At 51.0% G+C, this 57671-nt stretch carries 48 protein-coding genes, 1 tRNA gene and 1 riboswitch (2 of these 50 running past the window's edge); of the genes, 26 read left to right on the forward strand and 23 right to left on the reverse strand.

Going from position 1 to position 57671, the window contains the following annotated elements:
* From IX84_RS13215 to IX84_RS13225, 3 genes are all read right to left on the reverse strand, one after another.
* On the reverse strand, positions 1-35 hold the start of the coding sequence (locus tag IX84_RS13215; protein ID WP_044221376.1) for a hypothetical protein. The gene continues 274 nt to the left of window position 1, outside the view; the window shows 35 of its 309 coding nt (coding positions 1-35); its start codon is at positions 33-35; its stop codon lies beyond the left edge, outside the window.
* A gap of 42 nt (positions 36-77) precedes the next feature.
* Positions 78-1307 (reverse strand): class I SAM-dependent rRNA methyltransferase, encoded by a 1230-nt coding sequence (locus IX84_RS13220; protein WP_044221379.1) that lies wholly within the window; start codon positions 1305-1307, stop codon positions 78-80.
* Between the two features lie 130 nt (positions 1308-1437).
* Complete coding sequence (locus tag IX84_RS13225) at positions 1438-2511, reverse strand: transposase (RefSeq protein WP_044221381.1); 1074 nt, start codon at positions 2509-2511, stop codon at positions 1438-1440.
* 279 nt (positions 2512-2790) lie between these two features.
* Here IX84_RS13225 and IX84_RS13235 point away from each other — a divergent pair, with 279 nt between their 5' ends.
* The 5 genes from IX84_RS13235 to IX84_RS13255 all read left to right on the forward strand — a co-directional run bounded on the left by IX84_RS13235 (position 2791) and on the right by IX84_RS13255 (position 7208).
* Positions 2791-3096, forward strand: a complete 306-nt coding sequence (locus IX84_RS13235) for a hypothetical protein (RefSeq protein WP_044221387.1) — start codon at positions 2791-2793, stop codon at positions 3094-3096.
* 98 nt (positions 3097-3194) lie between these two features.
* Positions 3195-3776, forward strand: coding sequence for a penicillin-binding protein activator LpoB (locus IX84_RS13240; protein WP_039725098.1), 582 nt, complete (start codon positions 3195-3197; stop codon positions 3774-3776).
* An 89-nt stretch (positions 3777-3865) separates the two neighbouring features.
* Entirely contained in the window at positions 3866-5413 is a 1548-nt protein-coding gene (locus IX84_RS13245; protein ID WP_044221393.1) for a COG3014 family protein, read from the forward strand.
* Entirely contained in the window at positions 5410-6117 is a 708-nt protein-coding gene (locus IX84_RS13250) for a hypothetical protein (protein ID WP_044221396.1), read from the forward strand. Before IX84_RS13245 ends, IX84_RS13250 begins: the two co-directional genes overlap by 4 nt.
* A 20-nt stretch (positions 6118-6137) precedes the next feature.
* The gene (locus IX84_RS13255) at positions 6138-7208 is read left to right on the forward strand and encodes a Crp/Fnr family transcriptional regulator (RefSeq protein ID WP_044221399.1); all 1071 of its coding nucleotides are present in this window, start codon (positions 6138-6140) and stop codon (positions 7206-7208) included.
* A gap of 3 nt (positions 7209-7211) precedes the next feature.
* Here IX84_RS13255 and IX84_RS13260 read toward each other — a convergent pair whose 3' ends face one another.
* From IX84_RS13260 to IX84_RS13275, 4 genes are all read right to left on the reverse strand, one after another.
* Positions 7212-7628, reverse strand: a complete 417-nt coding sequence (locus tag IX84_RS13260; RefSeq protein WP_052515989.1) for a hypothetical protein — start codon at positions 7626-7628, stop codon at positions 7212-7214.
* A gap of 122 nt (positions 7629-7750) precedes the next feature.
* Positions 7751-8452, reverse strand: a complete 702-nt coding sequence (gene msrA, locus IX84_RS13265; RefSeq protein ID WP_044221402.1) for a peptide-methionine (S)-S-oxide reductase MsrA — start codon at positions 8450-8452, stop codon at positions 7751-7753.
* Positions 8453-8535: 83 nt separating this feature from the next.
* Entirely contained in the window at positions 8536-9501 is a 966-nt protein-coding gene (locus tag IX84_RS30985) for a hypothetical protein (protein WP_081968745.1), read from the reverse strand.
* A 6-nt stretch (positions 9502-9507) separates the two neighbouring features.
* Positions 9508-10494, reverse strand: a complete 987-nt coding sequence (locus tag IX84_RS13275; protein ID WP_044221404.1) for a retropepsin-like aspartic protease — start codon at positions 10492-10494, stop codon at positions 9508-9510.
* A gap of 753 nt (positions 10495-11247) precedes the next feature.
* Between IX84_RS13275 and IX84_RS13285 the strand changes: the two genes are divergently transcribed.
* Entirely contained in the window at positions 11248-11949 is a 702-nt protein-coding gene (locus IX84_RS13285) for a TetR/AcrR family transcriptional regulator (protein WP_044221409.1), read from the forward strand.
* A gap of 26 nt (positions 11950-11975) precedes the next feature.
* Here the strand turns inward: IX84_RS13285 and IX84_RS13290 are convergent, their stop codons facing one another.
* The gene (locus IX84_RS13290) at positions 11976-12722 is read right to left on the reverse strand and encodes a tryptophan-rich sensory protein (protein ID WP_152605043.1); all 747 of its coding nucleotides are present in this window, start codon (positions 12720-12722) and stop codon (positions 11976-11978) included.
* A 266-nt stretch (positions 12723-12988) separates the two neighbouring features.
* Here IX84_RS13290 and IX84_RS13295 point away from each other — a divergent pair, with 266 nt between their 5' ends.
* On the forward strand, positions 12989-14521 hold the full coding sequence (locus IX84_RS13295; protein ID WP_081968757.1) for an NADP-dependent isocitrate dehydrogenase: 1533 nt from the start codon (positions 12989-12991) through the stop codon (positions 14519-14521).
* Positions 14522-14599: 78 nt separating this feature from the next.
* On the opposite strand, the gene dapF is transcribed toward IX84_RS13295, so the two are convergent.
* Both dapF and IX84_RS13305 read right to left on the reverse strand, forming a co-directional pair.
* Positions 14600-15403: a diaminopimelate epimerase gene (dapF, locus tag IX84_RS13300; protein WP_044221415.1), complete on the reverse strand. Its 804-nt coding sequence runs from the start codon at positions 15401-15403 to the stop codon at positions 14600-14602.
* Positions 15400-15627, reverse strand: a complete 228-nt coding sequence (locus tag IX84_RS13305; protein ID WP_044221417.1) for a hypothetical protein — start codon at positions 15625-15627, stop codon at positions 15400-15402. Before IX84_RS13305 ends, dapF begins: the two co-directional genes overlap by 4 nt.
* Positions 15628-16032: 405 nt before the next feature.
* On the opposite strand from IX84_RS13305, the gene IX84_RS32470 reads away from it, so the two are divergent.
* From IX84_RS32470 to IX84_RS30995, 10 genes are all read left to right on the forward strand, one after another.
* On the forward strand, positions 16033-23424 hold the full coding sequence (locus IX84_RS32470) for an HYR domain-containing protein (protein WP_044221420.1): 7392 nt from the start codon (positions 16033-16035) through the stop codon (positions 23422-23424).
* A gap of 549 nt (positions 23425-23973) precedes the next feature.
* Positions 23974-30867, forward strand: coding sequence for an HYR domain-containing protein (locus tag IX84_RS32475; RefSeq protein ID WP_044221423.1), 6894 nt, complete (start codon positions 23974-23976; stop codon positions 30865-30867).
* A gap of 154 nt (positions 30868-31021) precedes the next feature.
* Positions 31022-32446 (forward strand): Do family serine endopeptidase, encoded by a 1425-nt coding sequence (locus tag IX84_RS13320; protein ID WP_044221426.1) that lies wholly within the window; start codon positions 31022-31024, stop codon positions 32444-32446.
* A gap of 31 nt (positions 32447-32477) precedes the next feature.
* Positions 32478-34103, forward strand: coding sequence for an acyl-CoA carboxylase subunit beta (locus tag IX84_RS13325; protein ID WP_044221645.1), 1626 nt, complete (start codon positions 32478-32480; stop codon positions 34101-34103).
* A gap of 74 nt (positions 34104-34177) precedes the next feature.
* Positions 34178-34303, forward strand: coding sequence for a hypothetical protein (locus IX84_RS34335; RefSeq protein WP_262501647.1), 126 nt, complete (start codon positions 34178-34180; stop codon positions 34301-34303).
* A gap of 276 nt (positions 34304-34579) precedes the next feature.
* Positions 34580-35014 (forward strand): hypothetical protein, encoded by a 435-nt coding sequence (locus IX84_RS30990; protein WP_052515992.1) that lies wholly within the window; start codon positions 34580-34582, stop codon positions 35012-35014.
* A gap of 56 nt (positions 35015-35070) precedes the next feature.
* A complete protein-coding gene (locus tag IX84_RS13335; RefSeq protein ID WP_044221429.1) occupies positions 35071-35616 on the forward strand; it encodes a hypothetical protein in 546 nt (181 codons plus the stop codon).
* Positions 35617-35704: 88 nt separating this feature from the next.
* Positions 35705-36835: a THUMP domain-containing class I SAM-dependent RNA methyltransferase gene (locus tag IX84_RS13340; RefSeq protein WP_044221432.1), complete on the forward strand. Its 1131-nt coding sequence runs from the start codon at positions 35705-35707 to the stop codon at positions 36833-36835.
* Positions 36816-37247 (forward strand): hypothetical protein, encoded by a 432-nt coding sequence (locus tag IX84_RS13345; RefSeq protein WP_152605044.1) that lies wholly within the window; start codon positions 36816-36818, stop codon positions 37245-37247. The genes IX84_RS13340 and IX84_RS13345 overlap by 20 nt, the downstream gene beginning before the upstream one ends.
* A 127-nt stretch (positions 37248-37374) precedes the next feature.
* A complete protein-coding gene (locus IX84_RS30995; RefSeq protein WP_052515993.1) occupies positions 37375-38697 on the forward strand; it encodes a sensor histidine kinase in 1323 nt (440 codons plus the stop codon).
* Here IX84_RS30995 and bshB1 read toward each other — a convergent pair.
* Both bshB1 and IX84_RS13360 read right to left on the reverse strand, forming a co-directional pair.
* A complete protein-coding gene (gene bshB1 / locus IX84_RS13355) occupies positions 38685-39416 on the reverse strand; it encodes a bacillithiol biosynthesis deacetylase BshB1 (RefSeq protein WP_044221436.1) in 732 nt (243 codons plus the stop codon). The genes IX84_RS30995 and bshB1 overlap by 13 nt on opposite strands.
* Positions 39417-39505: 89 nt before the next feature.
* Positions 39506-40000, reverse strand: coding sequence for a hypothetical protein (locus tag IX84_RS13360; RefSeq protein ID WP_044221439.1), 495 nt, complete (start codon positions 39998-40000; stop codon positions 39506-39508).
* Positions 40001-40140: 140 nt separating this feature from the next.
* Between IX84_RS13360 and IX84_RS13365 the strand changes: the two genes are divergently transcribed.
* The 5 genes from IX84_RS13365 to IX84_RS13385 all read left to right on the forward strand — a co-directional run bounded on the left by IX84_RS13365 (position 40141) and on the right by IX84_RS13385 (position 44114).
* Positions 40141-40740, forward strand: coding sequence for a riboflavin synthase (locus IX84_RS13365; RefSeq protein ID WP_044221441.1), 600 nt, complete (start codon positions 40141-40143; stop codon positions 40738-40740).
* Positions 40741-40806: 66 nt separating this feature from the next.
* Positions 40807-42267, forward strand: coding sequence for a 1-hydroxycarotenoid 3,4-desaturase CrtD (crtD, locus tag IX84_RS13370; RefSeq protein ID WP_044221445.1), 1461 nt, complete (start codon positions 40807-40809; stop codon positions 42265-42267).
* Positions 42268-42296: 29 nt separating this feature from the next.
* Positions 42297-42968, forward strand: a complete 672-nt coding sequence (locus IX84_RS13375) for a carotenoid biosynthesis protein (protein ID WP_052515994.1) — start codon at positions 42297-42299, stop codon at positions 42966-42968.
* Between the two features lie 21 nt (positions 42969-42989).
* Positions 42990-43484 (forward strand): sterol desaturase family protein, encoded by a 495-nt coding sequence (locus tag IX84_RS13380; protein WP_044221447.1) that lies wholly within the window; start codon positions 42990-42992, stop codon positions 43482-43484.
* Positions 43485-43550: 66 nt separating this feature from the next.
* Entirely contained in the window at positions 43551-44114 is a 564-nt protein-coding gene (locus tag IX84_RS13385) for a hypothetical protein (protein WP_044221450.1), read from the forward strand.
* 166 nt (positions 44115-44280) lie between these two features.
* Here IX84_RS13385 and sucD read toward each other — a convergent pair whose 3' ends face one another.
* The 5 genes from sucD to hisC all read right to left on the reverse strand — a co-directional run bounded on the left by sucD (position 44281) and on the right by hisC (position 49163).
* On the reverse strand, positions 44281-45153 hold the full coding sequence (sucD, locus tag IX84_RS13390) for a succinate--CoA ligase subunit alpha (RefSeq protein WP_044221452.1): 873 nt from the start codon (positions 45151-45153) through the stop codon (positions 44281-44283).
* Positions 45154-45182: 29 nt separating this feature from the next.
* A complete protein-coding gene (locus IX84_RS13395; RefSeq protein WP_044221455.1) occupies positions 45183-45500 on the reverse strand; it encodes an FtsB family cell division protein in 318 nt (105 codons plus the stop codon).
* Positions 45501-45601: 101 nt separating this feature from the next.
* Positions 45602-46888 (reverse strand): phosphopyruvate hydratase, encoded by a 1287-nt coding sequence (eno, locus tag IX84_RS13400; RefSeq protein WP_044221457.1) that lies wholly within the window; start codon positions 46886-46888, stop codon positions 45602-45604.
* A gap of 80 nt (positions 46889-46968) precedes the next feature.
* The gene (carA, locus tag IX84_RS13405; RefSeq protein ID WP_044221460.1) at positions 46969-48072 is read right to left on the reverse strand and encodes a glutamine-hydrolyzing carbamoyl-phosphate synthase small subunit; all 1104 of its coding nucleotides are present in this window, start codon (positions 48070-48072) and stop codon (positions 46969-46971) included.
* Between the two features lie 59 nt (positions 48073-48131).
* Positions 48132-49163, reverse strand: coding sequence for a histidinol-phosphate transaminase (gene hisC / locus IX84_RS13410; protein ID WP_044221464.1), 1032 nt, complete (start codon positions 49161-49163; stop codon positions 48132-48134).
* Between the two features lie 43 nt (positions 49164-49206).
* On the opposite strand from hisC, the gene IX84_RS13415 reads away from it, so the two are divergent.
* From IX84_RS13415 to IX84_RS34595, 3 genes are read left to right on the forward strand one after another with little or no spacing between them, the layout of a single operon-like run.
* The gene (locus IX84_RS13415) at positions 49207-49467 is read left to right on the forward strand and encodes a hypothetical protein (RefSeq protein ID WP_044221469.1); all 261 of its coding nucleotides are present in this window, start codon (positions 49207-49209) and stop codon (positions 49465-49467) included.
* Positions 49464-49778: a PIN domain-containing protein gene (locus IX84_RS13420; RefSeq protein WP_044221473.1), complete on the forward strand. Its 315-nt coding sequence runs from the start codon at positions 49464-49466 to the stop codon at positions 49776-49778. Before IX84_RS13415 ends, IX84_RS13420 begins: the two co-directional genes overlap by 4 nt.
* Positions 49779-49787: 9 nt before the next feature.
* A complete protein-coding gene (locus IX84_RS34595; protein ID WP_152605045.1) occupies positions 49788-49925 on the forward strand; it encodes a PIN domain-containing protein in 138 nt (45 codons plus the stop codon).
* Between the two features lie 255 nt (positions 49926-50180).
* On the opposite strand, the gene hisD is transcribed toward IX84_RS34595, so the two are convergent.
* The 6 genes from hisD to IX84_RS13455 form a co-directional block, all read right to left on the reverse strand.
* A complete protein-coding gene (hisD, locus tag IX84_RS13425) occupies positions 50181-51464 on the reverse strand; it encodes a histidinol dehydrogenase (RefSeq protein WP_044221657.1) in 1284 nt (427 codons plus the stop codon).
* Positions 51465-51469: 5 nt separating this feature from the next.
* On the reverse strand, positions 51470-52333 hold the full coding sequence (gene hisG, locus IX84_RS13430; protein WP_044221476.1) for an ATP phosphoribosyltransferase: 864 nt from the start codon (positions 52331-52333) through the stop codon (positions 51470-51472).
* 216 nt (positions 52334-52549) lie between these two features.
* Positions 52550-52622 (reverse strand) — tRNA-Phe (locus IX84_RS13435).
* A gap of 466 nt (positions 52623-53088) precedes the next feature.
* Positions 53089-53667: a DUF6580 family putative transport protein gene (locus IX84_RS13445; RefSeq protein WP_044221482.1), complete on the reverse strand. Its 579-nt coding sequence runs from the start codon at positions 53665-53667 to the stop codon at positions 53089-53091.
* Between the two features lie 45 nt (positions 53668-53712).
* Positions 53713-54690: a DUF4465 domain-containing protein gene (locus IX84_RS13450; RefSeq protein WP_052515995.1), complete on the reverse strand. Its 978-nt coding sequence runs from the start codon at positions 54688-54690 to the stop codon at positions 53713-53715.
* Positions 54691-54696: 6 nt separating this feature from the next.
* On the reverse strand, positions 54697-56574 hold the full coding sequence (locus IX84_RS13455) for a TonB-dependent receptor plug domain-containing protein (protein WP_044221484.1): 1878 nt from the start codon (positions 56572-56574) through the stop codon (positions 54697-54699).
* A gap of 202 nt (positions 56575-56776) precedes the next feature.
* Positions 56777-56982: riboswitch (cobalamin riboswitch) on the reverse strand.
* Positions 56983-57082: 100 nt separating this feature from the next.
* On the opposite strand from IX84_RS13455, the gene IX84_RS34435 reads away from it, so the two are divergent.
* Positions 57083-57671 carry the 5' end (the start) of a choice-of-anchor L domain-containing protein gene (locus tag IX84_RS34435; protein WP_081968748.1) on the forward strand. 1208 nt of this gene lie beyond the right edge of the window, so the window shows 589 of its 1797 coding nt (coding positions 1-589); it begins with the start codon at positions 57083-57085; the stop codon falls past the right edge of the window.

Genomic DNA, 57671 nt, shown 5'->3' on the forward strand with positions numbered 1-57671 from the left:
TGGGTCGCTTCTACCAGGTTATCAAAATGTCGCATTGGCTTTTCTGGTAAAACGGCTGTTTCGGGACCATGTTCGCCCTACTGCTGCGCTTCCAGGTAAATGGCTTTCAGGTAGGCCCCTTCCGGGAAACCAATGGGGTGGTCCGTATCGTGGTAGGTGCGCCCGCTTTCGCGGAATTGGCGGGGGTGGTTGTCCAGCACTTCCAGTACGGCTTCGAAGAACTCCGGAGCGGTAATGCGGCTTGAACAGGAAGCGAGGAGGAGCAACCCCTTCGGAGCGACAATTCCGGCTGCCAGTGTAGCAAGTTGACGGTAAGCCTGCAGCGCTTTCTCCCGTTCACTGCGTTGTTTGGCAAAAGAGGGTGGGTCGACGATGACAATATCAAAGCGCTGACCGGTTTTACTCAACTGCTCCATCTGCTCAAAGGCATCGCCGGTCAATGTCCGGTGGCGGCCTCCCAAATGGTTTAGGGCTACGTTTTGGGCAGCCATCTCAAGGGCTTGCGCGCTGATGTCCAGGCTGGTTACGGCTGTTGCGCCTCCTGCCAGAGCGTGTACGGAAAAGCCTCCGGCGTATGCGAAGACGTCAAGAACGGTTTTCTCTTTCGCCAATTCTCCAATGCGTTTCCGGTTGTGCCGGTGGTCGAGGAAATAGCCGGTTTTATGGCCCTTTACCACATTCGCGGAGAACAACAGCCCGTGTTCCCGAAATAGGATTTCCTCCTTTTCCAGTGTGCCGTGAATGACCTGGCCGTCAGACAATCCGTGGCAAAGATCAGGGCGGGCCTGCAGGTTGCGGCTCAGCCGGAGGACAACAGTGGTGCATTCGCTCAAACGGAGTAGGGGAGGCAGTACCATTTTTAAATAAGGCAGCCAGATAAACGAATAAAGCTTGAGGACCAGCACCTGATCGTATACATCGGCTACGAGGCCCGGCAGCCCGTCATTCTCTCCGTAGAGGAAGCGGTAGCTGTTGGTATCGGTTTCCAGCAGAGGCTTTCGCCGTTCGTAGGCTTGCTCGATTTTACCTGAAAACCAAAGGGCATCAATCCGTGCCGGCTGGCCAAACTGCAGGGCTTTAATCCGGATAGGGGAGTGGGGGTCGTACAAACCTGCTGTGAGGAATTTATCTTTTTTACGGTCAAAGATAATCGCCAGGCTGCCGGCTACGCCTTCTGCGTTTTGTTTAGTGATGGCTTCCTCAAAAATCCAGGGATGCTGTCGCCGAAGTGCGCGTTCCGCTGCCGGCTTGACTTGAATAGCCAGGCGTTGAGCCGGCGGGTCAGGTAAATGTGCTAATATCTCCATTTGGCAAAGGTAAGGCACTCCCCGTTTTATTCTGATAGGGGCATCGCAGGATTATTGAACAAAATGAATGCTCCATACGCTTCAGCAGTTGTTAAATCTTAACAATTTTTCATTGCCGTACACTTTTATTTCACGGGAAGTTCTTTGAAAATTGGAAAGAAAGATTCATAGCATGCCTGACATAAAATCGGACAGCCCTCAGTCCAATCTGAAACACGGACAAGCTATCGATTCGGTCTTTACGGCAGAATTTACCCAACTGGGCTGAGGTTCGGGCATCAAACTCGAACAAGATACAGATGATGAAAGCCAGGCTAGCCACGATCAAGAGATTGAACAAGGTTTGAGGCTCTTCAATCCTGGTTTTATGAATGTGGAATCCGCGAGATTTGATATCGCCGAAAAAGGTTTCAATGTGATACCTCTTTCGGTAATATGTTTCGGCTTGCGGGCCATATTCCAAGCTGGTCAACAGATACAAAGGTCGGTCATATCGGGTCCGGTCATGCCAGAACAAGACATTGACTGGCCCAAACCCTTGCTTAGTCACATACATTTGGGGCAGGAACAAGCTTTTTTGACCGATACTTGCGGCCAAATGGCCAAAAGCCGAAGCATTCTCCATGTTCGGATGATCGGCTACCAAAGTATCCTTCGCCGTTTTTAGCACGTACTCCCAACCGTGAGCCAAACAAGACTGTTGCAACTCGCAGCCGTCGAATTCGGCATCTCCCAGCAGGAAAATCCGGCAATCCTGTTCCAGGATACTGTCCATAAGCATCGCCACTTGACCGATAATGGCCACGTGCATGTGTTCCGGGAAATGGCCTTTGGGAGCTTTACGAACTACCCAACAAATGGGAATGGCTCGCCTGCGCCAGATTACACTGACCATCAGCGCCATGCAGTCTTTGCCCACACAGGAGCCATCGATGGCCAGAACTAACTCTCCAGCCTTGCTCAGAGAGTGGAGAATCGGAAGAAGGTAGGGTATAAAGTGTACCGTGACATCGGTCCACTTATTTTGCAACCAACGCTTGGCCTTCTTGACCCGACTTTCCAGGTCAGTGGGGTCTTCCATATGGCGGCCCAACTCTGATAAAGATGCCCGGCCACCTTTGATTAAGGCACCTAATAAACCAGATAAGACGGTTAATCGACGCAAGGCGTTGCCTTGTGGAACCTCAGATTGATGCTTTATCAACCATTTTTTAGATCTTTGCAGAACGGCATTTTGAAAGGGTTTTCTGCAAAGATTTTTAAAATCTCAGAAAACCCTTATTTTTTCTGTCTCTCTTTCCAAACTTTCAATGAACTTTTTGCCGAGCTAAAAGTGTACGGCAATGAAAACAATTTTAAGATTCTTCAGCCTGCTGCTGTTAGTACCCTATTAAATTGCCCGGCTTTGCGTTAACCCTCCGTTAAAGCCCTGCATCGTATGTGTAAACCCCCTATCTTTGAAGTGTAATCAAAAACAAAAGCCATGAAAAAGCAACTGCTCGCATTATCCTTCGCCCTGGCCTTCGGGCTGACCCTCACCGCACAATCTGCTGATCAGAACCCGCGGGCACAGTTGGCTTACAAAGCATACCAAACGGAAAACCCCACTGACCACGCCAACACTATGGGGGTGACGATGGATCAGACCTACGAAGCCTACGACCCCATTCTGATCAAAGAGGCCCGTCGTCAGGAACGCCGCGATTTCCGCCGGCAGCTCCGCCTCGAAAGGGCCCGCCGGCCGCAGTTTATTGCCCCACGCCGCCCATGGGGCTGGAACCGCTGGTAAACTCCGGCCAAACTTTCTAAAATTAACAAAACGAAACAGGTGCCTGCCAGATCGTATCCACCAGTCTGGCATGCACCCTACACCAAAACACAATCTACATGAAACCCTTCCTCCCTCTTTTGTTTTTCGCTATCCTTCTCGGCACCTCCTGCAATCGTCAGGTACAACGTATTGAAACCGATACGACCGTGGACCTCAGCGGGCGCTGGAATGACACTGACGCCCGCCTGACTGCTGCCGAACTGGTCTCTGAAATTATGGGGCAACCCTGGCTGGAGCGCCACAAACGCAATAACAGCGGGGAAGAACCCGTGGTCATCGTTGGTATGGTGGAAAACAAATCCCATGAACATATCGAAGCGGAAGTCTTTATCAAGGAATTGGAAAAAGCCTTCGTCAAAAGCGGACGGGTACGCCTCGTGCAGGGCGGTGCCAAGCGCGAGCAAATCCGCCGCGAGCGGGCCGATCAGCAAAACAACGCCTCCCAGTCTACTATGAAAAGCTGGGGGCTCGAAGTTGGCGCTGACTATATGCTGCAGGGCTCTATCAACTCCATTATGGACGCCTACAAGCGCAAGAAAGTCATCTACTACCAGATTGATATGACCCTGACCAACATGGAGACCAATGAGGTGGTCTGGATTGGAGATAAGAAGATTAAGAAGTTTGTGAAAAATTAACAGAAGGACTGAATCTGTTAGTTCGGGGGCTGCTCCTTGTGATCAGCCCCTGCTTTCCCTGCTTTTTCTCGCCCCAACCTGAGACGCCCATGAAATACCTTTACCTACTGTCGCTGTTTATCCTGGCCGGTGGGCTTACCTCCTGTGCTTCCTTCGAGCGCTACCGGATACTTTACAATGACCGCATTGAGGCCGGCAACGTCGAAGAGGCCACCCGGCTGATCGAAAATAAGCGGTTTTACAAAAAAGACCGCAACGAAGTACTTCGCTACCTGGAGCTGGGGGCGCTGGCCCGCATGCAAGGCGATCTCGCAAAGAGCAACGAATACCTCAATAAGGCTGATCTGCTCATCGAGGACAGACGGGCTTCTATCGGATCACAAGGCCTGGCGGTAGTCAGCAACCCACGGGTACTCCCTTATCGTACAGAGTACTTTGAGAATATTGCCGTCCATTACCTCAAAAGCCTGAACTACCTTCAACTGAATGATGTGTCAGCGGCCCGGGTGGAAGCCCGCCGCACCAATATCCGCCTACAGGAACTCAATGACGCCGTACCAGAAAAGCCACTGAAGTACCACGACGACGTACTTGGGCACATTACCATGGGGCTGAGTTACGAGATGAACGGAGAGTGGAACAATGCCTTCATCGCTTACCGCAACGCTGCTGAACTTTTCATTCAGGAGGGCAAAGTACAGCCCTATATGGGGGTGCGAATTCCCGAACAGCTCAAATGTGACCTCGTTCGTATGGCGGATCAGCTTGGGTTTGCCAATGATGCCAGCCGGTATCGCAGATTGCTCAGCCCACGCTGCAAGGATGATGTGGGCGAAGGTGGCTCGCTTGTGCTCTTTTGGGAAAATGGTCAGGGGCCGGTCAAGGAAGAAAATATCATCGGGTTTGATGTGATGCGCCGGGGCGACCGCTCGCAAGTCCGCTTCGTGAATAACAGCATGGGGATGGAGTACGATTTTGGGGAGGACATCTATAACGAATACAATGGCTTTGCCGGTATCAATACTGTTCGGCTGGCACTGCCAATATTCCGCCCACGTGAGTATCCGCTCTATCGTGCAGATATCAAATACCCTGGTGGCATACAGCGAATGGAAATGCTCGAAGACCTGAATGTGGTAGCGGAGCAGTCTCTGCGAGACCGCTTTGGGCGGGAGCTGGCTAATGCGCTGATCCGTCTGGCCGCCAAGGAGGCCGTGGAGGCGGGCCTGCGTTCCATCAAAACGAAAAAGAAAGACGGCGATGAAGACAACGATGGAGACGAAGAGCAGAAAAAATCAAAAGACGAGGATAAAGACGAGGAAGAGGACGTGGAATATGACGAAACGCTCGGCCTCATCCTGGGCACCACAATGAGCATCGTCAACGCCGCTACTGAGCGTGCTGACATCCGATCCTGGCAAACCCTGCCGGCAGAAATCCATTATCAGCGGGTGCCACTGAAGCGGGGCGCTAATGAAATCCGAGTGACCTTTTATAACCGATACAATCAACGCCTGGAAGAGCATTACCTGCGCATCAATGGCGGGGGCAGGCTGCAGGTCAGGCATGTAATCACACCCGACAGCCGCGTATTACAACCGGCTGCCACTCAAAATCAAAAACCTGTACAACCATGAGAACGATATTGCTCACTTGCTTTATGACCCTGATGGCCGTAGCGGCCTTCGGGCAAGACAAAATGGACGTTATTTACCTCAAAAACGGACAAGTCATCAAAGGCTCCATCATCAAACCTATGGATGCGGATGGCGTGCAGATTATGACAACCGAGAGTGATGTGTACACCTTCTCGCCGGATGAGGTACGCCGTATTGTCCGGGAGGAAGTTCCGCACGATAACCTGAAGAACAAAATCATTGTCCATGATGGAGAGGGGTTCACTAATATCACCACCCTGGGCTACGGTTTTGGTATTGGGACAATAGGGGACGAACGGGCCGTTAATAATGATGAAGATTACTTTGCGATCCACACCGTCAATGGCTACCACATCAACCGCAGTGTGAGCCTGGGTCTGGGGGTAGGTGTGGAATGGTATGGCGATTATGAGCTCGTGCCGCTTTACGCTGATGTCCGGTACTATCCGACCCTTACCGAGTGGGCGCCTTTCTTCTACGGCGACCTGGGCTACGGGCTGGGCTTTTTGGACGAGGCAACGGATGGGGGCATTATGTTCGGTGTCGGAGGCGGTATTCAGCGCTCCGTCAATCCAAATATGGCTTATGTGGCCTCCTTTGGCTACCGGTATCAGGAGAATACCCTGGGCACCCGAAATGCAGATGCCCATTTTCTGCAGTTTAGCGTAGGGCTGAAGTTCTAAATCTTCTTATCTTCAGCCCCATGGGGCTACTCCAAAACATATCACTGCAGTGGGATCTGTGGATCGGTAAATACCGGGCCTTCTTTGTCACAGAAGCTCAGGACCGGGAAGCTTGCGAGCGATTGTTGAATTACGACAGCGCCCGCGAGCTTCCCGAAAAAGGGCAGCTCGTGGCTTGTCAGGATACCCGGCGCGGTAAAATCATTGCCTGTCTGGTGCTGAGCAATGCTGTAGACCGGGCAGAAGAGGCGGCAGAAGCGTTTGGATATGTGAAGACAGGCTATCTGCCCAAGCTGGCTGTGGTTTCTCATTTATCTTTTGATAGCGCTTACCTCAATACCCCTGCTGTACCTGTGCTGCTGAGCCACTGCTTTGTGGAGGTCCTGAAAGCCGAAGGGCAGGCATTGCTCATGCAGTGCGACCCTGGGCATTATTCCATCTATAAGCGTTTGGGGATGCGCCCCATCGGCCCGCTGCAAATGGGGGAGGGGGGCGATTTTCAAATCCCTATGATCGGACTGCCGGATATGGAGTACCTTTCCGTCATTCACTCTCCTTTGTTACCCATGCTTCGCGGGGTGTCTTTTGACCGTTATCAGGAAATTTGCGACTGGTACTATCAATTGGTTCGCGAGCACAAAGAGCTACAAACCGGTACCGCTTTTTACCCGGAAGACCACGATGATTTCCATGGGCACCATGTCATTACGGAAGGATTGAGCGAAGCCGGTACCGCTGCTTTCCTTAAGGATGCCATAATTGTCAATTGCCGGCAGGACGAAGTGTTGTTTGCAGAAAATGATGCAGGCAAAGCTATCGGTTACGTGCGCAAAGGCCTGCTGAGGGTGGAAATTGGCGGGCAGACAGTGGTGATGCTGGGAGAAGGCGACCTCTTCGGGGAGATTGCCTACATTCTAAATACCAAGCGCACTGCAAAGATTGTCTCCGCCAGCCCGGATACAGAAGTCGTCCTCTTTCAGGAATCCGCTATCGACCAGTTAACAGAGGAATCAGACCGCACCATTATTTGGCGCAACCTGGCAAAAGTATTGGCTCAGAGGGTGGTAGTCACCAGTAAGCTGCTCAAGTAAGCGTTACTTTACTTCCTCCACCTGATAAATGAAGTAATTCGTATCCCCCTGCCAGGGCATTGCCTTATATTTTTCCCGGTAGTAGAGCTTGACTTGTTTGCCTTCATAGTTTTGAAGCTTCTCATAAACCTCATTTTGCCAAACGGAGAACTCCCAGATGTTCCCGGAAACGCCGTCACTGGCATTTTGGCGGAAGCCGCCCAGGTTCAGCTGCCCTTCGTAGGTCTTAAATACCACGCCTTTATTGGAAATCTTAATCAGGGTGCCTGCCCGGGTACCTTCACTGTAAGTCCAGTTGCAGACCCATAGGTAGCTCGCTCCGCCTACTATGGCCAGGGTGAGCAGGATGAAAAAGAATCGCTTGATCCAGCCACCTACCGTGCCGGCTCCATCTTTAATAACTTGTTTAAACTCGCTCATAGTCGTTTAGCTTTGTCTGCAATATTGCAGAAAGTTGGCGGGATTTTCAAATCAAAAACAATGCCCGTAAGGCGAAGGTTACCTTACGGGCATAGGGAGCAGGGCAGCGCTAAAGGGTTGTTTTAGGGCTTTTTGTACTGATTTTTCAGCAGCTCCGGGTGCGCCTTCATAAATTTCTCAATCTTGGGCATCGACACGCCGACCACATAGGGCTGATTGGGATTGTGAACGATGTAGTCCTGATGATACCCTTCGGCTGTGTAGAAAGTACTGAGCGGGCTGAGTTTGGTCACAATTGGCTTTTGGAATTTACCGCTTTCCTCCAGCTGTTGTATAAAAGCTTCTGCCCGGGCCTTTTCGTACGTATCCGCATAGAAAATAGCAGAACGGTACTGCGGTCCAACATCCGGCCCCTGCCGGTTGAGCTGCGTGGGGTCGTGGCCTGCAAAAAAGGCAGTGAGTAGCTCGTCGTAGCTGACTACGGTGGAATCGTAGTAAACGATGACCGATTCTGCATAGTCCGTCATACCGGAAGCCACCTTTTTGTAGGTTGGGTCGGCGGTGGTTCCTCCTGCGTAGCCGGAAATGGCCTCCTCTACGCCTTCCACGCGCTCGAATACGGCTTCCACACACCAAAAGCATCCGCCTGCAAAGACCGCTTTAGAAAGATCGTCATAGGGGGCATCGATGTCGTCAACCGGGACAACGCCCTCCGGGTAATCCATTTTTTGGCTTTTTTCAGCCATAGTACTATTGGTCTTCTGCGAATTGGCACAACTGAGTACCATAGTGCTCAACGTTAGGAAAAGAAATATGCGTTTCATTTTTTTTCTTTTGGTAACAGGAATATGGCTCAATTTGTTAACGCCAGGGGAGCTTCAATGGTGAGCGGGCGACAAGTCGGAGCTTATTCCACCATTCTGACCGAGTTGAGGTTGCCTGCCCAGTCATATTCCTTGATGGGATTGACCGGATCGGTGATCCATTGCCCGTCTACGATGAATTTGTACAGGTGTTTGCCACCCGTTAGCGGCAGGCTGACCACCCAGGCTTTACCTTCGCGGTGCATCCTCAGAGCGCGGTCTTCCCAATCGGTAAAGGAACCCGCCAGGTGGACTTCTTCCGCGTCTTCGAAACCCGCCAGGCGAAACTGTGTCTCCCGCTTGATTTCATAAACGGAGTTGAGGGTGGCATATTGGTTCCTGACAGTCTGAGGGTTGTTGGGGTCGGGCATCCACTCGCCATCTACAATGAATTTGTATTCATAGCGGCCGGCATCGAGGCTCAGGCAGGTTTCCCAACCACCATCCACTTTTTGCATGGTGAAAGCAGATTCGTCCCAGGCATTGAAGTTGCCGCTGAGGACTACTTTGCCGGCATCCGGATAGCCGGGAAGGAAAAAGCAATCGTCAGCAGTTGTGTCTGGCCGGGCGGTGTATAGCTCCATATTGTAGGTCTCCTTCCAGAAAGTGCCTGTGGGCGTGGTTTTGCCTTTGTTGCGAATGGCCTCAGAAGGTTCTGCCCAAAACTTCCCGTTGACGACAAACTTGAATTCCCAGCGGAAGGCATCATCGAAGTCTTCGATCCGTTTGCGGAGCTGATAACGGCCTTCGCCTACTTTTTTCATCCGCCATTCCTCCGCAGACCAATTATTGAAATCCCCGGCAACGGCAACCGATTCTACGTCGATGTCTTCAAAGTCAGTCATCCAGAAAGAACCGGTCCGGGAAGCCTCTTCAAAGTACCGGATGTCAAATTCGAAAACGATATCATCGCCTTCGAAAAAATAGGCATGATACGGCTCCTGGCTCTGCAAAGGTATTTGCAAGGCACCCAAAAGGCAGATCATGATATATAAGTGCGGTGTTTTCATTCCTTTTTAAGGTTGATACCATTGAAAGAAGTACAACTTTTTCTTCTTATAGTTGATCAGGGTACGGCGGACGCACAGGAATTCGTACCCAATGAGTCCGTCAAGTCGTGTTCTGTAAGTGCGGTTGAAGGTATGCATGTTGGTCAGCAGAGTTCGCATTCCGGAGCATCTTTGCCCGCCTGAACGAAAGCGGTACAATTTACCTGCGATGACCTCCAGCTCCTGTTGTCCCGACATGCCTGCCAGATGAGTCCGCCTGCTGATTTTGAAATGGTCAAGAACAGCTCTGTTCACGCGGTTGTGCAGGAGATTGAGTTCTGCACCGGAATCCAGTCCAAGCCTGAGGGCTTTACCGTCCACTTCGCCATTGATAACCAGAAAGTGCTTGTCCATTGTTACACGGAGACTATCGGTCGGCTTTTCGTAGAAAGCCAGGGTGTCCATGCGGTTGCCTTCTTTGTCAAGGGCGGTCAGGGTCAGCTGTTTGAGCTGAAAGTCAATCATGAGTTCGTAGTTTTCCACTACGTTGTAGCCCAGAAGCCCAAGGAGACGGATGTTCTTTTTGCGCTCAATATGATTGAGGTCTATGATGTCTGCATACAGCCGGTCGTATCTCAGGGAGTCAATAGTGAAGTCTCTGACTGTTGCTTCCCGGAGGTCTTTGATGGCACCGGTCATGCTCATGCCCACTGTATTTGGTGCTGACCGCCCTCCGGAGTAGTGGCGTGCGTTCAGAATGAGCTTGCTGGAGCCGGTATCGAGTATGAAGTTGCCGGACTGCCCGGCTACTTCCGCCTGTATTAGTATCAGGTGGCCAGCCAGCTTGAATGGAATCCGGATAGTCATGGGGGAAAGCCGCTCAGCATTGAGGAACTGTGGCGGCGCTACCTGTCTCTGCCCTACTACAGGGTACGGTACCGGGAATGGGGATGCACTACCCAAGACCGGCAGAGCTGCAAGTACCATCGCTAATAGAAACAGTCGGGATAACATAGTGTGTCGGTGGTGATTTCGATACACCTAAATATGTGGAATCAGATCGCATGTTGCATCTTCTTTCTACGAAACCTGACAGATAGCCGACAAGGCAGAAGGGTGGGATAGGGGCAAAAAAAAACTGCCCGGCTAAGCGGGCAGCACCATACTACTGCATACTGAAAGCACAACTTTAATGCCCTAAGTGCTTCTCTTTTTGGTTCTTTATGATATAGGCTGAATAGCCTAAGCTAATGATCAGAAATAAGACACAATGGCTGTACATCCCGTACAGGTAACAACCAAGACCAGCGATGACCGCTATGAGGCTTAATAAAAAGAGCCAAAGGTCTGCTTTTAACGCCATTATCTCTGCTTTGATATTTTTTATCTTAAAACCGATCCTTTGGTTATCAGGATTGGTAGTTTTACTATTAGACAAACAGGGGCTTTTTGTGTTCGCAGAAAACAGAACTTTTTTCGATTTTCATTTAGGTAAGCCCTGCTGAGGTGACGGCGGGCCTAAGAAAATTAAAAGAAAGACAGTATATGATAAAACCTTGGTTTGCCAGCGTAGAGGCATCGCCGGGGTTAGAGCGGCGCTAAATCAGTAGCGTGCAAAACAGCAACTGGCGAAAACATTTTAGGCTATTGAATGTAGAAGTAAAGCTATTTTGTCGGCAGATTTTATTAACTTAGATTTTCAGCTTTTTTCTAAAAGTTTAAGTTTGAAGAGAGCGCTGCCATTAAATACGGAAAAAAAGTGCGTCAATGCTGCAAGTGAATGTAAACCTGGACATTAACGAGAAGTTGTTCATCAAGAATCCTCAGGAAACGGCCCTGGGGCGTCGTATTATTGAGTATTCTGTTGTCCTGTTTGATGAAGTAGGGTTTGAGAATTTCACTTTTCGTAAGTTGGCAGAACGGATCCACTCTACCGAAGCCTCAATCTACCGATATTTTGAGAACAAGCACTACCTGTTTATCTATCTGGTAAACTGGTATTGGGAGTGGATGCGCTTTCGGGTGACCTTTTTCACGATGAATATCCCCGCTCCGCAGGACAAGTTAAAGTCCGCATTGCGTGCGATAGTTGATACTTCCCGGAAAAGCACAAGTGTTGATTTTATTGATACAGAGGTACTTCACCGGATTGTGGTAACAGAAGGCCCTAAAGCTTATCATAAAAAGAACGTAGACGAAGAGAACAAGTATGGCTTCTTTCTGGCTTATAAAATGCTTTGCGCTAAGATTGCAGATATCATTATAGAAATAAAGCCTGCTTACCCTTATCCACGGGCACTGGCAAGTATGCTGTTGGAGTCTGCTAATAACAATATTTACTTTGCAGAACACTTGCCTCGCCTGACAGATATTAAGTTTGGAGCAGAGTACCTGGACCAGGTTGTGGAAATGCTGTTTTCTTTTGCGTTCGGTTGCCTTCAAATGAATGAAAGCGGGCAAGAGCTTTGATGAACCCCGGCAAGGCCCCGGGGCGCTCAGGCTTGCGGAGTCCTTCTTATCAATGCGAAAAGCGTAGCGACAATCAAAGCACTAGCCGCAATATAGAGGGTGGTTTGAAGCAGCCCTTCAGAAGCCTGTCGTGCGTAGATACCATAAAATGCCCACAAGAGCACACCATTATATGGTATATCCTTGTAGCGGATAGCGAAGAACAGTCCGGCAATTGCAGCCACTACAACCATAATGGAAGCCCAGGCTACTTCAGATAGCGGCCCGCCAGCCCAACCGTAACTCACGAGTACTGCAGTAGCGTTGGCAATTGTGGCAACAGATATCCATCCCAGGTAGAGTTGAAAAGGGACCTTTGCAAGCCAGTTGGCAGACCATGTCAGAGGTCTTACCACAAGGTAGATTTTGATCAGGGTGAAAAGCAGCAGCAGCATAAGCCCTAGAGAAAGCAAAGGCTTTTGGTAGTGCCAGGCAAGAATCCAGCTTGCATTCGCAAGGCAAGAGACGAAGAACCAAATCCCAATGCTTTTTATTGCTCCGTGCGCAGACTGGAAAAACTGGAAAACAGTGAATCCAAGCAAAGCCAGATAAATGACGCCCCAAATCCCAAATGTAAAACCTGCAGGCACAAAGCGATTAGGATAGAGCGCGGATAGTTCTCCGGTCGTCATCCCGTTGATGGGAAGAGCATTTGCAAGAATGTTTAAGGCGATGACAAGCACAAATCCAAGCAGATTGAGAAGCCTAAGAGTGTTAACTGGCATTTCGGGCAATTTTTTGATGATTTTTTTCTACAAGTAAAAACACCTGTTATAAAGCATAGGTTTGGAAGTTCTTCTCGAAACCTCAGTGATAGTCATGCTTTCAAGTTATTCTGAAAAAATAGAAATAAGTTGCCCGCCAATACTCTATCGGGTTAGTCTGATAAATTTTGGTTTTCTGCCGAACAGTAATTCACTTCTATTGTTGATAGTAAAACTTTAAAACATCAACAATTGTCCAATTTATGAAAGAACAATGGAATGCTGACAACAGCGCCATGGGCAATGCTTCAAGCCCTCAGTCACAAGGCTCTACAGCAGAATCAAAGTCTCTGTCCAATCGCATCGCCGTAGCTTTCGGTGATGGTATCGGTCCGGAAATTATGCGTGCAACCCTCGATATTCTCGAGGCAGCAGGTGCCGGGCTGGAGTACGAAGAAGTGAAGATTGGAAAAGAAATGTACCTCAGCGGCCATCAGTCCGGTATCGCACCTGATGCCTGGGATATTTTGCGCCGCAACCGGGTCTTTTTGAAAGGTCCGATCACCACTCCGCAGGGAGGAGGGTACAAGAGTCTTAATGTAACGATTCGTAAGACGCTGGGGCTTTTCGCTAACGTACGCCCCTGCCGTGCTTTTACTCCTTATGTAGACAGCAATTTTCCTGATATGGACCTTGTCGTGGTCCGGGAAAATGAGGAAGACCTGTATGCAGGAATTGAACATCAGCAAACTGCTGAAGTGGTTCAATGCCTTAAGCTGGTTTCCCGTCCTGGCTGTGAGCGGGTCATCCGGTATGCTTTCGAATACGCGCGTGCGAATGGGCGTAAGAAAGTAACTTGCATGAGCAAGGACAATATCATGAAGCATACCGATGGGCTGTTCCACTCCATCTTCAACGAGGTGGCTAAAGAGTACCCGGATATTGAAAACGAGCACCATATCATAGATATTGGCTCTGCTCTGCTTGCTGACCGACCGGAGCAATTCGATGTTATCGTCACGCTTAATCTTTATGGAGATATCGTATCTGACATTACTGCACAGGTGGCAGGCTCTGTCGGTCTGGGTGGTTCTGCTAATATTGGAGAACCCATTTCCATGTTTGAAGCGATTCACGGATCCGCACCTGATATTGCAGGCAAAGGAATTGCTAACCCCTCGGGGCTTATTCATGCTGCATGTATGATGCTGAGCCATATGGGCAAAAACGACATAGCTGTCCGAATACAGAATGCATTATTACGTACGCTGGAGGATGGTATTCATACCGGTGACCTTTACAGTGAGGCTTATACCCGCCAAAAAGTAGGTACGCAAGAGTTTGCGGAAGCCCTGATTGAGCGCCTTGGTCAAGTGCCAAGGCATCTCAAAGAGGTCGAACTGTCTACTGCCCGAAAGCCTATTGAAGTTAAAGTCAGGCCTTTTGTGCCAGCCAGTAAAAAGCTGGTCGGAGTAGATGTCTTTATCGATTGGGCAGTGGGCGAGCGTGACCCTAACGAACTGGGCAGGGCACTGGAGGAAATTGCCAAAGCGGACTTTAAGCTTAAAATGATCACGAACCGGGGTGTCAAAGTCTATCCTAACGGTTTTCCGGAGACCTTCTGTACTGATCACTGGCGCTGCCGCTTTATTGCTGCTGCTAATGGTGGTACAGAAGCAGGGGGGAAGCCACGTATGGCCGCCGTTACCTATGAGCAAATTACAGGTTTACTGCAACGGCTCACAGTAGAGGGCCTCAATTTCATTAAGATTGAAAACCTTTATGAAATAAATGGCGAACGGGCTTATTCCCTTGGTCAGGGAGAATAAAGAAGTTTATATACCTTTTTATATCTAGCCGCAAAAGCAGAAGTCAGGTGAAGCAGCCTGGCTTCTCTTTGCTCGTTACTATATATAAAGGTGTCCCTGAAAAACTTCTTCGGCCGGCCCACACAACCAAATCTTACTGTAACGGTCCTCTTTTTTGTCCATTCTGATCTCGAGTATCCCTCCTTTTGTTTGCACAGGGATGGTTATCCCGGGCTCGTCCAACAGTTTATGTCGAAGGGTATAAGCTATAGCTGCCGCCGTCACACCTGTGCCACAGGAAAGGGTTTCTGCTTCCACTCCACGTTCATAGGTGAAAACCTGCAGCGGGAGGCTCGGTGCTGCCGATACGAAGTTTACATTGGTCCCTGTCGCTGCAAATTGCTCATTGTAGCGGATGTGGCGTCCTTCCTTTTCTACGTTCAGGGCATGCAGCGTTTCTTCAAACCTCACATAATGAGGAGAACCGGTATCCATGAAAAAATAGTCCTGCCCTCGTTCTACTTTTAGCACATCTGACATTTCGATTTCAAACCAGCCTTCTTTTTTCAGACTTAAACGAGCCCGGTGCGGCCCATCAGGAGCAAAGAAGTAATAGCTTGACTGCTCTAGTCCAAGGGAACGCGCAAAGGCAACCGTACATCGGGCTCCATTGCCACACATTGAGCCTCTGTGCCCATCCGCATTAAAATAATCCATCTCAAAATCGTATCCCTGTTTTGGCTGCAGTAAAATTAGCCCATCAGCCCCTATGCCAAAGCGACGGTCGCAAAGTCTCTTAATAAGGGCCGTCTCGCTTCCATCCAATACAGTTGATTTCATCTGATTGATCATGATGAAATCATTGCCTGTACCCTGGTATTTGTAAAATTGGAGTAGCTTCATTTTTGCGCAGGCTTTTCAAGGTTTATACTGTCTGCTGCGGGTTTTTCCCGGGTCTGATCCGGCACTTCCAATCCGAATGGGACGTCAAGTGTGTAGTGCCGGTACGCTGCAAAAGCAGAAAGCAGCACAATGACGGCGGCACCGATAAGTGATATACGCCACCCCCATATGTTGCCAATATACTCGCCATCGAATGGGTCTTTCTTTTTAGGTTCCTGAGTCATATTCAATAGGTTAAAAAAAACAAATATAGAGTGTATGTCGGGAAGAATACAATCTTCTTAGAGCCGGGAGGCGCTACTTCTTTAAGACTTGCAAAGTCTGGGAAAAGCGTCAGCGGTTGATTGTCAGTCTCTTCGGGAATGTATCCATTTCTTGTTGCCTGTTAGTCGCTTCTTTGCTCGCACATTGTTGTATTTGAATATAAAATAATACTATCTTTATCCCCGAATTAAGAAGCTTGTAGGAAAATAAAACAAAGAATTACAGGCTTTGTGCTTGTTTTTTAACACGCTCAGCTTCTTGATAAGACGACCGATACCTACAAGAATTATTTTATCCTAAGGGATAGATATACAGTTTAACGACCTTTTTTTTAACCTAATTTTTTTTAAACAAATCGTGATCTTATGGAAAAAACGAAGTTTACTTTCGTTTCTCCGTCGCGGCTGGCAGGCGCATTTGCGTTCGCGCTGTTGACTTTCCTGGGCCTTCCACAGGCTTTTGCACAGGATTGTCCAACACCATCGAACGTAGACGTGAGCTACAACTGTGATGGAGTCGTTGTACTGGACTGGGACATTACGGACCCAAGCGGCCTGGTACAATCTTACACCGTTGACATCGAGAATGGCAACCAGCCGGTTGTCGACTTTGTCAACATGACTTCCACTGAGCTGACTATTGTTGCAGGTACCCTGACACCAGGCACGACCTACAACTACGCAATTACTGCGAACTGTGCAGCTTCTAATGTTTCATCTGCAACTGGCCAAATCGATGGCGCGGACATTCAGGACCGCCAGCCAACGATTTCTATCACCAACGTGAACAACCCAGTTTGCCCGGGCGACGAGTTCTCCGGCAGCTTTGATGTTACGGTGAATGATGGTTGTGGCGCTTCCTACAATATTTCTGTAGGCGGGACCACTTTCTTCAACGTGCCAGCGGGCAATACCATAACCTTCGGTGGGCTGAACGCCGCAGTAGGTGGTACAGTCTACACGGTGAACCTCTCCTTGGCTTCAGCAGGCGGCTGCCAGTTTAACACAGACCAGACGGGCTGTGTTTCTTCTGTTTCAGCAACTCAGACGCTGACGCCATCCGACAGCCAGGCACCAGGTCTGGACGTGACTGCAGCCGGTGGTGTTGACCTGGGCTCAGGCGCGACGCTTACGTACACTCCGCCAGAGGGCGAGTGCGGCGTACAGCTGCTTTGGTCTGTGTTCCCATTCGACAACTGTACTGGCTTGCCAGGTATCGACTTCACAGCAAATGTGACCAACAACAACCTTGGTGTATTCCCATCAGCGTCGATCACTCAGGATGCAGTAGACGCGGCTTACGCTGTGAATATCTTCGCTGCAGTAGGTACGAACGTTGTTACGCTTAGCGCAACCGATGAGAATGGCAACAACACGACCCTGACTTTCACTATCGAAGTACTGGATGTGCGTATCCCTGAGATTTACGGCCCTGGCGACATGCAGGTTCAAATCCCGGCTTGCCAGGATGAAGGCGTGCCTGTAAACTGGACAGTATCTACAGTTGATGACTGTGATATGCAGCCAGCACTGACTCAGACAGCTGGTCCATCTTCAGGCAGCACGCTGACAGCAGGTACTTACACGGTATCTTACACTTCTACTGACGATTCTGGCAATACTGCTAACTACAGCTTCACGATTGAAGTGACGCAGGCAGCAAGCCCGGCTCCAATTGTAGATGTATCCGGCAACGGCCAGTTCCACGTGCCAGCATGTGAGGACAACGTAGAAGTTGTGTTCTCTGGCAACGTGTATGACTGTGACCTTCTGCCCTTCAACTTCGATCCGGAAGACCTGACGGTTAGCGGTGCAGATGTAGCGATCAGCTACTTCCTGCCACAGGAAGACTATGTATACTTCGAGGCTACCGGCAACCTTGAGCCAGGTGATTACCTCATCTCAGTAAGCTACCAGGGCGTAACTGTAGACCACGCGGTTTCTGTTATCCAGGATGCGAACCAGCCTGCAACGGTCACGATGCCCGGCAACCTTGCATTCCTTGAGCCGCTTTGCGCTGACGGAGCAGACCTGAGCTTCCAGGTACAGATCACAGACGACTGTGATGCAGACCTTAGCGGTGCTACCTTCACACTGAACGGCGGTGCTGCACCTGCAGTTGACGCAGCCGCTTCTGATGAGGCAAATGGCCTTTACGTATGGAACCTTGCTGGTATCCCAGCGGGCTCTTACACACTCGTAGGTACTTACACTGACGGCGCAGGCGCGACTTCAGAAGGCACTGCTACCTTCACGGTAACAGACCAGCCTGACAACTCTGCTCCAATTATCGTATACCCATCTCAGAATATCAATATTGCACTGGACCCATGTGTTGAGAACGCAGTAGCTTCTCAGGTTTTCCAGATCACAGCGATTGACAACTGCGATGGCGATCTTGCCCCGACTGTAACTGTTTCTTCAGGTACAGGTTCTGTGGCTACAATCCCAGGCGGCTATGTATTCATGGGCGGCCCTGGCGTGCACACAATTACAATTACAGCGACTGATGCAGCTGGCAACAGCCGCACGGAGTCCTTTGCTATCAATGTAACTCAGGCGCCTGCACCACAGGAGAACCTGGCTTGCAACGATGATATCAACGTTACGCTTGACGACAACTGCTCACGCGTAATCACTGCGGATATGGTACTGGAAGGCAACTTCGGCTGCTTTGAGGAGTCTGACTTTACGGTCACCATCGTAAACGACGACAACCCTGCGAACGGCAATATCCTGGACGGCCACGGCCAGTTCATTTATGAGATTGCACTTGCTGACCAGGCTCAGCCAACGATTGGCTTCACTGGTGATTTTGCGCCAGGCAATTGGGACCTGATTGTTAACGATCCTGCGATGACTGTTGGCTTCAACGGTGATGTACTTGAGCTTGGTTCTCCTGGCGACCCCGTTACTACCAGTGTAGCTAATGCAGCTATCGCCATGCCAGAGTCAGGGACTGTATCCTTCGACTGGACGTTCTTCACAAATGAGTTCCCAGGGGGTGCACTGTTTGAGCTGTTTGGTTACGTAATTGATGCAAACGGTAATATTACTGAGACTATCTTAGCTAGCGATGGTACTGTTGGTACTGTTGGCCCAGATGGTACAGCAGAAGGTTCAGAATCTTTCGACCTGAATGCGGGTGACGTACTTGTCTTCATCCTGCAGGTTGATGGCTTATTCCCTCTTGGGGCAGAAGCAACAGTTTCTAACTTCACTTTTGAGCCGTCAACACAACCAGTAGCAGGCTTCGAGCCATGCTGGGGCTTTGTTACCGGCGAAGACAAGACAGCACCAGTTGTTGAGTGCCCGGACGACACAGACGTAGCGACTGTCAGTGTGCCTGTACAAACGATCGACGGCGAGCTGACAGCGTCTGACCCACAGATCGAGCTGGCGGACTACTCTTGCTTCCTCGATTACCTGTTCAACATCTTCGGCCCTATAACTACGCCACTGGCGGGCCCACAGTACTACGACCTGATCGAATTCCAGGTTAGTGAAGAGGATGTATATACAATTTACCTGACTGCGCCAGCCGGCTGGAACGGCGGAGCAGCGACAGCGGTATTCCAGGGCGGCTTCAACCCTGACAGCCCATGTGAGAATATCCTCACGGCGTCAACAGCGGACCTGAACAGCGCGAACCTCGGCCCTGTGGGCGGCGGTATCAACCCGACAATCCGTATGACGCTGCCACTGCGCCCATACGAGACTTACACTGTACTGGTATCTTCAGTAGATGCGGAGCAGGTAGGCCCTTACACGCACACGATCTTCAGCGACGGCAACGGCCTTGTAGGCTCATGGAACTTCACGCAGACGACACTGCCAGACTGGACGACCCAGTATGACACGACGTTCTCTGCCCTGCCATCGACTACCGAGCAGCTGGTACTGCCATTGTTCTGCAATGACTTCGACCAGATCTACGGCGGCGACGCAGGTTCTGTAGCACAGGAGACCGCATTCATCAGCGGCACTTACCAGTGGGTAGGCGCGCCAAGTGCGACGGACAACTGCGACAACAACGTAGGCATCACAGCGACGGACAGCTTCACAGCTTCCGGCGACTGCGGCGACGTAGTAATCACGCGCTCCTTCACGGCTACTGACGACCAGGGCCTGACAGACGAGTGCCAGCAGCAGATCACTTTCCGCAAGCCAACGCTTGCTGACGTGACGAACCCGCCGATCACGGTAGTGGTAGAGTGCGACGAAGACTACCCAGCGCTGGCGAACGGCAACCCGGCTCCAGAGCTGACCGGCTATCCGTTCATCTTCACAGCGTTCGGCATCTTTGACATTGCTCCGAATTACTGCAACATCGGCGCTTCTTACGACGACCTGCCAACAGTAGACGAGTGCGAAGGCCGCTTCAAGTTCCGCCGTGAGTGGACCGTATTTGACTGGTGCGACCCAGGCAGCACAGTGATCATCGACCAGCTGATCAAAGTTGGCGACTACACTGCTCCTACGGTAACCTGCCCTTCAGGCACACCAATTGCTTACTCTACAAGCCCATTCTCTTGCGGTGCGTCTTTCGAGGTGCCAATGCCAGGCGTGAGCGACAACTGCTCTAACGTAACGGTATACACTGAGATCGTGACGACAACAGAGGAAGAGGTGATCAACCAGTACGGCCTGCCAACCGGACAGTTTGTGACCGACACCGTAGTGGTGCGCACAATCCAGCCTGGCGCGAACCGTTTTGTATCTTCTATCCCATTCGGCGACCACTTCTTCCGCTATGTAGCAGAAGACGACTGCGGCAATGAGACGGAGCTGTACTGCCCATTCTCAGTGATCGACGAGATCGAGCCAGTGGCAGTATGCGACGACCAGCTGAACGTAAGCATCGGCGGCGGCAACATCGTGCCTGGCCAGCCAGCGCTTGCACGGGTGTTCGCATCTGACGTGGACGAAGGCTCATGGGACAACTGCGGTGATGTATCTATCGCGATCTTCCGCAACAACTTCAACCCGATCACTTACACTTGCGGCACGCAGAACAGCGTAACCGGCGATTTCGTCGACTTCTTCTGCTGTGACGTAGGCGTTACATCTGATATCACACTGGTTGTAACCGACCAGTACGGCAACCAGAACTCCTGCTGGCTGAGCGTTACGCCAGAGGACAAGATCAACCCATTCTGTGACGCGCCAGACAACGTAGTTGTGGATTGCGACGACCTGCCATACGGCTTCGACGCATCTGACGCAGGCCAGCTGGAAGACCTGTTCGGCATGGCGACGGGCGCAGACAACTGCGGCGTAGCATCTGTACAGCAGGTAGCATCGAACGCTGACCTGGAGTGCGGCTACGGCTCCATCACTCGTATCTTCCGCGTCACTGACGTGAACGGCCTGAGCAGCACGAACAGCTGTGTGCAGGTGATCACGATCAATGAGGTGCACAACTACGAGATCTACTTCCCAGAGGACGCTGAGGCGAACTGTGGCACGCCAACGCCAGACACCGTTGAGTACAACGAGCTTGGCTGCGACCTGCTTGCAGTGACAAGCAACGACGAGCAGTTCTCTGCATCCGGCGACGAGTGCTACAAGATCTTCCGTACGTGGAAGGTGATCAACTGGTGCCAGTATGACGGCGAGAGCGACCCATACATCGTAGGCCGCGACGAGGACTGCAACGGCACGCCAGGCGATGGCGACCGCATTGCGAACAACGGCAACGGCTTCTGGCTGCTTGCACGCCCGAACGGCAAGATCTACTTCGACCAAGACACAGACGAGACACCTGACAACAACGTACCAGGCATCAACTTCTGTGGCGTATCGAACGACTACTACAGCTTCGAGTATGACGAGACTGGCTACTACCAGTACACTCAGATCATCAAGGTATACGACGACACCGCTCCTGAGATCAGCTTCACGCAGGCAGACGCATTCTGCTCCCTGGACAACGTGAACTGTGATGCGAACGTAACGTATCCGTTCAGCATCGATGAGGACTGTACGCCAGACGACCTGACGATCAAGGTGTTCCTTGACCCATTCCTGAGCGGCGACCTTGTGGAGCTGACAGGCGTGGTATCTGGTTCTTACCCAGACTACACGATCACAGTGAACGACCTGCCAATCGGCAGCCACGCGTTCGAAGTGCACGTACTGGACGGCTGTGGCAACTCAGACCTTGCGATCCTGCCATTCGACATCATCGACTGCAAGGCGCCAGCGCCATTCTGCCTGAACGGCATTGCGATCGAGCTGATGCCAGTAGACGAGGACGGCGACAACCTGCCGGACCCGGGCGCAGGCATGGCTGAGATCTGGGCGAGCGACTTTGTCGACTTCTCCACTCAGGCGGGCGACTGCTCTGAGCCAATCAAGTACTCTATCAACCGCGTAGGCGAGCCTAACGACCCTGACCAGGCCGGCCTTGTGCTGACTTGCGACGACGAAGGCACGCTGGTGATCGAGATCTGGGCGTACGACGCAGCTGGCAACAGCGACTTCTGCGAGACTTACATCCTGGTACAGGACAACATGGGCGTATGCGGTGCAGCAGCACCAATGGCAGCCGGTGCAGTCAATACCGAGGACAACGAGCCGGTAGAAGATGTACAGGTCAGCCTTTCCGGCCAGGCTTCTACAGCGATGACGACTCAGAACGACGGCGCTTACGTATTCACGAACCTGACAGCAGGCCTTGACTACACGATCACGCCACAGCGCGACGGCGACTACCTCAACGGTGTGTCTACGTTCGACCTGGTACTGATCAGCAAGCACATCCTGGGCGTTGGCCCGCTGAGCACGCCATACCAGCGTATCGCAGCGGACGTTAACAACTCTGGCTCTATCACTACTCTGGACCTGATCCAGCTGCGCAAGCTGATCCTGTCTATCGATACAGAGTTCGCTAACAACACCAGCTGGCGCTTTGTAGAGGAAGCTTACGTCTTCCCAGACCCATCTAACCCATGGGCAGAGCAGTTCCCTGAAGTGATCAACATCAACGACCTGCCTGCGACAAGCATCATGGATGCGGACTTCGTAGCGGTGAAGATTGGTGATGTGAACGGTGATGCGGCAGCAAACAGCTTTGCAGTAGTTGACGAGCGCAGCTACGAAGGCACCTTTGCACTGCAGACAGACGAGCAGGAGCTGAAGGCGGGCAATGAGTACCGCGTAAGCTTCACAGCTGCTGAGCTGGCACGCATCGAGGGCTACCAGGCGACGCTGACGCTGAGCAACGGCGTAGAGCTGGTAGACATCGTAAGCGGTGTAGCTACTGAAGACAACTTCGGCCTGTCTTACCTGGGCGAAGGCATGATCACGACAAGCTGGAACGGCGAAGCATCTGATGCAGAGCTGTTCACACTGGTATTGCGCGCAAACAGCGACGTGATGCTGAGCGAAGTACTGGGCGTAAGCTCAGCAGTTACGAAGGCAGAAGCTTACGGCAAAGACGGCAGCTTCCAGGACGTAGCGATCGAGTTCAGCACCGGTACTGTAGCGGGCGCAGGCTTCGAGCTGTACCAGAACCAGCCGAACCCATTCAAGGGCGAGACTGTGATCGGCTTCAACCTGCCAGAGGCAGCACAGGTGACGATCACCATCAGCGACGTAACCGGCAAGGTACTGAAACTGTACCGCCAGGACGGCTCTAAGGGCTACAACCACATCACGGTTAAGTCTTCTGAGCTGGCGGCGACAGGCGTAGTATCTTACACTGTTGAAACTGGTGACTACACAGCAACGAAGAAGATGGTAATCATCAAGTAACCATCTCTTTGAGATATAGCCCGGCGGGCGCTGCTTAGGCGGCGCCTGCAGTGGGCAGACCGGGAGGCCGGGCATCCGAAAGGGCGCCCGGCCTTTTTGGTTTTAGGCTAAAGCAGTGATTTCAAAGGTGGTGGACATTGAATAAAAAATAATTTGATTTATCGCAGATAAATAGATTGGATTATGAGTGGGGGTATTGCATAATTGAAATAAATATCCGTTATTTGAACTCACAAACACCTACAGAAAGAAAAAAAGAGCCCAAATAAAAAAGCTCAGTCCCTGTTACACACCCTTTATACAACCTACCTTAACATCTTATTGATATGCACTCCTGGCAGCGGTACATCCGTATGCCATCTTGTAATTTTAGACCCACAGTTTTAGACCCCTTCATAGTTTATTCACTTCTAATGACAGGTGTATAACCTTCAATACTCAGGTATTTATAGGAGGTTTTACGAACAGTGCCTTGCCCCTTTGACAGGGAGCATGACTGTCGTATACGTCCTTTTTGACCATAATTCCATTAACACAAATCGTAATTCTATGAACATTATGACCTTGACGAAACCTTTTATGACCCGTGTGCCGGGCCTGTTTCTTGCAGTAGTATTGCTTACAGGCTGGTCAGGAAAACTCTTCGGGCAATGCCCGATTCCTGCTAACGTGGATGTGGGGTACGATTGCAACGGAGTCGTGACACTTAACTGGGATGGCTCTGCCGCAGCGAACAGCTACACGGTAGATATTGAAAATGGCAATCAGCCGGTTGTCGACTTTGTGAACATGACAAATACTCAATTGACAATTGCCGCAGGAACGCTATCGGCTGGTACGACCTATAATTATGCAATTACTGCTAACTGTGGTTCGTCTAATGTTGCTTCTGCCACTGGTTCAATTAATGGGGACCTCATCCAAAACAGGCTGCCGGAAATTCAAATCTCTGATGTGGCCAGCCCGGTTTGCGGAGGAGATGATGGCAGTTTCGATGTTGTTGTTAGCGATATGGCTGATGGCGGAGTGTCTGATTGCAATGCAATTTATAATATTGTAGTGCTGGCAAACAGCAGTGAAGCCGATCGCCAAAACAACGTTGCTTCAGGCGAAGTGGTTTCATTCAGCCTCCCGGGCAGTACAGGAGCCGGGACTACTTACAGCGTGACTTTGGAGCTGGTAAATGAAGGAGACTGTACCTTTAACGCAGATTGTGTGGAAAGCCTTTCCACTGAAGTTACACTTGCCGCTTCTGATAATCAAGCACCGGAAATAGAAGTGACCGGATTAGGAGGAGTCTCTGTGAATCCCGGAGCTGCTTTTGCTTACAGCCCACCGGAAGGCGAGTGTGGCGTACAGCTGCTATGGTCTGTACTGCCCTCCGATAATTGCGAAAGCCCTTCCGAACTTAGCTTTGACGTTACCTTGACGAACCCCGATCCGGGAGCAGCACCTACTGTCTCTTTTGAGCAGATAGCTCTGGATGCGGCATATGTACTGAATATTTTTCTTGCTGTAGGTGAAAATACCCTGACCATCACCGCTACTGATGGGAATGGCAACTCAGAAGTATTGGATTACGTTCTGACTGTAAATGACAGCCGTGCTCCTGAAGTTTACGGCCCGGGTGATATGAATGTGGAAATCCCCGCTTGTCAAAATGAAGGTGTACCTGTCAACTGGACAATCGTTGTTGCTGATGATTGCGATACCCAACCTGATCTGCAGCAGACCTCAGGGCTTGCTTCCGGCTCTGTATTTTCTGAAGGCTCTTATAATATCAGCTATACTGCAACCGACTACAGCGGGAATGCGACCGTTTACAGCTTTACTGTGAATGTTACACAGGCTAACAGCCCACAGCCAATCGTTGACATTTCCGGAAACGGACAGTTCCACGTGCCAGCCTGCGAAGCTTCTGAGTTTGTGGTGCTATCGGGTAATATCTACGATTGTGATCTTACAGCGGATGATAACCTCTCAGGTGCTATTACTGTAAGTGGTGCTCCCTTGGCAATCACCTATACTCTTGCTGAAAGTGGGTTTGCATATTTTGAGGCCGCCGGCAATCTTACACCGGGTAATTACTTAATTGACTTCACCTATGGTGGTGTAACCGTAGATCACGCGGTAAGTGTTATACAGGATGCAAATCAGCCGGCTGGAATCACCATGCCCGGTAACCTGACTTTTCTGGAGCCTATTTGCACAGCTGGTGCGAATCTCAGCTTCCAGGTGCAAATCTCAGATGATTGTGATACCGACCTGTCAGGTGCCACCTTTACGCTAAATGGCGCTGCTGCACCAGCGATCGATCCATTGGCTTCTGAGCCGGAAAGTGGCTTATATGTATGGAACCTAAGTGGTATCCCGGCAGGTGTATATACTTTGGTAGCCAGCTATACAGATGGCGCCGGGGATACTTCCGAAGGCATATCAGAGCTCACCGTTACAGATCAGCCAGATAACTCAGCCCCAATCATTGTTTATCCTTCCCAGAATATCAACGTTGTATTGGACCCCTGCGCCCCCTCTACTGCTGAGGTGAGCTTCCAGGTTTCTGCAATAGATAATTGTGAAGGCGCATTGACTCCAAACGTTAGCGTGTCGGGTAGCGCAACCATCGCGCCATCTGCCGGCAACACCTACGTGGTGACCTCACCGGCAAACGCAGGGCCGTTCACCGTTAGCATCTTCGCAGAAGACGGATCTGGTAACAGCCGTTCCGAGAGCTTTGCGATTAGCGTAACCCAGGCCGCTGCACCTTCAACCAACCTGGCATGTAACGATAACATCAATGTCACACTCAATGATAACTGCTCCCGGGTCATCACGGCCGATATGGTGCTCGAAGGGAACTTCGGCTGCCTGACAGAAGCAGACTTTAGCATTACTATCGTCAATGACCTCAACCCATCCAACGGCAATATTGTCGATGGGGACGGCCAGTTTATTTATGATATTTCCGGTCCGGACGTACCCGGATTCGAGAATTGCTGGGGCTATGTTACTGCGGAGGACAAGACTGCTCCGGTTATTACCTGCCCGGACGATACAGGAGAAGCTATTTTTAGCACAACTGTCCAGAAAATCCAGGGCGCGCTGACGACTACCGATCCACAACTGGAGCTGGCTGATTATTCCTGTTTTCTTGATGCAGTAGGTCCAACGACTGGAGCGCACTACTACGATATCATTGAGTTCCAGGTGAGCCAGGACGATATTTACACCATTTATCTGAATACGGAATGGGGTGATGGATTTACGGCTTTATATCAGGGCAGTTTCAATCCTGACAGCCCCTGTGAGAATATCCTGTACGCCGCTGACGATAACATCCTTGGTAATGTTGGTCCAATCGGTGGTTTGTTCGACCCACAGGTACGGGTAACCCTTCCACTTCGGGCCTACGAAACCTACTATGTATTGGTTTCCAGCTTTGGGGCAGATGAGACGGGCGCTTACGAACACACCATCTTTAGCGATGGCAATGGTTTAGTCGGTGTTTGGAATTATTCCCAAACTACTCTGCCAGACTGGACTATTCAGTATGATACGACATTCTCTGCTTTGCCAACAACTACGGAAACCCTGACAGTACCGCTGTTCTGTGATGACTTCGATCATATTTATGGAGGCGATGCGGGAAGCGTTGCACAGCAAACAGCATTTATTCAGGGAACTTACGGGTTTGTCGGCGCGCCATCCGCTACGGATAATTGCGATACAAATGTAGATATTACGGCTACAGACGACTTTGCCGCAAGCGGTGACTGTAGAGATGTGGTGATTACACGGACTTTCACTGCTACGGATGACAACGGTCGCACAGATAATTGCCAGCAGCAGATCACTTTCCGTAAGCCTACACTTGATGATGTAAACTTACCTTCCTTTACGGTTGCGATTGAGTGCGATGAGGACTATCCGACTCTGGCAGACGGTAATCCGAGCCCAGAACTAACCGGCTATCCATTCATTTTTACAGCTTTTGGAATCTTTGATATCGCGCCTTCCTATTGCAATATCGGAGCCTCTTTCGATGACACTCCAGCGATAGACGAGTGCGACGGCCGCTTCAAGTTCCGCCGGGAATGGACGATCTTTGACTGGTGCGATCCGGGCAGCTCCCTTGTTGTCAATCAGCTGATCAAGGTGGGAGACTTTTCTGCACCTCAGATCGAATGCCCGGCTGGTACGCCACTGGTATATTCTTCCAGCCCGTTCGCCTGTACGGCAGCATTTGCGGTGCCTATGCCTGCCAATATTTCAGACAACTGCTCAAGTGTGAGTGTGTATACTGAAATCGTTACAGAAGTGGAAGATAGCATCTTTAATCAGTACGGCCTTTTTGCAGGTATTGAGATTGATACGGTGGTGGTGCGGACCATTGCACCAGGAGCGAGCCGTTTTGTGGGCAGTATTCCATTTGGCAGCCACTACTTCCGCTACGTAGCTGAAGACGACTGTGGCAATGCAACAGAGCTGTACTGTCCCTTCGAGGTCGTCGATCAAATTGAGCCTATCGCAATTTGTGATGACCAACTGAACGTAAGTATTGGCGGTGGGAATATCGTGCCTGGTCAGCCGGCTGGAGCCCGTATCTTCGCTCATGATGTAGACGAGGGTTCCTGGGATAACTGCGGTGATGTGACCATTCAGGTCTTCCGCAACAATTTCAACCCCGTTACCAATACCTGCGGTACACAAAACAGTGTTGCCGGAGACTACGTCGATTTCTTCTGCTGTGACGTTGGCGTGACCTCTGATGTGACCCTGGTCGTCACCGACCAATACGGTAATCAGAACACCTGCTGGCTGAGCGTGACACCGGAGGACAAGATCAATCCATTCTGTGATGCCCCCGATAACGTTGTGGTAGACTGTGATGATCTTCCTTATGGGTTTGACCCAACCAATGCCGATCAGCTAGAGGACCTCTTCGGCATGGCTACCGGTGCAGACAACTGTGGCATCGCGAGTGTTCAGCAAGTGGCTGCTAATAACAACCTTGATTGTGGCTTTGGTTCCATCACCCGTATTTTCCGGGTGACCGACGTGAACGGCCGCAACAGCACCAATAGTTGTGTACAGGTTATTACGGTCAATGAGGTACACAACTACGAAATCAACTTCCCTAAAGATGCAGAAGCACAGTGCGGTATTGCTGAGCCGGACAGCGTGACCTACAACGAGATTGGCTGCGACCTGCTTGCCATTTCCAGTGCTGATGAAACTTTCTCGGCCTCTGGGGATGAATGCTATAAAATCTTCCGGACCTGGAAGGTGATCAACTGGTGTCAGTACGATGGCGAAAGTGCCCCGTACATCGTTGGCAGGGATGAAGACTGCAACGGCACACCTGGCGATAAGAGCATATGGCTGCTGGCTCGCCCGAATGGCAAGATTTACTTCGATCAGGACACTGATGAGTCATCGGACAACAACGTACCGGGTATCAACTTCTGTGGTACTTCCAATGACTACTACGACTTCGTATACGATGAAACGGGTTTCTACCAGTATACCCAAATCATCAAAGTATACGATGATATCGCACCGGAGATTTCCTTCAATGCCGCTTCTCCATTCTGTTCGCTGGATAATGTGGATTGCGATGCAACAGTTGTCTTCCCATTCACGGTTGATGAGGATTGCACGCCGAACGACCTCGATGTTGATGTCTTCCTGAATGCTTTCAACAACGGTACACTTACACCGCTCAACGGTGCTCTGTCTGGTGCTTACCCCAACTTCACAATCACGGGGACCTTCCCGATTGGAGTGCACTCCTTTGAAGTACGCGTGAAAGATGGGTGCGGCAATTCTGATCAGGCAGTGCTGCCATTCAGTGTGATCGACTGCAAGGCGCCGGCACCTATTTGCATCAATGGTCTTGCCATTGAGCTGATGCCGGTAGACGAGGATGGCGACAACCTGCCTGATCCAGGCGCAGGCATGGCGGAAATCTGGGCGAGCGATTTCATAGCTTCTCCGATTTCAGACTGTTCAGAGCCCATCAAGTACTCCATCAACCGCGTTGGCGAACCCAATGATCCTGATCAGACTGGTTTGATCCTGACTTGCGATGATGAAGGTACGCTGGTTGTGGAAATCTGGGCATACGATGCTGCCGGTAACGGTGACTTCTGCGAGACTTATATCCTGGTACAGGACAATATGGGGCTCTGCGGTGATGCCTCACCAATGGCAGCAGGTGCAATCAGCACCGCGCAGGATGAAGCGGTGGAAGATGTAATGGTCAACCTTTCCGGACAAATGTCAGATATGATGATGACTCAGGCTGACGGTTTGTATAGCTTCACCGGACTACAGCCCGGGCTGGACTACACGGTTACGCCACAGCGCGATGGTGATGACCTCAACGGAGTATCTACCTATGACCTGGTGCTCATTAGCAAGCACATTCTGGGCGTGGACCCACTGGATTCACCCTATCAGCTGATTGCAGCTGACGTCAACCGCTCCGGTACGGTAACTACGCTGGACCTGATTCAGCTCCGTAAGCTGATTCTGTCCATTACCACGTCGTTCACTGATAATACGAGCTGGCGTTTCGTGGAAGCAAGCTACAACTTCCCGAACCCTGCTAACCCATGGGCAGCGCAATTCCCTGAAGTGATCAACTTCAATGACCTGCCTTTAGGAGGCATTAGCAATGCCAACTTTGTTGCAGTGAAGATTGGTGATGTAAGCGGTGATGCAACGCCTAACAGCTTTGCAGCTATTGACGAGCGCAGCTACGAAGGCCTCTTCGCACTGCAAACAGACGAGCAGGAGCTGAAAGCAGGCAATGAATACCGCGTAACCTTTACTGCCGCCGATCTACCGGCTATTGAAGGCTATCAGGCTACGCTGACGCTGAGCAGTGAAGTAGCATTGGTCGACATCGTAAGCGGTGTGGCCACAGAAGACCACTTTGGTCTGGTATACGCTGGCGAGGGTATGATCACCACAAGCTGGAACTGGGCGTCTAAAGCGACAGCAGAAGCCCAGGCAGGCACGGAACTGTTCACACTGGTACTACGTGCAGAAAGCAATGTGATGCTGAGCGAGGTGCTGGGCGTTAGTTCAGCCGTTACCAAAGCGGAAGCTTATGGCAAAGACGGAACCTTCCGGGACGTAGCCATCGAGTTTAGCGGTACTGCCGCAGCGGTTGCTGGTTTTGAGCTTTATCAGAATAAGCCCAACCCCTTCAAGGGAGAAACTGTAATTGGTTTCAACCTTCCGGAAGCGGCTCAGGCGACAGTGACGATCAGCGATGTCACCGGAAAAGTCCTGAAGCTCTACCGCCTCGAAGGTACAAAGGGCTATAACCAACTGACTGTACGTTCGGCTGATCTGGCAGCAGCTGGTATGGTCTCCTATACTGTTGCAGCAGGCAGCTATACAGCGACTAAGAAGATGGTCATTTTAGAATAACAGCAAACAGGCATAACGTACCTGTTTAATCGACCAAGCGGGCATCTGGCAATAATAAGCCGGGTGCCCGCTTTTTTATTAACCGGGCCCTTTGAAAAATTTAGTACATTAGAGATTCGTTACAGGAATCAGCACTTACAACTTTTGAATCTCTATGAAGCAGTACCTTCTCATTGCCATCAGCTCCCTGCTTAGTGCAGTGCTGGCCGTTCTGGCCTACAGATACATTGACCCTCCTAAAGAAGTCATTATCCGGGAGACCGTTGCTGCCCGCTATACCAATTTCGATCAGATGGATGTGAGCAAGCAGCGTTTGTTCCTTTCTGCTTCGCCTACAGACTTCTCAAGTGCGGCAGAGGCGGTGATCCCGGCTGTGGTCAATATCAAAACGATACAGGGCGGAGGAGGATTCGACCTTTGGGGAAGTGCTTCTGTAGGTTCTGCTTCCGGCTCTGGTGTGATCATTTCCGATGATGGCTATATTGTTACCAACAACCATGTTATTGAGGATAGCGATGAAATCGAAGTGACCCTCAACGATAAACGCGAGTACCGTGCCGAACTGATCGGTACGGACCCTTCCACCGATCTAGCCCTAATCAAGGTCAATGCAAAGGACCTCCCTTCGCTCGAATTTGGCAATTCGGATTCCCTGAGGGTAGGGGAGTGGGTGCTGGCCATTGGTAACCCTTTCAACCTCGAATCTACAGTGACTTCCGGCATCGTGAGTGCCAAGGGGCGTAGTATTGACATTTTGGAAGGGCAGGACCGCATTGAGTCTTTCATCCAAACCGATGCTGCTGTCAATCCGGGCAATAGCGGCGGTGCCCTGGTGAACACCAACGGAGAACTAATTGGCATCAACACGGCTATTATCACGCGCTCCGGCCGGTACGAGGGGTATTCCTTTGCTGTGCCCATCAATTTGGTACGCAAGGTAGTACGAGACCTTCGGGACTACGGCGTGGTGCAGCGGGGCATCCTTGGTGTGTTTATTGACGAAATGACCAACGAGATGGCTAAACGCCTCAATCTTGATGCGGTGGAAGGCGTGTACATCAACCGCGTGACGCCCGATAGTGGCGCAGACGATGCCGGGCTGACAAAGGGCGATGTTATTATTGGCATTAACGGTGTAAAAACTAAAACCCTGCCCGAAATGCAGGAGCAGCTGGGGCGCTATCGCCCGGGCAACGCCATAAAAATTGAGATCATTCGTGACGGCAACCGGCAGGATGTAGAAGTCATTCTCAAGAATAAGAGTAACAGCACTGCGTTGGTGACCGCCAAAAATGAAGACATTTTACTCGACCTGGGCTTCGAACTCCGGGAGCTGACCCGGGAAGAACAGCGCCGCCTCGATGTAGACGGCGTGAAGGTGATCAGTATCTACCGGGGCAGCCGGGTGGAACGCACTAATATGGACCCCGGCTTCGTCATTACCAAGATAGACAACCGCCCGGTAGACGAGGTGGAAGACCTGGTCAACTACCTGGAGCGCGCTTCCGGCAAAATCATGCTGGAAGGCATCTACGAAGGCTACTCCGGAGAATACTACTACGCCTTTCCACTGGATTGATAAGAAAAACCACTAACCAAATATGGCCAAAATCGACATTGAGAAAAGTAAAAACGAAGACGCAATGAAACTGCTGCTCTCCCGTATGCAGCACCGCCTGGAAAAAATCTACAAAGGCGGCGGAGAGCGAAAAATTGAGAAGCTGCACAAGAAAGGCAAAATGACCGCCCGGGAACGTATCGAGCGGCTCATCGACAAAGACAGCGACTTTCTGGAAATCGGTGCTTTCGCCGGATACGAGATGTACAAGGAACACGGCGGTTGCCCGGCGGGCGGGGTGGTCGTGGGCATAGGCTATGTGAGCGGGCGGCAGTGCTTGATTGTCGCTAATGATGCCACTGTTAAAGCTGGTGCCTGGTTTCCGATTACCGGCAAGAAAAACCTGCGCGCTCAGGAAATCGCCATGGAGAACCGCCTGCCGATTATCTATCTGGTAGACAGCGCCGGGGTATACCTGCCAATGCAGGACGAGATTTTTCCGGACAAGGAACACTTCGGGCGCATTTTCCGTAATAACGCCCGCATGTCCAGCATGGGTATTCCGCAAATAGCGGCAATCATGGGTAGCTGCGTGGCAGGTGGGGCTTATCTGCCTATTATGTCCGACGAGGCACTTATCGTGGAAGGCACAGGGTCCATCTTTTTGGCAGGGCCTTACCTCGTCAAAGCGGCTATTGGTGAAGAGGTCGATCAGGAAACCCTGGGCGGAGCAACCACCCAAAGCGAAATTTCCGGCGTAACTGACTACAAAATGCCAGATGACGAAACTTGCCTGGAAACCATCCGCGACCTGGTAGACAAAATCGGGCACTTCCCCAAAGCAGGCTTCGACCGGGCAGAACCTCAACCGCCCAAAGCTGACCCGGAAGAAATTTACAGCCTGTTCCCGGAAGGCAACGGCAAGCCCTACAAAACCACAGAAATCCTCAAGCGCCTGGTCGACGATTCCAAGCTGACATACTACAAAAATGGCTACGGGAAGACCATTATTTGCGCCTACGCCCGCATTGACGGCTGGTCAGTTGGTATTGTGGCGAACAACCGGGAAGTGGTCAAAAACAAGAAAGGGGAGATGCAATTTGGAGGGGTCATCTATTCCGACTCTGCCGATAAGGCCGCCCGTTTCATCATGAACTGCAATCAGAAAAAGATACCGCTCGTCTTCCTGCACGATGTCACCGGTTTTATGGTAGGCACACGGTCGGAGCACGGCGGCATCATCAAGGATGGCGCGAAGATGGTCAATGCCGTTTCCAATTCTACCGTACCAAAGTTCAGTATCGTCATGGGCAACTCCTATGGTGCCGGCAATTATGCGATGTGCGGCAAAGCCTATGATCCGCGCCTCATCGTAGCCTGGCCCAGTGCCAAGATTGCCGTGATGGGAGGCTCTCAGGCGGCCAAGGTGCTCATGCAAATACAAGTGGCCTCCATGAAGGCAAAAGGCGAAGCGCCAAGCACACAGGAGCAGGAGGAATTGCTCAACCGCATACAGGCGAGCTACGACGAACAGACTACGCCCTACTACGCAGCTGCCCGGTTGTGGGTGGATGCCATTATCGACCCGCTGGAAACCCGTAAGGTGATTTCCATGGGTATTGAGGCAGCGAGCAATGCGGAAGTGGATCGCTTCAACCCCGGTGTGCTGCAAACCTAAGGTGGCCGATCAGCTGCTCCGCCAAACCAAAACCTGCTTTGAATGTTCTTAGCCTAAAACGAACAAAGCACAAAATGGAGCGCGAGAATCGGTTAAAACTGTGGCTGAAAAGATTAGGTGTAGCCGGCTTTTTATTCTTCCTGATCAAGGGGCTGGTGTGGATTGCTATTTTCGTGGGGCTGGGCAAATGCGCTCTGTAATAAACCCTGCTCATTCATTTACCCATTGTACTAAATCAACCGGTGATGCAGAGACTTACAACCTTGCTTTTTGCTGTTTTGAGCTCTTTTTCGCTTCTCTTTGGTCAAGATGTTATTCATCTGAAAAACCCTTCTTTTGAAGATGCTCCCAGACATAGCAAGGCGCCGAGGGGGTGGAATAGTGAGGGTTTCCTGGAAGAGTCACCATCGGATATTCATCCGGGAGGTAATTTTGGTGTAAACTCGCCCGCTCGGGATGGTCGAACCTACGTTGGTATGGTCGTACGCGATAATGAAACCTGGGAGTGTGTTGGTCAGCGGCTAGAACATCCGCTGCGTGCATATACCTGTTACCTTTGGTCTGTTGCGCTCATGCGGTCGCCGGAATACATAAGTATTAGCCGGACTACTAATCAAAAGGCTAATTTTAACAAACCCTGTGTCCTCCGGATTTGGGGTGGCAAAACCAAAGGCAAAGGGATGGAGCTGCTCAATGAAACCGAACCTGTAAACCACGAAGTATGGGAAGAGTACAAATTGCTGTTAGAACCCTCAGATACTTATGACTACATTTACCTGGAAGCCTATTACTACTATGGGGGCGAGGAATTATTACCCTTCAATGGTAATTTACTAGTCGACCACTGCTCTCCAATCGTGCCCTGTAATATAGCAGAGCCGGAAGATGATTTGTACCAATACGAAAAGTAGTGCGAGGTATTATAAAAAATTGTATTTTGAGTGTGTGCCCAAATCACACTTTGACCATGCTGCCTATGAGATACCTCTACCTGCTTTTCTTTTGTTGGCCTTTATGGCTTACTGCCCAAACCAACGGGGCAACCGGGCCGCCTTCCCACCGTCATGGCGCGAAAATACCAAGCCACCGCTACAGTCCACCCGCCGGGGCATCCGGGTTGGAACCCGTAAGCACATTATCAGGATCCTTTAACAGAGCGTCTGCAGATAATTCAGAAGTATCAGCCAGTACCAAACTGGAAGATGTGGTGCGAAAACTGGGACCGGACCTTATCACGCCCCGGCTGACCATAGATGCTAACCTGCTGGATCATTTGTTAAGCCTTCTGGAAACGGAGCAGGACCTGCGGCTGATTCTGGCGGTAGACCACAGTGCCCTGAGTGTGAGGTACGCTTTGGTACATCGACTGCTGGAGGACCTGGAAGCCTACCCGTCCGTGAAATCCCGGGTAGATATAGAAATGTACGCTCCAATTAGTGACTTCCATACGACCTGGCTTTACCGGCGTGGGCTCGGCCACCTGATGATTCGGCTGGAGCACCTTCCGAGGTAAGATTGCTCAAAAGTTCCTACCTTTCCGGTGCAGGCTGGCGTTAAATATCTTTGCGCGAGCTATTGAGAAATCAGAACGAACCGCCAATATGCGATTGATTGCAAAAACACTTGCCGGTTTGGAGCCGGTCCTTGCTCAGGAATTGGAAGAACTGGGTGCGCAGGGCATAGAACCCCTCAACCGTGCTGTCGCCTTCGAAGGCGATAAAGCACTCATGTACCGGGCAAACCTGGAGCTGCGTACCGCCCTGCGTATTTTACTGCCTGTACACCAAGGCAAAGTCAGAACAGAAGATGAATTGTACCGCCTGGTGCGTAAGGTAGACTGGAGCCGGTATATGAAGGTCAATGACACCCTGGCTGTAGACGGAGTCACCAACTCCAGGCTCTTTACCCATTCTAAATATGTCGCCCTAAAGACGAAGGACGCCATTGTCGATCAGTTTCGTGAAGCGACTGGCCGCCGCCCCAACGTCAATGTCTATGCTCCCCGGTTGAGGGTCAATGTGCATATCTTCAATGATGAATGCACCATAGCGCTGGACAGTTCCGATGACTCCCTGCATAAGCGCGGTTATCGCCTGTCCTCAGTAGAGGCGCCAATAAATGAGGTGCTGGCAGCAGGCATGGTCCTACTCTCAGGCTGGAAGGCGGACCGCCCATTGCTGGACCCCATGTGCGGCTCTGGTACATTGGTCATTGAAGCCGGGCTCATTGCCACGCAGCGGGCTCCGCAGCTCAACCGGGAACACTTTGGTTTTAAACGCTGGCCCGACTTTGATGAGGCGCTGTGGGGGCAAATCCTGGAAGCGGCGAAACAGCGTGTCCGCAAATCGCCGGTGCCTATCCTCGGTTCTGATAAAGACTTCAAAGCAATGCGGCTTACTGAGCAAAATGCAATGGCTGCCGGGCTGGAGGATACCATTAAAGTGCAGCGGAAGAAATTTGAAAAACTGGAGCCGGAAGTGGAAGCGGGCATGATTTTAATGAACCCGCCCTACGATGAGCGCTTGTCAGAAGCCGATATTGGTGCCTTTTACGAGATGATCGGCGATCAGCTCAAACAGCGCTTTACGGGTTTTGATGCTTGGATTATCTCTTCCAGTATAGATGGATTTAAGCGGTTGGGCCTAAAGTCTACCCAGAAAATACCTCTGTTTAATGGAGCTTTGGAATGCCGGTTTGTAAAATATGAATTGTATGCCGGGACACGAAAATAGGAGAAAGCAGGTAGGGATTATATGGAAATTTTGTTCTATATTTACTTTGTCAGTAGCTTTGAGTACCTGTCCGGCTACTGCTCAGAACCTCAGTTTAAAGGCACAAAGCAGTCCTATGGGGCTACAGTTTACGGCTGAAGAAGGGGATATTATTGCATTTGGCTATGCGATCCTCCCCCTAAGTTATTGGTTGGCTACACCACTATCTTTGCCTGCTAAAAAAAAGCTGCCGTACCAACAATCGATTATTAGAACAGATCCTGCACATGCATATAAACACCTGGGGGTGATTTGCAAGTGGGAGTACCGCTTAGAGCAGGTCGTTCAGTTTCCAGTAAAGTTTAGATTGGGAGAATATCACTATGTGCAGAAGCTGGAAGGCAAAAGCCTGCATAATGATTTCCGCCCTTAGAATAGTGTCTAGTGGATTGATCCGTATTTTTGACAGTTAAAGACCCTGCACCAGAGAAGGCTTAAGCGTGGAAATACTATCAATTAATTCGGTCTAGTCGCACTTAGTCTTAAAGCCCAGCACAAAAATGAACCAAGCTCATCAATCGAGGTTTCTGAGTGAACAAGCTAAACGTTCCCGTTGGTATGGTTTGGTAACAGCTGTACTGGCATTCATGATTCTCCCTTTTTTTTATTACACAGACCGGACCGAACTGGGCTTGGAAGGTACCCTCCTTTGGCGCGGTATCGGTGCAGCAGCCGCAGTTTTTTTTCTCATTAGCCTGGTCTTCAAGCCTTCTCCCCGTCAAATAAATACTTTTCACGGTATCACGTTAACGGCTTACCTTATAATGATGCTGGGCATCTCGGGTTTGGTATTTACCAGCTCCATGTACGGGGTGACAGAATACTTTGCCGTGACAACGGGGACACTAACGATTTTAGCCATTAATACCCTGGTAGCTCAGGGGGCACGCCCTATTGTGATGTGGGCTACCGGCATTTTAACAGTGGTGTTTATCATTGGTATTTTTATGGGTGAAATCAAAAGTATGGGATGGGCTGCTTCCATCTTGATACTGGCGGTATTCTCTATTTTTGTACTCCGTGGCCAGCACCGGCAGGAAAAAGAGAAAGCTACCTACTTGTATACCCTTGAAGAAAAAGAAGCCCGTATTGCCAGGCAGCGGGAAGAGCTGGAAGACGTTAATGCCAACCTGGTCGGCTTTAATTTTGCAATCACCCACGACCTGAAGGGCGCGCTCCGCCGTGCACAGTCATTTACGCAGTTGGTGGAGCGGAGATTGCCCCTCCGGGAAAAGGAAGAAGTAGCCGACTTATTTGGAATGATTAAGCAAAATCATGACAAGATCCAGGAGATTATTGAGGGGCTTACACTACTGAATAAAATAGGTAAGTCAGACCTTGAGCGGAAAATAGTTGATTTAGATGAAATGTCTGATAAGGTTTGGAAAGAGCTTGGAGAAGATATTGTTACCGAACGGAAAGTTGAATTCCAAAAAGACCTATTGGGGAAGGTGGCTGGCGACGAGGGGCTGGTGTGGCATGTTTTCCATAACTTACTTTCCAATGCGGTGAAGTACTCCGAAAAAACGGAGCTTCCTAAAATTGAGGTGGGGACTTATCAGGACAGGGGCGAACAAATTGTATTTGTCAAAGACAATGGAGCAGGCTTTCCTCAGCAGTTTGCAAATGACCTTGGGCGTCCTTTCATGCGATTACATTCTGCTCATGAGTTTGAAGGCACTGGCATCGGGCTGGCGATTGTAAAGCAAATCGTGGAGCTGCACGGCGGCCGTTTCTGGGGGGAAGGGCAGGAAGGAAAAGGCGCTACTTTCTACTTTTCTTTTCCAAAAAATGCTCAGGGCGGCAATGCTTACGACAGTTGAAACAAGTCCTGAATACCTGGAGTACGAGGCACCGTGAACCCTTCTCCAAAATCAAATCCCGCAGGGCGGCCGTAAGTAGCGGCCTTGGCTTTCAGGAAATCCATAAAGCTTTTGGAGGAAATTGGTGAACTTAGTTCCTGTTCATATTCTTTAGCATCAGGAACATAAAACTGCGAGCGGAATGCCTTTACCAAATCCAACTTTCGCTCCATGTACTCCGAAATATCTACTACAAAATCTGGTTTTAAGTTGAAGTCCTGTATGTAATGGTATACTGCCTTCGGCCGCCACCGTTCATGTGGATTGCCCTCTGCGTCATAGGTCGGTATTTTCACCAGACCTGAGTAGAAGCATGCATCAGCGGTAAGCTTTGCTGCCCGGCCATGATCGGGGTGCCGGTCGTCTACCGCATTACAGAGTATGATTTCCGGCTGATGTTCCCGGATGATGGCGATGATTTTTTTTATGTTTTCCGGGTTATAGGCAAAGAACCCGTCTTCCATTTCCAGGTTTTTTCTAAACGAGGCGCCCAGCAATTCCGCCGCATCTGCCGCTTCCTGATCTCTGATTTCAGCAGTGCCCCGGGTGCCCAGTTCCCCTCGTGTGAGGTCGAGCAGGCCCACTGTTTTACCCTGATCCATATGCCGCAGCAGGGTGCCGCTACAGCTCAGTTCTACATCATCAGGGTGTACGCCGATGGCTAGTATATCTACTTTCATGAGGAAGGGGCAAAAGTGCATTTTGATTTAATGAAAATACAGTAACAGGACGGGGAACACCGTATTGCTGCCCAGAGTTCAGGATGCAATCAGGCAAATTTAATCAGCTTAGGTTGCTCTGCAACTTGTTTGGCGATCGGAAAGTCCTGCCGGTAGACATTGCCGAGCTGATCAAGGTAGGTAAGCTCCACGATAAAATCTTTATTGATCTTTTTCTGGCCGGTAGCTTCCAGCAGGATGCGATAGGAGTCACCAGTGTTGATTTCATGCCCGGCGATGTTATTCTTGACCTGTATGTGCCCCTTTCCTTTAATGGACAGCATGCTCAGCCGGGCAAGCTGCCCGTGGTTATGCACCTTGAAGTAAGCATCTCTGCCCATTGGCGAGAGCTGGAACGCACTGATGGTCAGGTTGGGCGCTATGGCCTTGGCTTTACGCTTCCTGCGCCGCCGGCCGCCGGACAGGGAGATCAGCAGAATGAAGATGATAAGCCCACCTCCTCCGATACCCCATTCCATAGGTCCGGTAGAAGCCAGGTAGTCCGTAGCTGTTTCCAGCCATTGTTCCAGGTTGATGTCTTCCATAATGATGTTCCAAATTACGTAAGGGCGTAATTAACTGTATAACGCGAAGGTAGCTTAAAGTTACAAAATACGCGGGCATGGACCAGACAACTAAATAGGAGGGGGGCTGTTTTTCACAAAAGAAGACCAATACAATTGATATGTTCACAGGAATAATCGAAGCCTCAGGAGAAGTACGGGAAATTAAGCAGGAAGGTACAAACGTACATTTTACCATTGCCAGCCCGATCTCTGGTGCCCTAAAGGTTGATCAGAGTGTAGCGCACAATGGCACCTGCCTTACAGTGGTAAAGTTGGACGAAGGCACCCACACCGTCACTGCAATCGAAGAAACCCTGAAGCGGACCAACCTTGGCGACTGGTCTGTAGGCAGCCTGGTCAATCTGGAGCGGGCAATGAAAGCAGATGCCCGCCTCGATGGCCACATGGTGCAGGGGCACGTGGATGCCACGGCTGTTTGTACGGAAGTAGAAACCCGGGACGGCAGTTGGTACTATCGCTTCAAGTATCAGCCTACGGAAGAGCACCTGCTGGTAGATAAAGGTTCCGTTTGCATTAACGGCGTGAGCCTTACGGTGGTAGAGCCGGTGGGGGACCGTTTTTCGGTAGCTATCATCCCCTACACCTATGAGCATACCAACTTCAAGGACCTTGAGGCAGGAGACCGTGTTAACCTGGAATTTGACATCATCGGGAAGTACATAGCCCGCTATGCCCATCTGTACGCTCAAAAAGTCTAAAAACCCGCCGGGCTACCAACATTCCGGAATGGTGAATGTTAATCGCCCGACAACAAAGAATTCAATATGCGTATTGGAATTATCGGTGCAGGTATTGCCGGACTGGCCAGTGCAGTGCGGATGGCTGTGCAGGGGCATGAAGTAGAGGTCTTCGAGGCCAACGACTATCCCGGAGGCAAGCTGTCGCAGTTTGACCTGCAGGGCTACCGCTTTGATGCAGGACCTTCACTCTTCACTATGCCACAGTACGTGGACGATCTCTTCCGGCTGGCAGGTGAAGACCCTCTGGAGCATTTCCAATATGACCGGCTGGATACCGTTTGCCACTATTTTTGGGAAGACGGCACCCGCCTGAATGCTTACGCTGACCCCACTGCATTTGGCAAAGAGGTGGAAGATAAGCTTGGCGTGCCGGCGGATCGGGTACATACTGCATTATCTGACAGTGCTTACAAATACGAGCTTACCGGGCGTATCTTCCTTGAAAAATCACTTCACCGGCTGTCTACCTGGACCAATGCCAAAGTGCTTAAGGCTATGCTGAAGATCCCCGGGCTGGACTTGTTTACAAGCATGAACCGGGTGAACGAGCGCTTGCTGCAGGAGCCCAAACTGGTGCAGCTATTCAACCGTTTTGCCACCTACAACGGCTCCAACCCCTACAAAGCGCCCGGGCTGCTAAGTATCATTCCGCACTTTGAGCATAAGATAGGGGCCTATTTCCCAAGGGGAGGGATGAATGCCATTACGCAGGCCATCTACGACCTGGCGGTCCGCAAAGGCGTGACCTTTCACATGGGGCAACCGGTTGACCGTATCCTGGTGGAAAATGGACGGGCGGTAGGGCTGCAGGTGGGCGAAGCACAGCACCACTACGACCGCATTATCAGTAATATGGACGTCTTCTTCACGTATAAGAAGTTACTCCCGGATGCCAGGCATCCACAGCTTACGCTAAAGCAACAAAAGTCGACCTCCGCCCTGATTTTTTACTGGGGCATTCGGCATAGCTTTGAAGAGCTTGGGCTGCATAATATTTTCTTCAGCGAAGATTATAAGCAGGAGTTTGCCCTGCTGGAAGCCGGAGAAGTGTATGAAGATCCGACGGTCTACGTTAATATTTCCAGCAAATGCGAGCCGGGTGATGCCCCCGAAGGCCACGAGAACTGGTTCACAATGATCAACGTCCCTTATGATAGCGGACAGGATTGGGATGCCATCATTGACCGGGCCCGGGAGCAGGTTATCCAAAAAGTAGGCCGTATACTGGGCGTGGACCTGAAATCCCTAATCGTTTGTGAGGATATTCTGGACCCCAGAAGCATTGAGTCTAAAACCCGTTCTCATCTCGGGGCCCTTTATGGTACGAGTTCCAATAACCGTATGGCTGCCTTTATGCGGCACGCCAACTTTTCCAACCGGATCAGGAATCTGTACTTTTGCGGAGGCAGTGTGCACCCCGGTGGCGGCATTCCACTTTGCCTGCTTTCTGCCAAAATTGTAGAGGATGTAATGGAAGCTGCCTGAGCAGCAATTGAAAATTGAAGATTCAATCAATGACAAGTAAATCTCTGGAAGCCCCTAACTGGAAGTTTTTGGGCCTGCAATCGGCAGATTTGTCGATTGCGGTGCTGTCGGTTTTATACCTGGTCGGCATTGTGGGCATTTTACTGCCCATTCATCCGGACTTCATCCTGCTCACGCCCCTCAATCTGTTGGTTTCGGTAGGCCTGGTGCTTTGGTATCACGGTGAGTGGCAACGCAAGACTGTTTTGTACCTGCTGATTGCCTATCTGGCAGGCTTTGGGGCAGAGCTGTTTGGTGTTCAGACCGGGCTGTTGTTCGGGGATTATGCCTATGGCCGTGTGCTTGGGCCTAAGATTTGGGGTACACCGCTTATGATTGGCGTAAACTGGCTGATGCTTGGCTACTGCGCAGGAATTCTGAGCAATACACTGCTCGGGCAGCGCAGCTTCTGGCTTCGGGGTACCCTGGCCGCATTAATGATGGTGGGCCTGGATGTAATGATAGAACCGGTAGCGATGGCCTATGGGTTCTGGTCCTGGGAGGGCGATGTGGTACCCCTGCAAAATTACCTCGGCTGGCTGGCGGTAGCCTGGCCCCTGGAAGTCCTCTTTGCTTACTGGCACCCCGCGCGGCGCAACAAAGTGGCAGTGGCGTTGTTTTGCCTACAAATCATCTTTTTTGCAGCCCTGCTGATTTTTTAAACTTCAATCGTTAGGACACAAATGAATGTAATCCTTTATTCACTGATCACCCTGGCAGCCGTAATTGGTATGGAGTTTATGGCCTGGTTTGCGCATAAGTACATTATGCATGGCTTTTTGTGGAACTGGCATGAGGACCACCATAAGCCCCACCATGAGAAGGACGGCTTTTTTGAAAAGAACGACCTGTTCTTCCTGGTTTTTGCCATTCCAAGCGCGATTTCCTACATCGTAGGTCTGGCTGTGCCGGGTTATTTCTGGCTGTTGTTTGTTGGCATCGGGATCTCTATTTATGGTATGATTTACTTCCTGATTCACGATGTATACATTCATCAGCGTTTCAAGTGGTTCCGGCAGCTCGACAGCAAGTACTCCCGTGCCATCCTGCGGGCGCATGGTGCCCACCACGCTAAGCGTGAAAAGGAAGATGGAGAGTCTTTTGGGTTACTAATCGTCAACCCAAAGTACTTCCGAAAGCGCAGTGAGTGGGCAAAAGAAGAGGCCAAAGCAGGTTAAACCCCTCCTCAGGATTAGCATCTATGCCGCAGTATTGGTATTTTTGGAATATAAGACCTCAAAACTGTGGAAAATAAATATCTAGCCAAGGTTAATCAATCGCTCAGCGAGCCCGTCCCGGAGCATACCAATATGGATGACAGCCTGCGGGCTATTCTCAAAGTGGTTCGCCCCCTTAGCGAGGACCTGAGGGAAGAGAAGTTCTACCTGAATAAGCCCTGGCTGGAATTCAGGGATGATGAAAACTTCCACGATGCCATCCTTCACTTTTTCAATGAAGAGAACGAGTACCTGAGGTCCACCAATGGTGACGTGGAAGTCGGAGAGTGGCGTTACCTGAGCAGTTCCAATAAGCTTATGGTTAGTTTAGATGAAGAAGAACCCTCAGAACTGTACGACCTCGCTTTCCTGGATCCGGAATTTTTTATCCTGTCCAAGCATGGAGACAATAAAAAGCTGGGCCGCCCCGAGTACCTGGTCATGCTGCACGAGCGTGTGGGCAGTAGGCTTGTTTGGAGGGAAGCCCTCGAAAAGCTGTTCAATAAGTACCGCAACAACAATAGCTTTCTGATCACCGTCACCCTCATAGTCCTGGCTTTAATTGCGCTTGTGGTACTGTTGTCTTATTAGCACGCTACAGGGTAGGGTGCCTGGTAAATAGGTGCGCTTGGTGCAGGTTATTGTCCGGACTACACTACCCCCTGCCATATCGTTTAGATGAAAAAAAAGCGCCCACTGCACGATTTTCGAGGAGTGGGCACTTTGCTTTGGTGGTATGCACAGAACTGCGTAGGGTTTAACCCTGCAGTGCCTTCTTCATAGTCTCGCCGATGGTTGCAGGAGATTTCACGACGTGCAGGCCACATTCTTCCATGATTTTCATCTTGGCTTCTGCGGTATCCTCTGCGCCGCCGATAATTGCACCGGCGTGACCCATTGTACGACCTTTGGGAGCTGTCTGACCGGCAATAAAACCAACTACAGGCTTAGTGCCGTGCTCTTTGATGTAGCGCGCAGCTTCAGCTTCCATGCCACCGCCAATTTCACCAATCATGATGATGCCATCCGTGTCAGGGTCATTCATCAGCAATTCGACAGCTTCCTTAGTGGTGGTACCTACGATGGGGTCGCCACCGATACCGATGCAGGTAGATTGGCCCATTCCGGCTTTGGTCACCTGATCAACGGCTTCGTACGTCAGAGTGCCGGAGCGGGAAACGATACCAATGCGCCCCGGGTTGTGGATAAAGCCAGGCATAATACCGCATTTCGCTTCGCCCGGTGTGATGATACCCGGACAGTTAGGTCCGATAAGGCGGCAGTCGCGATCCTTAATATAGGCCTTGACCTTAACCATATCCTGTACCGGAATACCTTCCGTAATACAGATAATGACCTTAATGCCGGCATCAGCTGCTTCCATGATCGCATCACCTGCAAAGGCAGGGGGTACAAAAATAACGGCAGTGTCTGCACCTGCATCCTTAACAGCATCGGCAACTGTATTGAAAACCGGCTTTCCTAGGTGCTCCTGACCACCTTTTCCCGGCGTTACGCCTCCTACGACGTTGGTGCCATACTCGATCATCTGCCCGGCATGGAACGAGCCTTCCTTCCCGGTGAAGCCCTGCACAATGATTTTAGAATCCTTATTGACAAGAACTGACATAACTATGGTTTTATCGATTGTTGTTGATCTTAATCTTCAATTTCTTCAATGATGAATACATCTTCGCCCTGCTTTTTCATGTAGTACTGCTCGCGGGCAAACTTTTCTTTATTGACTTCCAAATCCAGGCGTTCCTGTTTGGCTTCCTCTATTTTCTCTTCGTATATCGCTTTGTCGCGGTGCATCTTATTAACGGTGCGCTGCAACTTTATTTGAGTCAGCACGCCATGATTGTCAAAGAAGACCATCCAGCCCAGGAACAGCGCCAGGGTAACGAAGTATTTGTTCCTCAGGGGCGCGGGCAGTTGCTCCAAAAGTGGCTGTAGCGGATTGCTTATTTTTGCCATGACAATCGGTTTATAAAGTTAGTGGGTCTGACGAACATACGAAGATGAAGGCAGACCCACTAATTATCTCAGAAAAAAGAGGGCTTGACCCGATATGCCGGTTACTTCTTTAAAATAGAAGTGCCCGGGTAGTAAGCCTGATCGCCCAGCTCTTCTTCAATGCGGATAAGCTGATTGTACTTCGCGATCCGGTCCGAGCGGGAAGCCGAGCCGGTCTTGATTTGTCCGGTATTCAGTGCTACGGCCAGGTCAGCAATTGTGGTATCTTCTGTCTCGCCGGAGCGGTGGCTCATCACACTTGTCATAGAGTGGCGGGTCGCCAGGTTTACCGCTTCAACTGTCTCCGTCAGGGAGCCAATCTGATTGACTTTGATCAGGATAGAGTTGGCAGCACTTTCGTCAATGCCACGCTGCAGGCGCTCCACGTTGGTCACGAAAAGGTCATCACCCACCAGCTGTGTGCGGTCGCCGATAGCCGCGTTCAGCGCTTTCCAGCCTGCCCAGTCGTCTTCATCCAGGCCATCCTCAATAGAGAAGATCGGGTAGTTGTCGACCCACTGCTTCCAGTAGTCTACCATTTCAGAACTGGTCAGCTTATCGCCGGTGGACTGATGGAAGTGGTAGACTTTCTCATCGGCATTGTAGAACTCAGAAGCGGCGGCGTCCATTGCGATGTAGATTTCTTCGCCCGGCTTGTAGCCTGCCTTCTCGATCGCAGTCAGGACCGTTTCAATCGCTTCCTGATTGGACTTGATATTCGGTGCAAAGCCACCCTCATCACCAACGTTGGTGGAGTAGCCTTTGTCCTTGAGTACATTTTTGAGGTGGTGGAAGATTTCCACGCCCATGCGCAAGCCTTCGGAGAAAGTGCTTGCACCTACCGGCATGATCATGAATTCCTGAAAGTCAATGCTGTTGTCTGCATGCGAGCCACCATTGAGGATGTTCATCATCGGTACCGGAAGGACGTGGGCATTCACACCGCCCAGATAGCGGTAAAGGGGCTGTACGGTTGACTCAGCAGCTGCTTTGGCGCAAGCCAGCGACACGGCCAGAATAGCATTGGCACCGAGCTTACCCTTGTTTTTAGTGCCGTCAATTTCCAGCATCAGCATATCGATGTAACGCTGATCCGTCACGTCAACACCAACGAGCTCTTCCAGGATGACTTCGCGGATGTTTTCCACCGCTTTAGTCACGCCTTTGCCCAGGTAACGGCTTTTGTCGCCATCGCGAAGCTCTACCGCTTCATGTTTACCGGTAGAAGCACCTGAAGGCACCGCCGCACGGCCCAGGAAACCATCTTCTGTAATGACTTCTGCCTCTACAGTCGGATTGCCTCGGGAGTCCAGTATCTGTCGGGCTGCAATATCAAGGATAATACTCATGTTGGTTGGTTTTAATTCTCTATATTCTGTTAAGCACCTAAAAATAGGTGTAGGTTCGCTATCCTGCAGTGTTTACAGGATTAATTTTCCATTAAATTCACGAAATGGTCGAAGAGGTAGCGGGCGTCATGCGGGCCAGGGGAAGCTTCGGGGTGGTACTGTACCGAGAAAGCCTTCTTGCCACGGATGCGCATGCCCTCAATCGTATCGTCGTTAAGGTTGATATGGGTAATTTCCACCTTGTCAGCGTTTGCCTGTAAGGCTTCCGGAGATACACCGAAGCCATGGTTTTGGCTGGTGATTTCACATTTGCCGGTAGCCAGGTTTTTGACCGGGTGGTTAATACCGCGGTGCCCGTGGTGCATCTTGTAGGTCGGGATGTCTACCGCCAGTGCCAGAATCTGATGGCCCAGGCAGATGCCAAACAGCGGTTTATCTTCTTCCAGTATGGCTTTGGCATTCTGAACCGCATAATCCATCGGTGCGGGGTCGCCGGGGCCGTTGGACATGAAGTAACCATCTGGCCCCCATTCACGGATTTCCTCAAGGGGCGTTTTGGCCGGGAAGATTCTCATGTAGCAGTTGCGCTCTGCAAAGCTGTTGAGTATGTTCTGCTTAATGCCAAAGTCCATCACCGCAACTTTGTACTTCGCGTGCGGGTCTCCAAAGGTGTAAATTTCCTTAGTGCTGACCTTAGAAGCCAGCTCCAGCCCATCCATGGAAGGCACTTCCGCCAGTTTTTGCTCCAGTACTTTCAGGTCGGTGGTCTCCGAGGAGATGATGGCGTTCATGGCTCCCTTGCTGCGAATATGCCGCACGATAGCACGAGTGTCTACGCTGCAAATGCCCACCAGGCCTTCTTCCTCGAAGTAGTCCTGAATGGACTGATCAGCGATTGGGCGGTGGTATTCGTTGGTGTAGTTCTTGCAGATCAATCCATTGATCTTGATGCTGTAAGACTCTGACTCCGTACGCTTGGTACCGTAATTGCCAATATGGGCATTCGTCATCACCATCAGCTGGCCATAGTAGGAAGGATCGGTGAAGATCTCCTGATAGCCAGTCATACCAGTATTGAAACAAATCTCTCCGGTGGTGGTGCCAATTTTTCCGGCGGAAAGACCGTGAAAAACGGTCCCATCTTCTAATAATAATACGGCGGGAACTTGCTGAATGTCGCTCATTAACTTGAGGAATTTCGCGCAAAGATAAGGCACCGGGGGCTAAAAGCAAAGCTTGTGCCTTACTCAAACTCCACCAGTGCCCGGAATAGCCGCTCGTTTTCTTCCGGCGTTCCCACGGTGATGCGCAGGCAGCCCTCGCACAGCGTCACCCGGGAGCGGTCCCGCACGATGATACCCCGGTCTACGAGGTAGTTGTAAATGCCGGTCGGGTCCTCCACTTTTACAAGCAGGAAGTTGGCATCAGAAGGGTAGATACGCTCCGCGAAAGGCAGCCCGCCCAGGTATTGCTGCAGCAGGGTACGCTGACCAAGCAGTTGCTTTACTTGTGCTTCCTGTGCTTCCTGTTTGTCTAAAGCCTTTAATGCTGCCTCTTGGGTCAGTTGGTTGATATTGTAAGGGGGCTTCACTTTATTGAAATACCCAATGATCTCTTCAGAGGCAAAAGCCATACCCAGCCGTATGCCTGCCATGCCCCAGGCCTTGGAAAAGGTTTGCAGGACAACAAGATTGGAATATTCCGGTAGCAGGCGGATAGCACTTTCCTGAGCAGAGAAGTCAATATAAGCTTCATCCACCACCACAATCCCCGGGAAGCCTTTTGTGAGTTCCCGGATCAGCCCGGGGCGAATGCTGTTGCCGGTCGGGTTGTTGGGGCTGCAGATGAACAGCAGTTTGGAATGGGCATCGGCTTCAGCCAGCACCGCCTCAACATCCGGCTGAAAACTACCCGGGCGCAGAGGGATTTCCTTCACCGCCACATTGGAAATGTCAGCGGATACCCGGTACATGCCGTAGGTAGGTGGCAGGATGATGATGTGGTCGGCCCCGGGCTCACAAAAAATCCGGAGCAGCAGGTCAATCGCTTCGTCACTGCCATTGCCGAGGAAGATGTGCTCCGGGGCAATGCCTTTGAGGGTACTGATGGCCTGTTTGAGCTTCCACTGCAAGGGGTCCGGGTAGCGGTTGTAGCCGGTCTCATACGGGCTTTCGTTGGCATCCAAAAAGACCTCGGCCTTCCCTTTGAACTCCGAACGGGCAGAGGAGTAGGGGGTGAGGCGGTTGATGTTGGGGCGGACTAGGTTTTGTATCATAGGAACTTTTGTTGTATTTTGTATTGTTCTTAAAGAAAAACGAATGACAGTAAAAACTGATCGGCTTCAACTTATTGCTTTGATCGCCTCAACGGAGGACGAGCAACTTATTACTGAATTGAAAGAAACTGCTGAGCGCCGAAAAGTCTTACAATATTTCAGTGAACCTACTCGCACCTATATTTCCGTGGAAGAACTTGCTCAGGAACAAAATTACAACCTGCGAGAGGTGCTTTCCGCCAGGGGGGCTTTAGATATAGATGGAGAAGAGTATTCTGAATTATTAAGGCTTCTGGAAGAATGATATTATTGTTTGACACGAATCTCATTCTTGATTTTCTCCGGGATGGTGCAATTACTGCAGCTATTGATGAACAGTTCAATTTGAGTGCTGCTTCTGGTATTCTTGCCATTTCAGTGGTGTCAATAGGAGAATTGAATGCTTTGGCGTTAAAACGGAATTGGGGACCTAAACGAGTAGAAAGCATATACCACGAATTAAATAAGTTTTTAGTCATTCCCATTAATAGTAAAGATGTCCTTCGATTGTATGGTGAAATTGATGCATTTAGTCAGGGCAAACTAAAAGGTCAACCTCTCCCTGCCGGTTTGTAATCCCGTAATATGGGTAAAAATGATCTTTGGATTGCTGCATCAGCTGCAGCCACTGGAGCTACCCTACTGACAACAGATAAGGACTTTAAGCACCTGGAAGGAGTTTTCATAAAACATCAATATTACGCACCACAAGATTATCTTTAATGCTTTTCGGCCGTCGCTTGAAGTAGCCGGTCGAGTACCTTAAAGTGAGTAAGCTCCTCTTGTTCTTGTACGGTAAGCCCCTGATCAAGCGACTTTCTTTTCAGGCTTCAAACCGGGTATGATTTACTGTTGATGTCCTTAGCTTTTGAAATGCTTTTCTAGGCATATTCTGTAGTATTTCTGCTAACGCTCCATGGATCGTGTCAAGATCATTCATGCTTTGTAGGTTTATGCTCACTTGGTTTCACAGCGCGATTACGCTTTCTCCTCCAACCGAACCGCCACCGCCCGGGCATGCGCCATCAGTTCCTCCGCTTCAGCCATGCGTTGTACCGCAGGCCCGAGCCCCTGCAGCCCCTCCCGGCTTAGCTCCTGAAAAGTGATCTTTTTGATAAAGCTGTCGAGCGAGACTCCGCTGTAGCTGCGGGCGTACCCATCCGTTGGCAGGGTGTGGTTGGTACCGGAAGCGTAATCGCCTACCGACTCCGGGGTGTAGTGCCCCAGAAATACCGAGCCGGCGTTCAGGATTTGTTCGCCCATCTCTCCGGCATCCGCCACGGAAAGGATAAGGTGCTCGGGGGCATAGGCATTGATGAGTTCCACCGCTGCTGCCCGGTCTTCGAGCACTATGGTTACACTGTGGCTCAGTGCTTCTTTGGCTATGTCCCGCCTGGGCAATGTGGCGAGCTGGGCTTCCACTGCTTCGGCTACTGCTTTGGCCATTGTTTCCGAAAGGGTGACGAGCACCACCTGACTGTCGATGCCGTGTTCTGCCTGTGAAAGGAGGTCGGCCGCGACGAATACCGGGTTGGCCGTATCGTCGGCGCAAACGAGCACCTCCGAGGGGCCGGCAGGCATATCAATGGCTACACCACGCCGGCTGGCCAGCTGCTTGGCGGCGGTCACGTACTGATTGCCGGGGCCAAAGATTTTGTAGACGGAGGATACAGTCGCTGTGCCGTAAGTCATGGCCCCAATGGCCTGTGCACCACCGATCTTGAAAATCTGCGTAATGCCTACGAGGTCTGCGGTGTAGAGAATGGCAGGGTTGACTTTGCCGTTTTTATCAGGAGGCGTGCATAAAATCCGCTCCCGGCAACCGGCAATCGTTGCAGGGACGCCGAGCATAAGCACCGCAGAAAACAGGGGCGCCGTACCACCGGGTATGTACAACCCGACTTTTTCAATGGGCACACTTTTGCGCCAGCAGCGCACGCCTGGCATGGTTTCCACTGCTTCCACCGGTTCCCACTGCCGGGCGTGGAAGGTTTCAATATTCGTTCGGGCGAGTTGGATGGCGGCTTTGAGCTCAGGCGCAAGTGTGGCCCGGGCTTCCGCAATCTCCGCTTCGCTGACACGAAAATCGTCAAGGCGTACACCATCGAAACGTTCGGTGTATTCCCGCACGGCTTCATCTCCGCGCTGTTCGATATCAGCGAGGACCCCGCCCACTATTTTATCGAGGTCGGCCGCTGCCATCGTAGGGCGGCGGAGGAGGTCGCCCCAGGTGTCCGGAGCCGGGTTGAGGTAGGTTTTCATCTGCATTACAAAATCATTTTTTCGATGGGAATAACTAAGATGCCTTCCGCACCGGCAGCTTTGAGCTGATCGATGATTTCCCAGAATTGGGATTCATCAATTACGGTGTGGATGGAGTTCCAGCCCGAGGCTGCGAGGGGCATCACTGTGGGGCTCTTCATGCCTGGCAGGATGTTGATGATGGCTTCCGTTTGGCTGGCGGGGGCGTTCATCAGAATGTATTTGTTGTTGCGGGCTTTGAGCACCGACTGTATGCGGAACACAATCTGATCCAGGATGGCTTGTTTGCCCGCAGAAAGCTGTGTATTCCTGACGATACAGGCTTCCGATTTCAGGATGACCTCTTTCTCTTCCAGCCCATTTTTAAAGAGCGTGCTGCCGGAACTGACGAGGTCGCAAATGGCATCTGCCAGCCCGATATTGGGTGCAATCTCCACCGATCCGGAAATCTCGTGAATCTCCGCTTCGATTTGGTGCTTAGCCATAAACTGCCGCAGGGAATTGGGATAGGAGGTGGCAATGCGCTTGCCGTTGAGCCATTCCGGTCCGGGATAAGGCGTATTCTTGGGTAGGGCAATGGACAGCCGGCATTTAGAGAAGCCGAGGGGCAGCACTTCTTCGATTTGCTTTTGCTTTTCGACGAGGGTATTTTGGCCCAGAATGCCAATATCGGCTACCCCGTCCTGCACGTACTGCGGGATATCAGAATTGCGCAGGTACAGAATGTCTATGGGGTAGTTGCTGGCCGAGGCTTTCAGCTGGTCTTTGCCGTTGTTGACCCGGATGCCGCACTCTTTGAGCAGTTCCAGAGAACCATCCAACAGGCGGCCGGATTTTTGAACAGCGATTTTCAAACGTGTGTCTGACATAGTAAACGCGAGGGTTGTGGTGAAACAAAAAAAGAGGTTAACCAGCGAATGGTTAACCTCTTTTGTGGACTAAAGTTGATCAATCAACGGTTCATCTCACACACGATTCCACCATTCACTGCCGGGCAGTGGGAAATGATGTACGTGATGATGCCAGTTGTTGATAATCATAAGTTGTTAAATAAGAAAAGCAGCCTTTTGAGCTGCTTTCCGAAGTGGTGTGGGGCGGATTCGAACCGCCGACACATGGATTTTCAGTCCATTGCTCTACCACCTGAGCTACCGCACCTTAGTTGTGACATTTTTTGCTAATCCTGCTCCTGTAAAAAAAATTGAAATACTCATCTTCGCTATCGCTTCATTCGCATTTCAATTTTGTCGCAGGCTTACGCAAAAACTGGGTTTATACAATTTTCGCTACCCCGCTCTTTTGAAGAAAATAAAATACTCACCTTCGCTATTGCTACGTTCGCATTTTATTTTCGCCGCGGGCTTGACGCAAAAATTGAAAATTGCAAAAACACTTTTCAAGTTATTTTGATCAGCCACCGCTTTCGGTGTTTTGCGGTTGCAAATATAAGCGCGATATCCATACTGCGCAACCCCTTGGCTTAAATTTTTTGTCTTTGCCTCTGAGTTTAGGTTTTAAGGCTTTGCGGTACAGGGAGTTGTAGCCAGAAGAAAAAACAGCCCGGCATTTCCTGTTTTGGAATTGCCGGGCTGTTGCTGCCGCGCTAATCGAGTCGATAGTCGGGCTAGGCGATACGCTGCGTTTGGAAATCCAGCGCCGGGTAGCGGAGTTTGATGAACTCATACGCACCAAACATGACACTGGTAAAGATGAGATCACCGGCAAAGGTTGCCTGATAGAAAGGCCAGCCTGCGCCGTAGCAAGCCATCAGCCCGCCGATACTTTGCGGGTACATGGGGCTGCCCAGCCATACGCCAAAGTTGGACACCAGGAAGAAGATGGCACCAGCTCCGATTGCGCCACCCAGAATACGGGGCAGGGTCACTTTGGAAAGGACACCCAGCCCAAAGAGTACGATGAGCAGGTAGCTGCCGTACTGCCAGAAGAAGCCTTCATAGAACACGGTGAAGCCTTCAAAGTAGTGGGCATAAATGACATTATTGATGACAATATCACTGGCAAAAACCGCCAATACGGGGACCAGGAAAGCCAGCCAGCGCTTGCTGAAGTAAGCGGCACCAAACAAGCCCATCGCGGCTACTGGAGAAAAATTCAGGGGGTGTGGGAAAATCCGGAACAATGCCGCCACGAGAATCATACCCGTTACTACAGCAAACCGGATGTTAAGCTTCTGATCTTGCATATCTTAAGTAGTTTATAGTTTTTTGAGACGCCTGACGATGAGGCGTTAAAAATTGGTTTTAAATAGTTTTTTGGTCAGGTAGCCATTAGCATTATGCACCTGCAGTACGTAAATACCTGCAGGCAAAGTTAAGGCTTCTATGGCGTTTGCTCCCGGCATAAGCCGAAAAGTTTGCAATACCTGCCCGCTGATATTCATCAACCTGGCTTCTGCTTCATGATTCGTAGCCCAGTTCGCATACCAGGTAGCTCCCGCCGGGTTAGGAAATACATTTAGATAAGCTGCGGGCAGTTGTACACGCTGCGTGCTGACCGGCATGTCGGTAGTCATCAGATCGTCCATGCAAAAATAGGCCGGCGTGTTCATCCCAAACATCCCGTTATCCGTAGAGCTCATGGTGAATTGCAGGCTGTCGGCATTGCCAAGCGTGCTCAGGTCCACGTAGGTCCAATCCTCCACGATATAGTCCTGACTGTTGTCCTCAAACCGGTAATCCGCCAGGTAGAAGTTAACGCTGTCCGTACTCAGTTCCCCACCAAGATACTTTTTTATGGTCAAAAGAAAAAAGTCGGGGTCATCGCCGGATTCTCCGCCAAACTTCTTGGCGAAGCCATCGCCTTCCAGCATGCTGAGGTAAGGATAGGTGCCATTGGTGACGTAAAAGCCTTCCACTGCGCCCCCGGCGGCTGCGCCCTGCAGTACCAGCACGGATTGTGGCGAAGCAAAGCTTACTGCGTAGGCTGTGGAGTTGTACCCCCCTCCGGTAATGGCGCTCAGGTCATTCATAAAGCCAGGGGTATTTACATCCGTGGTGGCAGATATAGCCCAGCCAGACCAGGAATTAAAATCCGGATTGTAGCTGTTGGGCAGAAAAAGGTTGCCGCTTTGGAACCCCCCGCTCCCGTCACTCCCGTTCAGGGCTTCACCGGGCTCGAGGTCAAAGTTTTCGAAATCCGCAGTTGTCTGTGCGTAGTTCAATGTGGCACAGAGCAGTAGCAGAATAGTCGTTGAAGTCCATCTCATATAAGGCTAATGTTTATGTTTGAAAAATAGGTTAATGCCTAACTGAAAGCTGCGGCCCGGCATGGGGCGCCGATCGACGATGCGGTAGGAAGCGTCCCAGAGATTGTCTGCCCGGCCGAAAGCCTGTAGCGTGAATTTTTGCCAGTTTAGCTGATACTGTAGCTGTGCAAAACCAAGGTGATAGCCAGGAAGCTCGGTATCATTCAGGGTTTGAACCGCACTCGTCAGCCGATGCTGATAGGTGAATTGCAGGGCGTCTTTACTAACGGATATGCGGGCAAAACCCAGATGCTCCGGTGTGTAAGCGAGTTGCTCCCCTTCGGCAATCCGCGGCTGCTGAATGGCGATTTCATTGGTGGAGCGGATGTAATCGTAGCCGATTTGCCCTTCCCATTGCCATTCTCCGGTGGTGAAGCGGCAGGATAGGCGCTGTTCCAGCCCCCGGCTCCAGACCTCTGTGAGGTTATTGGCGGACCAGAAGTTTTGCCCCTCGGTAAGCCCCCACATAATCCAATCGTCGATGCGCCGGTGGAAGCCGGTAACGGTATAGCTCCATGCCTCCTTTTGCCAGTTTAGCCCACCCTCTGCGCTCCAGCCGATTTCGGGCAATAAGTCGGGGTTCCCACCTGGCAGCCAGTACAGGTCGTTCAGGGTGGGAATGCGGTAATTACGGCTGATTTTGGCCTGCCAGCTTAGATTAGAAGTAATGGGGCCGTTTGCGCCCAGAGCAGGCACGATGGGCACCCAGTTTTCATCGACTCGTTCCTGCCGTAGGCTGAGCTGAACCCGCAGGGCGTTCCATTCTTTCCGGAGGCTGGCAAAAGCAGCGGCACGTTGCTGCTCCGGCTGCTCGCCCCGGTACCCATCGGCTGTAGCCGTAGCCCAGTTGTAGAAGAGCCCAGCCTGTAATTCCAGGTCTGCACTTAGCGCCCATTGATGTTCCACCTCGCCCATGAGCGTATGGAAATGGCTGAGCGCCCGAAGCAGAATGGCGTCATCCCGGTAGTCGATCGCTTCCCGGAACCAGCCCAGGCGGGCATTAAAAACGCCATGTTTGCTGCGTTGCTGGTAGTGCAGGGCGGTGCGCAGGAAGGTGTCGAGCTGCAGGGCTTGGCTCCGGGTTTGGGTGGTCAGGGGCGGGATGTTACGATCGGAGGTTTGCCACCAGGCAAAAGCAGCCAGTTGACGGTCGGGGCGGGGCTGCCAGTAGACTTCCTGCATGATGGCCTGCTGCCGGAAATCGGCATGCGTTTGCTGCCGCTCTTCTCCGCTATCCAGGCGGTAGCTGAAATCGTTGTCGGCAGACCGGCGGAACAGGCGGGTATTGAATGCCCACTGCTCCCCCCGGTAGCGGGCCCGCGCCTGATGGTCCTGAAAGCCAAAGCTGCCCAGCATGGTTTGTGCGCCGGCTTCCATGCCCCGGTAGGAGAGGGGCGTATTGCGCAAACCCACCGTGCCGCCAATCGCCCCGCTGCCCCAGGCTGCGCTGCCCCCGCCCCTTTGCAGGTTCACCCCATCTACAAAAGCCAGGGGCAGGAGGGAAAAGTCAAGTTGGCCCAGCATCGGGCTTTGGAGCGGCAGCCCATTCCAGGTGACCGCTGTATGCCCGGCACTGCCCCCGCGGATAGAGGTCGTGGCAATGCTGCCCCCGCCGTAGTTCTTGATGAAAATACCGCCTTCCCGTTCCAGCAGGTCGGTCAGGTAGTAGCCGGCGTAGCGGTTGACATCGGTGGAGTCCCAGCGTTGTTCCTGACTGCCGGTGAAGTTGGCGCGAAGGGGCGAAGTGGTGATTTCGGCAGTAGGCAGGAGCACGGCGGTATCGGGCTGTGCCAAAAGGGGCACTGCGTATGAAAAGCTCAGTAAAAGGATAAGGAGCTGCCGCATCCTGCCGGTTTTGGAGCCTGAAGGGCAGGGCAAGAGCGGATAATGGGGCATTGTGTGGGTGAACGGACAAAAGAAGGTGCAGGAAATTCTTACACACCTGCGTTTGTTAAGCCGTACGCTTGCCCTTACGTAGAGAACAGGCCAGCGGTACCCATTAGGCCCAATAAGCACTCCATCCCTGCTTTTCCTCCGAAAGCCCGAATGAATTAAATCTTGCCTGGCAGGTCTTCTGGCTTGCTTCTGCATTTGCGGCCTTCCCATCATCTCCCGACAGTGGCTTAGTGCGCAAAGGGCATTTTTTGTGAAGCTTACAGCAGCGGGGACTGCTCAGGATTTGCACCTGATTCCCTTTTAAACGAAGGCCATCGTCACAGACATAGCATTCGTACCAAAGCTGGCGCAAAGGTAGGGAAAAAAGCACAGGTAGACGTTAAATTTTGGTCAGCGCTGTATAGCAGTTGCCTTTTACCGCCTGTTTTCCTTATTTTTGGTTAACACTAAACCCGATATGATGAAAAAGAAGATTACTACGATCACCCTTTTCCTGTTCGCCCTTTTGAGCAGCAACGTACTCCTGGCTCAGTCCAACCTGTTTGTCGACACCTCTTACACCGCATCTGAAATGGTTACCGCTTTCTTCAGCGATGCTGATGTTGCGCCTTCCAATGTGACCTATACCGGCGCTCCGGAGGGGATGGCTTTTTTTGATGCCGGCGATACCTATATGGGCATCAATGCCGGGATATTCCTGTCCACCGGCCCGACAACCGTAGCGGCCAACCCGGCAAGCTTCAGTGCAACTTTTAATAACTTATTACAGCCCGGAGACGCTGATTTGCAGGATCTGCTGGAGCCCGGTATGCTGACCCATGATGCTGCTGTACTGGAGTTTGATATCGTGCCCAATACAGATACCATCTGCTTTAATTACGTCTTTGGCTCTGAGGAATACCCGGAGTTTGTGGGCAGTCAATTCAATGATGTCTTTGCTTTCTTTATAAGCGGTGGTCCGGAGTATGATTCCCTGACTAATATTGCTACTATACCGGACAGCGACCCGGTAGTTCCGGTAACCATCAATAACCTGAATGCGGACT

It is taken from the genome of Phaeodactylibacter xiamenensis, assembly GCF_000759025.1.
GTDB lineage: Bacteria > Bacteroidota > Bacteroidia > Chitinophagales > Saprospiraceae > Phaeodactylibacter > Phaeodactylibacter xiamenensis.

Bases quoted from the DNA above. Each gene is read 5' to 3' on its own strand.
- IX84_RS13220 (WP_044221379.1), bottom strand. From the start codon at position 1,307: ATGGAGATATTAGCACATTTACCTGACCCGCCGGCTCAACGCCTGGCT.
- IX84_RS13235 (WP_044221387.1), top strand. From the start codon at position 2,791: ATGAAAAAGCAACTGCTCGCATTATCCTTCGCCCTGGCCTTCGGGCTG.
- IX84_RS13240 (WP_039725098.1), top strand. From the start codon at position 3,195: ATGAAACCCTTCCTCCCTCTTTTGTTTTTCGCTATCCTTCTCGGCACC.
- IX84_RS13245 (WP_044221393.1), top strand. From the start codon at position 3,866: ATGAAATACCTTTACCTACTGTCGCTGTTTATCCTGGCCGGTGGGCTT.
- IX84_RS13250 (WP_044221396.1), top strand. From the start codon at position 5,410: ATGAGAACGATATTGCTCACTTGCTTTATGACCCTGATGGCCGTAGCG.
- IX84_RS13255 (WP_044221399.1), top strand. From the start codon at position 6,138: ATGGGGCTACTCCAAAACATATCACTGCAGTGGGATCTGTGGATCGGT.
- IX84_RS13260 (WP_052515989.1), bottom strand. From the start codon at position 7,628: ATGAGCGAGTTTAAACAAGTTATTAAAGATGGAGCCGGCACGGTAGGT.
- msrA (WP_044221402.1), bottom strand. From the start codon at position 8,452: ATGAAACGCATATTTCTTTTCCTAACGTTGAGCACTATGGTACTCAGT.
- IX84_RS30985 (WP_081968745.1), bottom strand. From the start codon at position 9,501: ATGAAAACACCGCACTTATATATCATGATCTGCCTTTTGGGTGCCTTG.
- IX84_RS13275 (WP_044221404.1), bottom strand. From the start codon at position 10,494: ATGTTATCCCGACTGTTTCTATTAGCGATGGTACTTGCAGCTCTGCCG.
- IX84_RS13285 (WP_044221409.1), top strand. From the start codon at position 11,248: ATGCTGCAAGTGAATGTAAACCTGGACATTAACGAGAAGTTGTTCATC.
- IX84_RS13295 (WP_081968757.1), top strand. From the start codon at position 12,989: ATGGGCAATGCTTCAAGCCCTCAGTCACAAGGCTCTACAGCAGAATCA.
- dapF (WP_044221415.1), bottom strand. From the start codon at position 15,403: ATGAAGCTACTCCAATTTTACAAATACCAGGGTACAGGCAATGATTTC.
- IX84_RS13305 (WP_044221417.1), bottom strand. From the start codon at position 15,627: ATGACTCAGGAACCTAAAAAGAAAGACCCATTCGATGGCGAGTATATT.
- IX84_RS32470 (WP_044221420.1), top strand. From the start codon at position 16,033: ATGGAAAAAACGAAGTTTACTTTCGTTTCTCCGTCGCGGCTGGCAGGC.
- IX84_RS32475 (WP_044221423.1), top strand. From the start codon at position 23,974: ATGAACATTATGACCTTGACGAAACCTTTTATGACCCGTGTGCCGGGC.
- IX84_RS13320 (WP_044221426.1), top strand. From the start codon at position 31,022: ATGAAGCAGTACCTTCTCATTGCCATCAGCTCCCTGCTTAGTGCAGTG.
- IX84_RS34335 (WP_262501647.1), top strand. From the start codon at position 34,178: ATGGAGCGCGAGAATCGGTTAAAACTGTGGCTGAAAAGATTAGGTGTA.
- IX84_RS30990 (WP_052515992.1), top strand. From the start codon at position 34,580: ATGGTCGTACGCGATAATGAAACCTGGGAGTGTGTTGGTCAGCGGCTA.
- IX84_RS13335 (WP_044221429.1), top strand. From the start codon at position 35,071: ATGCTGCCTATGAGATACCTCTACCTGCTTTTCTTTTGTTGGCCTTTA.
- IX84_RS13340 (WP_044221432.1), top strand. From the start codon at position 35,705: ATGCGATTGATTGCAAAAACACTTGCCGGTTTGGAGCCGGTCCTTGCT.
- IX84_RS13345 (WP_152605044.1), top strand. From the start codon at position 36,816: ATGCCGGGACACGAAAATAGGAGAAAGCAGGTAGGGATTATATGGAAA.
- IX84_RS30995 (WP_052515993.1), top strand. From the start codon at position 37,375: ATGAACCAAGCTCATCAATCGAGGTTTCTGAGTGAACAAGCTAAACGT.
- bshB1 (WP_044221436.1), bottom strand. From the start codon at position 39,416: ATGAAAGTAGATATACTAGCCATCGGCGTACACCCTGATGATGTAGAA.
- IX84_RS13360 (WP_044221439.1), bottom strand. From the start codon at position 40,000: ATGGAAGACATCAACCTGGAACAATGGCTGGAAACAGCTACGGACTAC.
- IX84_RS13365 (WP_044221441.1), top strand. From the start codon at position 40,141: ATGTTCACAGGAATAATCGAAGCCTCAGGAGAAGTACGGGAAATTAAG.
- crtD (WP_044221445.1), top strand. From the start codon at position 40,807: ATGCGTATTGGAATTATCGGTGCAGGTATTGCCGGACTGGCCAGTGCA.
- IX84_RS13375 (WP_052515994.1), top strand. From the start codon at position 42,297: ATGACAAGTAAATCTCTGGAAGCCCCTAACTGGAAGTTTTTGGGCCTG.
- IX84_RS13380 (WP_044221447.1), top strand. From the start codon at position 42,990: ATGAATGTAATCCTTTATTCACTGATCACCCTGGCAGCCGTAATTGGT.
- sucD (WP_044221452.1), bottom strand. From the start codon at position 45,153: ATGTCAGTTCTTGTCAATAAGGATTCTAAAATCATTGTGCAGGGCTTC.
- IX84_RS13395 (WP_044221455.1), bottom strand. From the start codon at position 45,500: ATGGCAAAAATAAGCAATCCGCTACAGCCACTTTTGGAGCAACTGCCC.
- eno (WP_044221457.1), bottom strand. From the start codon at position 46,888: ATGAGTATTATCCTTGATATTGCAGCCCGACAGATACTGGACTCCCGA.
- carA (WP_044221460.1), bottom strand. From the start codon at position 48,072: ATGAGCGACATTCAGCAAGTTCCCGCCGTATTATTATTAGAAGATGGG.
- hisC (WP_044221464.1), bottom strand. From the start codon at position 49,163: ATGATACAAAACCTAGTCCGCCCCAACATCAACCGCCTCACCCCCTAC.
- IX84_RS13415 (WP_044221469.1), top strand. From the start codon at position 49,207: ATGACAGTAAAAACTGATCGGCTTCAACTTATTGCTTTGATCGCCTCA.
- IX84_RS13420 (WP_044221473.1), top strand. From the start codon at position 49,464: ATGATATTATTGTTTGACACGAATCTCATTCTTGATTTTCTCCGGGAT.
- IX84_RS34595 (WP_152605045.1), top strand. From the start codon at position 49,788: ATGGGTAAAAATGATCTTTGGATTGCTGCATCAGCTGCAGCCACTGGA.
- hisD (WP_044221657.1), bottom strand. From the start codon at position 51,464: ATGAAAACCTACCTCAACCCGGCTCCGGACACCTGGGGCGACCTCCTC.
- hisG (WP_044221476.1), bottom strand. From the start codon at position 52,333: ATGTCAGACACACGTTTGAAAATCGCTGTTCAAAAATCCGGCCGCCTG.
- IX84_RS13445 (WP_044221482.1), bottom strand. From the start codon at position 53,667: ATGCAAGATCAGAAGCTTAACATCCGGTTTGCTGTAGTAACGGGTATG.
- IX84_RS13450 (WP_052515995.1), bottom strand. From the start codon at position 54,690: ATGAGATGGACTTCAACGACTATTCTGCTACTGCTCTGTGCCACATTG.
- IX84_RS13455 (WP_044221484.1), bottom strand. From the start codon at position 56,574: ATGCGGCAGCTCCTTATCCTTTTACTGAGCTTTTCATACGCAGTGCCC.